This window comes from Pseudomonas sp. PS01301, from assembly GCF_029960215.1.
Taxonomy (GTDB): Bacteria; Pseudomonadota; Gammaproteobacteria; order Pseudomonadales; family Pseudomonadaceae; genus Aquipseudomonas; species Aquipseudomonas coleopterorum.
Window position 1 is genome coordinate 1 of the sequence record NZ_JASCPM010000006.1, and the last position, 57297, is coordinate 57297.

50 protein-coding genes and 3 riboswitches (1 of these 53 only partly in view) are annotated in these 57297 nt (G+C 63.9%); of the genes, 23 read left to right on the forward strand and 27 right to left on the reverse strand.

Annotation, left to right across the window (positions count from 1 at the left end; all coding sequences use genetic code 11):
• Positions 1-116: 116 nt before the first annotated feature.
• From QMX89_RS04525 to QMX89_RS04555, 7 genes are all read right to left on the reverse strand, one after another.
• A complete protein-coding gene (locus tag QMX89_RS04525; RefSeq protein WP_282347181.1) occupies positions 117-2081 on the reverse strand; it encodes a response regulator in 1965 nt (654 codons plus the stop codon).
• On the reverse strand, positions 2071-2946 hold the full coding sequence (locus tag QMX89_RS04530; protein WP_282347182.1) for an ATP-binding protein: 876 nt from the start codon (positions 2944-2946) through the stop codon (positions 2071-2073). The genes QMX89_RS04525 and QMX89_RS04530 overlap by 11 nt, the downstream gene beginning before the upstream one ends.
• Positions 2939-3955, reverse strand: a complete 1017-nt coding sequence (locus tag QMX89_RS04535) for a SpoIIE family protein phosphatase (RefSeq protein ID WP_282347183.1) — start codon at positions 3953-3955, stop codon at positions 2939-2941. Before QMX89_RS04535 ends, QMX89_RS04530 begins: the two co-directional genes overlap by 8 nt.
• Positions 3946-4350: an anti-sigma regulatory factor gene (locus QMX89_RS04540; protein WP_049859585.1), complete on the reverse strand. Its 405-nt coding sequence runs from the start codon at positions 4348-4350 to the stop codon at positions 3946-3948. Before QMX89_RS04540 ends, QMX89_RS04535 begins: the two co-directional genes overlap by 10 nt.
• Positions 4347-4709, reverse strand: a complete 363-nt coding sequence (locus tag QMX89_RS04545; RefSeq protein WP_090358291.1) for an STAS domain-containing protein — start codon at positions 4707-4709, stop codon at positions 4347-4349. The genes QMX89_RS04540 and QMX89_RS04545 overlap by 4 nt, the downstream gene beginning before the upstream one ends.
• Positions 4710-4713: 4 nt before the next feature.
• Positions 4714-5565, reverse strand: a complete 852-nt coding sequence (locus QMX89_RS04550) for an STAS domain-containing protein (RefSeq protein WP_049859587.1) — start codon at positions 5563-5565, stop codon at positions 4714-4716.
• Between the two features lie 133 nt (positions 5566-5698).
• Positions 5699-6061, reverse strand: coding sequence for a YkgJ family cysteine cluster protein (locus QMX89_RS04555; RefSeq protein ID WP_049859588.1), 363 nt, complete (start codon positions 6059-6061; stop codon positions 5699-5701).
• 215 nt (positions 6062-6276) lie between these two features.
• On the opposite strand from QMX89_RS04555, the gene QMX89_RS04560 reads away from it, so the two are divergent.
• From QMX89_RS04560 to QMX89_RS04580, 5 genes are all read left to right on the forward strand, one after another.
• Positions 6277-7017: a FadR/GntR family transcriptional regulator gene (locus tag QMX89_RS04560; RefSeq protein WP_282347184.1), complete on the forward strand. Its 741-nt coding sequence runs from the start codon at positions 6277-6279 to the stop codon at positions 7015-7017.
• A gap of 315 nt (positions 7018-7332) precedes the next feature.
• Entirely contained in the window at positions 7333-8694 is a 1362-nt protein-coding gene (locus tag QMX89_RS04565) for an MFS transporter (protein ID WP_090358282.1), read from the forward strand.
• 87 nt (positions 8695-8781) lie between these two features.
• Positions 8782-10335, forward strand: coding sequence for a galactarate dehydratase (gene garD, locus QMX89_RS04570; RefSeq protein WP_282347185.1), 1554 nt, complete (start codon positions 8782-8784; stop codon positions 10333-10335).
• A gap of 147 nt (positions 10336-10482) precedes the next feature.
• Entirely contained in the window at positions 10483-12123 is a 1641-nt protein-coding gene (gene pgm / locus QMX89_RS04575; RefSeq protein WP_282347186.1) for a phosphoglucomutase (alpha-D-glucose-1,6-bisphosphate-dependent), read from the forward strand.
• 436 nt (positions 12124-12559) lie between these two features.
• Positions 12560-14944 carry a UvrD-helicase domain-containing protein gene (locus tag QMX89_RS04580; protein WP_282347187.1) on the forward strand — a complete coding sequence of 795 codons (2385 nt, stop codon included), beginning with the start codon at positions 12560-12562 and terminating at the stop codon, positions 14942-14944.
• Between the two features lies 1 nt (position 14945).
• Here QMX89_RS04580 and QMX89_RS04585 read toward each other — a convergent pair whose 3' ends face one another.
• The 3 genes from QMX89_RS04585 to QMX89_RS04595 all read right to left on the reverse strand — a co-directional run bounded on the left by QMX89_RS04585 (position 14946) and on the right by QMX89_RS04595 (position 19642).
• Positions 14946-16973, reverse strand: coding sequence for a response regulator (locus QMX89_RS04585; protein ID WP_282347188.1), 2028 nt, complete (start codon positions 16971-16973; stop codon positions 14946-14948).
• Between the two features lie 2 nt (positions 16974-16975).
• A complete protein-coding gene (locus tag QMX89_RS04590) occupies positions 16976-18460 on the reverse strand; it encodes an ATPase domain-containing protein (RefSeq protein ID WP_122742270.1) in 1485 nt (494 codons plus the stop codon).
• 126 nt (positions 18461-18586) lie between these two features.
• The gene (locus QMX89_RS04595; RefSeq protein ID WP_282347189.1) at positions 18587-19642 is read right to left on the reverse strand and encodes a hypothetical protein; all 1056 of its coding nucleotides are present in this window, start codon (positions 19640-19642) and stop codon (positions 18587-18589) included.
• A gap of 307 nt (positions 19643-19949) precedes the next feature.
• On the opposite strand from QMX89_RS04595, the gene QMX89_RS04600 reads away from it, so the two are divergent.
• The 9 genes from QMX89_RS04600 to QMX89_RS04640 all read left to right on the forward strand — a co-directional run bounded on the left by QMX89_RS04600 (position 19950) and on the right by QMX89_RS04640 (position 32624).
• Positions 19950-21611, forward strand: coding sequence for an MFS transporter (locus QMX89_RS04600; RefSeq protein ID WP_282347190.1), 1662 nt, complete (start codon positions 19950-19952; stop codon positions 21609-21611).
• Positions 21608-22780 (forward strand): HlyD family secretion protein, encoded by a 1173-nt coding sequence (locus QMX89_RS04605; RefSeq protein ID WP_122742267.1) that lies wholly within the window; start codon positions 21608-21610, stop codon positions 22778-22780. The genes QMX89_RS04600 and QMX89_RS04605 overlap by 4 nt, the downstream gene beginning before the upstream one ends.
• A 40-nt stretch (positions 22781-22820) precedes the next feature.
• Positions 22821-22969: riboswitch (cobalamin riboswitch) on the forward strand.
• Positions 22970-22998: 29 nt separating this feature from the next.
• Positions 22999-24027 (forward strand): ABC transporter substrate-binding protein, encoded by a 1029-nt coding sequence (locus QMX89_RS04610; RefSeq protein WP_282347192.1) that lies wholly within the window; start codon positions 22999-23001, stop codon positions 24025-24027.
• Positions 24024-25064 (forward strand): iron ABC transporter permease, encoded by a 1041-nt coding sequence (locus QMX89_RS04615; RefSeq protein ID WP_082223574.1) that lies wholly within the window; start codon positions 24024-24026, stop codon positions 25062-25064. The genes QMX89_RS04610 and QMX89_RS04615 overlap by 4 nt, the downstream gene beginning before the upstream one ends.
• On the forward strand, positions 25061-25816 hold the full coding sequence (locus tag QMX89_RS04620; protein ID WP_282347193.1) for an ABC transporter ATP-binding protein: 756 nt from the start codon (positions 25061-25063) through the stop codon (positions 25814-25816). Before QMX89_RS04615 ends, QMX89_RS04620 begins: the two co-directional genes overlap by 4 nt.
• 31 nt (positions 25817-25847) lie before the next feature.
• A riboswitch (cobalamin riboswitch) is annotated at positions 25848-26044 on the forward strand.
• A gap of 88 nt (positions 26045-26132) precedes the next feature.
• Entirely contained in the window at positions 26133-27197 is a 1065-nt protein-coding gene (gene cobW / locus QMX89_RS04625; RefSeq protein WP_192067504.1) for a cobalamin biosynthesis protein CobW, read from the forward strand.
• Positions 27198-27200: 3 nt separating this feature from the next.
• On the forward strand, positions 27201-30953 hold the full coding sequence (cobN, locus tag QMX89_RS04630) for a cobaltochelatase subunit CobN (protein ID WP_282347194.1): 3753 nt from the start codon (positions 27201-27203) through the stop codon (positions 30951-30953).
• 13 nt (positions 30954-30966) lie between these two features.
• The gene (locus QMX89_RS04635) at positions 30967-31968 is read left to right on the forward strand and encodes an AAA family ATPase (protein ID WP_282347195.1); all 1002 of its coding nucleotides are present in this window, start codon (positions 30967-30969) and stop codon (positions 31966-31968) included.
• Positions 31950-32624, forward strand: a complete 675-nt coding sequence (locus QMX89_RS04640) for a VWA domain-containing protein (RefSeq protein ID WP_349012036.1) — start codon at positions 31950-31952, stop codon at positions 32622-32624. The genes QMX89_RS04635 and QMX89_RS04640 overlap by 19 nt, the downstream gene beginning before the upstream one ends.
• Positions 32625-32626: 2 nt before the next feature.
• Here the strand turns inward: QMX89_RS04640 and QMX89_RS04645 are convergent, their stop codons facing one another.
• The gene (locus QMX89_RS04645; RefSeq protein ID WP_282347196.1) at positions 32627-33319 is read right to left on the reverse strand and encodes a DUF421 domain-containing protein; all 693 of its coding nucleotides are present in this window, start codon (positions 33317-33319) and stop codon (positions 32627-32629) included.
• A gap of 211 nt (positions 33320-33530) precedes the next feature.
• Between QMX89_RS04645 and QMX89_RS04650 the strand changes: the two genes are divergently transcribed.
• Positions 33531-34460, forward strand: coding sequence for a sigma 54-interacting transcriptional regulator (locus QMX89_RS04650; protein ID WP_282347197.1), 930 nt, complete (start codon positions 33531-33533; stop codon positions 34458-34460).
• Positions 34461-34467: 7 nt separating this feature from the next.
• Here QMX89_RS04650 and QMX89_RS04655 read toward each other — a convergent pair whose 3' ends face one another.
• Both QMX89_RS04655 and pnuC read right to left on the reverse strand, forming a co-directional pair.
• Entirely contained in the window at positions 34468-34995 is a 528-nt protein-coding gene (locus QMX89_RS04655; RefSeq protein ID WP_056842695.1) for an AAA family ATPase, read from the reverse strand.
• Positions 34992-35555 carry a nicotinamide riboside transporter PnuC gene (pnuC, locus tag QMX89_RS04660; protein ID WP_282347198.1) on the reverse strand — a complete coding sequence of 188 codons (564 nt, stop codon included), beginning with the start codon at positions 35553-35555 and terminating at the stop codon, positions 34992-34994. The genes QMX89_RS04655 and pnuC overlap by 4 nt, the downstream gene beginning before the upstream one ends.
• Before the next feature lie 242 nt (positions 35556-35797).
• Between pnuC and QMX89_RS04665 the strand changes: the two genes are divergently transcribed.
• Complete coding sequence (locus QMX89_RS04665) at positions 35798-36628, forward strand: undecaprenyl-diphosphate phosphatase (protein ID WP_056843411.1); 831 nt, start codon at positions 35798-35800, stop codon at positions 36626-36628.
• Positions 36615-37058 carry a DUF1294 domain-containing protein gene (locus QMX89_RS04670; RefSeq protein WP_282347199.1) on the forward strand — a complete coding sequence of 148 codons (444 nt, stop codon included), beginning with the start codon at positions 36615-36617 and terminating at the stop codon, positions 37056-37058. Before QMX89_RS04665 ends, QMX89_RS04670 begins: the two co-directional genes overlap by 14 nt.
• An 83-nt stretch (positions 37059-37141) precedes the next feature.
• Here the strand turns inward: QMX89_RS04670 and QMX89_RS04675 are convergent, their stop codons facing one another.
• The 3 genes from QMX89_RS04675 to QMX89_RS04685 all read right to left on the reverse strand — a co-directional run bounded on the left by QMX89_RS04675 (position 37142) and on the right by QMX89_RS04685 (position 38794).
• Complete coding sequence (locus tag QMX89_RS04675) at positions 37142-37651, reverse strand: DUF4142 domain-containing protein (protein WP_282347201.1); 510 nt, start codon at positions 37649-37651, stop codon at positions 37142-37144.
• Between the two features lie 128 nt (positions 37652-37779).
• A complete protein-coding gene (locus tag QMX89_RS04680) occupies positions 37780-38001 on the reverse strand; it encodes a PLD nuclease N-terminal domain-containing protein (RefSeq protein ID WP_049859611.1) in 222 nt (73 codons plus the stop codon).
• 91 nt (positions 38002-38092) lie between these two features.
• On the reverse strand, positions 38093-38794 hold the full coding sequence (locus QMX89_RS04685; protein WP_282347297.1) for an OBAP family protein: 702 nt from the start codon (positions 38792-38794) through the stop codon (positions 38093-38095).
• Between the two features lie 285 nt (positions 38795-39079).
• Here QMX89_RS04685 and QMX89_RS04690 point away from each other — a divergent pair, with 285 nt between their 5' ends.
• Complete coding sequence (locus tag QMX89_RS04690) at positions 39080-40117, forward strand: dienelactone hydrolase (protein WP_282347204.1); 1038 nt, start codon at positions 39080-39082, stop codon at positions 40115-40117.
• Here the strand turns inward: QMX89_RS04690 and QMX89_RS04695 are convergent.
• From QMX89_RS04695 to QMX89_RS04715, 5 genes are all read right to left on the reverse strand, one after another.
• On the reverse strand, positions 40111-41298 hold the full coding sequence (locus QMX89_RS04695) for an MFS transporter (protein WP_282347205.1): 1188 nt from the start codon (positions 41296-41298) through the stop codon (positions 40111-40113). The two genes, QMX89_RS04690 and QMX89_RS04695, sit on opposite strands and share 7 nt — an antisense overlap.
• A 185-nt stretch (positions 41299-41483) precedes the next feature.
• On the reverse strand, positions 41484-41915 hold the full coding sequence (locus tag QMX89_RS04700) for a DUF1810 domain-containing protein (RefSeq protein WP_282347206.1): 432 nt from the start codon (positions 41913-41915) through the stop codon (positions 41484-41486).
• A 78-nt stretch (positions 41916-41993) separates the two neighbouring features.
• Positions 41994-42803: a DeoR/GlpR family DNA-binding transcription regulator gene (locus tag QMX89_RS04705; protein WP_282347207.1), complete on the reverse strand. Its 810-nt coding sequence runs from the start codon at positions 42801-42803 to the stop codon at positions 41994-41996.
• Positions 42804-42844: 41 nt separating this feature from the next.
• Positions 42845-44194: a gluconate:H+ symporter gene (locus tag QMX89_RS04710; RefSeq protein WP_090358243.1), complete on the reverse strand. Its 1350-nt coding sequence runs from the start codon at positions 44192-44194 to the stop codon at positions 42845-42847.
• Between the two features lie 74 nt (positions 44195-44268).
• Positions 44269-45642: a hypothetical protein gene (locus QMX89_RS04715; RefSeq protein ID WP_282347209.1), complete on the reverse strand. Its 1374-nt coding sequence runs from the start codon at positions 45640-45642 to the stop codon at positions 44269-44271.
• A gap of 241 nt (positions 45643-45883) precedes the next feature.
• On the opposite strand from QMX89_RS04715, the gene otnK reads away from it, so the two are divergent.
• A complete protein-coding gene (otnK, locus tag QMX89_RS04720; RefSeq protein ID WP_282347210.1) occupies positions 45884-47173 on the forward strand; it encodes a 3-oxo-tetronate kinase in 1290 nt (429 codons plus the stop codon).
• The gene (locus QMX89_RS04725) at positions 47170-47808 is read left to right on the forward strand and encodes an aldolase (protein WP_282347211.1); all 639 of its coding nucleotides are present in this window, start codon (positions 47170-47172) and stop codon (positions 47806-47808) included. Before otnK ends, QMX89_RS04725 begins: the two co-directional genes overlap by 4 nt.
• A gap of 220 nt (positions 47809-48028) precedes the next feature.
• Here QMX89_RS04725 and metH read toward each other — a convergent pair whose 3' ends face one another.
• Complete coding sequence (metH, locus tag QMX89_RS04730; RefSeq protein WP_282347212.1) at positions 48029-51721, reverse strand: methionine synthase; 3693 nt, start codon at positions 51719-51721, stop codon at positions 48029-48031.
• A 273-nt stretch (positions 51722-51994) separates the two neighbouring features.
• On the opposite strand from metH, the gene QMX89_RS04735 reads away from it, so the two are divergent.
• Both QMX89_RS04735 and nfuA read left to right on the forward strand, forming a co-directional pair.
• Positions 51995-53017, forward strand: a complete 1023-nt coding sequence (locus tag QMX89_RS04735; RefSeq protein ID WP_282347213.1) for an acyltransferase — start codon at positions 51995-51997, stop codon at positions 53015-53017.
• Between the two features lie 77 nt (positions 53018-53094).
• Positions 53095-53679 (forward strand): Fe-S biogenesis protein NfuA, encoded by a 585-nt coding sequence (gene nfuA, locus QMX89_RS04740; protein WP_049859622.1) that lies wholly within the window; start codon positions 53095-53097, stop codon positions 53677-53679.
• Between the two features lie 54 nt (positions 53680-53733).
• Here the strand turns inward: nfuA and QMX89_RS04745 are convergent, their stop codons facing one another.
• From QMX89_RS04745 to QMX89_RS04765, 5 genes are read right to left on the reverse strand one after another with little or no spacing between them, the layout of a single operon-like run.
• The gene (locus QMX89_RS04745; protein WP_282347214.1) at positions 53734-54720 is read right to left on the reverse strand and encodes a DJ-1/PfpI family protein; all 987 of its coding nucleotides are present in this window, start codon (positions 54718-54720) and stop codon (positions 53734-53736) included.
• Positions 54721-54745: 25 nt separating this feature from the next.
• Positions 54746-55492 carry a precorrin-4 C(11)-methyltransferase gene (gene cobM / locus QMX89_RS04750; protein ID WP_282347215.1) on the reverse strand — a complete coding sequence of 249 codons (747 nt, stop codon included), beginning with the start codon at positions 55490-55492 and terminating at the stop codon, positions 54746-54748.
• Positions 55493-55526: 34 nt separating this feature from the next.
• Positions 55527-55952, reverse strand: a complete 426-nt coding sequence (locus tag QMX89_RS04755; RefSeq protein ID WP_282347216.1) for a cobalamin biosynthesis protein — start codon at positions 55950-55952, stop codon at positions 55527-55529.
• Between the two features lie 5 nt (positions 55953-55957).
• Positions 55958-56635 (reverse strand): CbtA family protein, encoded by a 678-nt coding sequence (locus tag QMX89_RS04760; protein ID WP_282347217.1) that lies wholly within the window; start codon positions 56633-56635, stop codon positions 55958-55960.
• A gap of 11 nt (positions 56636-56646) precedes the next feature.
• Positions 56647-56838: a CbtB-domain containing protein gene (locus tag QMX89_RS04765; protein ID WP_282347218.1), complete on the reverse strand. Its 192-nt coding sequence runs from the start codon at positions 56836-56838 to the stop codon at positions 56647-56649.
• Positions 56839-56966: 128 nt separating this feature from the next.
• Positions 56967-57191, reverse strand: a riboswitch (cobalamin riboswitch).
• Positions 57192-57280: 89 nt separating this feature from the next.
• Here QMX89_RS04765 and QMX89_RS04770 point away from each other — a divergent pair.
• Positions 57281-57297, forward strand: partial view of a monovalent cation:proton antiporter-2 (CPA2) family protein gene (locus QMX89_RS04770; protein WP_134722355.1) — the 5' end (the start) only. Its footprint extends 1807 nt past the window's final position; only the first 17 of its 1824 coding nucleotides appear in the window; the start codon lies at positions 57281-57283; the stop codon falls past the right edge of the window.

The following is a 57297-nucleotide window of genomic DNA, read 5'->3' on the forward strand; positions in this document are numbered from 1 at the left end:
GACCGCTTACACCGCCGCCGCGGCTGGCGCCGCTGCTACTGGGGATCGCGGTGTGTAGCAGCGGCGCAAGCCGCGTCCGGGGGTGGCGCGGTGGGTTAGGTGAAATGCGTATACTGCTACAGGGAATCGCGTTCGAGGAGGTGGGCGATGCGGCCGACCAGGTCGCCCATGCGGAAGGGTTTGATGACCAGGTCCATGCCCTCGGCGAGGAAGGTCTGCAGGTCCAGGGCGTTTTCGGCGTAGCCGGTCATGAACAGCACGGGCAGCTCGGGGCGCATGTCGCGGGCAGCGTCGGCGAGGACGCGGCCGTTCATTTGCGGCAAGCCCACATCGGTCAGCAGCAGCTGGATCGACGGGTCGGTACGCAGGGCTTCCAAGGCATCCAGCGCGCTGTCCACCTCGGTGCAGCGATAGCCCGCATCGGTCAGCGCCTCGACCACGAACATCCGTACCGACGCCATGTCTTCCACGATCAACAGGTGCTCACCCTTGCCGCGATTCTCCAACTGCACCGGTTCGCTGGGCAGCGGCAGCAGCGCCAGGCCGGCCGGAAGCATCAAGGTGACCTCGGTGCCATGGCCGAGCAGACTGCGAATCCTCACATCACCGCCAGACTGCCGGGCAAAGCCGTAGATCGTCGACAGGCCCAACCCCGTGCCCTTGCCGACCGCCTTGGTGGTGAAAAACGGATCGAAGACCTTGTCGATGATGCTGTGATCGATCCCCGTACCGTCGTCGCGCACCGACAGCACCACGTAGTCGCCGTCGGCCAGGCGCGTGTCGCCTCGCGAATAGGCAGCGAAGGTCGACAGGCGGATATTGCCGCCTTCGGGCAGCGCATCGCGGGCGTTGATCACCAAGTTCAACACGGCGTTTTCGAACTGGATCGGATCGACCATGGCAATCGCCGCGCTGTCGGTCAGGTCCAGGCTCAAGGTGATCCGCTCGCCGATGGTGCGGCGCAGCAGGTCTTCCAATGAATGCACGTGCTGATTGATCGCGATCGGCCGGGTGTCCAGCGGCTGCTGTCGGGCGAAGGCAAGCATGCGGTGGGTGAGGGCGGCGGCGTTGGTGGCCGACTGCAGCGCCGCGTCGGCGTAGCGGGACACGGTCTTGTCGACGCTGGCTGTGGCACCGGCTGGCTCCACACGCTTCTTGATGAGTTCCAGCGCCGTGATGATACCGGTCAGCAGGTTGTTGAAGTCGTGGGCGATGCCACCGGTGAGCTTGCCCAGGGCGTCCATCTTCTGCACCTGCAGCAGCTGGGTTTCGGTGCGTGCCCGCTCCGCCACTTCCTGGGCCAGCAAGGTCTGGGCGTCGGCCAACTGGATCTGTTGTTGACGCTCGCGCTGGCGATGCTCGGTCACGTCCTCGATGAACACCAGGCTGTGCCCAGGGGCGCGGTAGGGCGAAACCTGCCATTCGGTTTCACGCAGCTGTTCGTCGACCTTGAGGGTCAGGTTGCCGCGCCAGCGTTCGCCCTTGCTCAAGCGCACTTGCAGATCGTCCAGCACCGATTCCTGGCCCGCAGCCAATTGCGCCTGCAGGCTGGTCAGGGAGACCGGCGTGGGCAGGAGCTGGGAGAAGGCATGGTTGCACTCGATCACCTGCAACTGCTCGTCGATCACCGCGATGGGGGCAGCGATGTTGGCGAAAATCTCGCGAAAACGTGCCTCGCTTTCGCGCAGCGCGTTTTCCGTATCGCGCACGCGCAACAGCGTGCGCAGCGTCGCCAGCAGCACGTCAGCATCGACCGGATGAATCAGGTAGGCGTCGGCACCGGCTTCCAGCCCGGTGATGATGTCGCCAGTCTGGATCGAGGCCGCCGAGACATGGATGATCGGCAGCAAGGCCGTGGCCGGTTTGGCGCGCAGCAAGCGGACGATGTCGAAACCGCTCATGTCCGGCAGGTTGACGTCCAGGATCAGCGCATCCAGCGGCTCGCTTGCGATGAGCGCCAGGCCATCGCCACCGGTGCCGGCTTCCAGAATGGTGATGTCGTGCTGCTCCAATCGGCGCCGCAAGGCGTAGCGCGTGGCGCTGTTGTCGTCGACGATGAGGACGCGCACTTCAGGTGTCATGGCCAGGCTCCGGCGCGATGGCCAACGGAATGATCACAAAGAATGTCGAACCCACGCCGGGACTGCTCTCAACGCCCACCGTGCCACCCAGCAGCTCGGCAAAGCGCTTGCACAGCGACAGGCCCAGGCCCGTACCGCGCAGGCGCTTCTGCACTGGCGAATCGATCTGGGCGAAGTCCTCGAACAGGGTGCCATGCAGCTCTGCGGGAATGCCGATACCGGTATCGGTCACGGCGAAGCGGACCTGCGACGGTGATTCCAGTTTGGCCGATACCCGCACTTCGCCCGCGAGGGTGAACTTCAGCGAGTTGGAAATGAAGTTGCGCAGGATCTGCGCCAGCTTCTTGTCATCGGTGTACAGCCTTGGCAACCCAGCAGGCTCTTCGAAAATCAGGTCCACAGCGCTGGCGTTGACGATCGGTCGGAACATGCCGCGCAACGCCGAGAACAGATCGAACATGTCGAACCAGGCGGGCGAGATGGTGATCCGCCCGGCCTCGATCTTGGCCAGATCGAGCAGGTCATCGACCATGTCGCTGAGTTCCTGCGCAGCGTTGGTGATGAAACTCACCTGTTTCTGCTGTTCCGGCGCCAAGGGGCCGTCCAGCTCATCGGCAAGCAGACCGGTGATGCTCAGGATCGAACCCAGCGGCGTGCGGAACTCGTGGCTCATGTACGACAGGAAGCGGCTCTTGAGGTCCGAAGCCTGGCGCAGTTCTTCGGCTTGGCCGTCGAGTTCGCCGTACAGCGCCAGCACGCCCTGGTTGGTCTCATCCAGTTCTTCGCGCAGGGCTTGTGCTTCGGCACGCAACTGGGCGATCAGGGCCGCGCTGGCCTGGGCGTCCAGTTCGAGGGGTTCAGACATGGGCGGGCTCCAGAGCGATAACCAATACGGTGATGTCGTCACGACCGCGACAGAAGTCGCGGTACAGCACTGACGCGATTATGGCGGGATGCAGGTGGATCAGGCCGGGGTAGTCCGTCATGTTCCAGCGTGACTGCAGGCCATCGCTGTACAGGATCAGCACCTGCTGGCTGGCGTCATCGAAGGTGAAGGTCTGCGCGCGCCGGAACTGCGCGCCGACGATCCCGGGATGGGAAGCCAGCCCTCGGCTCTTGCCGGGCGCGACCAGCGTAGCGCCGATGTTGCCGATGCCGGCGAAACGCAACTGAGCCGAGTCGTAATCGAACTGGGCCACGGCCGCCGCCCCACCACGGGTGCCGTTCATGGCCTGATGCAACTCATCGAGCACCTGCTCGGGCCGTGCGAACGGCGCCTGTGCGAATGCCTGGCAGCCTGCACGGGCAGCCTTTTCGGCTTCCTCGCCATGCCCCAGGCCATCCACCACCAGTGCGCTGATGCCTTCGCCGGCGAAGGCTACCTGCCAGGCGTCGCCGCAGGCCGGATCATCGTGCAGCGAGCGTTGGGTCACGCCCAGGCGCAGGTCGGCTTGGGTGTCGCGCTTGCGGTACAGCCGTGCCAGCACCACCGAACCGCGCGCGTCGCTGTAGACGTCGAAGACTTCCGATTGCCGCGCCAGAGCACCGAGGCCGATGCCTTGGGTACCGCGCGTGGAGAAGCCGTCGGCCAGGCATTCCTGCAGCTCGAAGCCTGTACCGCGATCCAGCGCCAGCAGTTCCACGCCCGGCGAGGTGGGATGGGGCAGGGCACGCAGGTGCAACTCGCCATGGCCTGCATGCTTGAGGACATTGCTGGCCAGCTCGGTCGCGACCAGCGCCACGCGGCCGCAGTCGGTTTCATCCAGGCCCTGGGCCTGCGCCATCTGCTGCGCGGCGCGGCGGGCTTCGCCGACCTGGCTGGAGTCCTGCAGCGCGATCACCTGAGTGATGGCGCTGCGCAAGGTCAGGTCCATCGGGTAATCGTCACGCGAGTGCCTTGGCCGGGCGCGGTGTCCAGTTCGAATTCTTCCACCAGCCGCCGTGCGCCAGTCAGACCCAGACCCAGGCCATTGCCGGAGGTCCAGCCGTCGGTCAGGGCCAGCTTGAGGTCGGGAATGCCCGGCCCTTCGTCACGGAAGGTCAGGCGCAGGCCTTTGCGTACGCCGTCGTCGAGAATCTGCCAGTCCATGTCGCCACCACCGCCATAGACCACGGTGTTGCGTGCCAGCTCGCTGACCGCGGTCACCAACTTGGTCAGGTCGATCAGACGCATGCCGCAGTCCTGGGCCAGCTTGCGCGCGGTCTGGCGAGCCAGCACCACGTCCTGTTCCAGGCGAACCGGTTGGCTGCCGCTGCTTTCGACGTTCATGAGCCGTTCACTCGGGCCTGCAGCAGGCGCATGCCGCGCTCCACGTTGAGCGCGGTGCTGACGCCGGGCAGGTTCATGCCCAGCTCGACCAGGGTGATGGCCACGGCAGGCTGCATGCCGACCAGGACGGTCTCGGCGTCCATGATCCGCGACAGACCGGAGATGGTGCCGATCATGCGGCCGATGAACGAGTCGACCATGTCCAGCGCCGAGATATCGATCAGCACGCCACGGGCGGACGTCTTGCTGATCTTCTCCGCAAGGTCATCCTGCAAGGTCATTGCCAGCTGATCGTGCATGTCGACCTGGATGGTCACCAGCAGGTACGGCCCCATCTGCAATATAGGGATGCGTTCCATGGCCTCAGACCGCCTTGCTGACGGTCAGATTCAGGCGGCGCAAGGCCAGCGCCAGGGCGTCGGCGAGGTTGGCCTTGGTGACCACACCTTGCAGGTCCAGGCCCAGATGAACGATGGTCTGTGCGATCTGCGGACGCACGCCGCTGATGATGCAATCGGCGCCCATCAGGCGAATGGCAGTAACTGTCTTGAGCAGATGCTGGGCCACCAGGGTGTCCACGGTCGGCACACCGGTGATGTCGATGATGGCGATTTCCGAACCGGTGTCGACGATGCGCTGCAGCAGCGACTCCATCACCACCTGGGTACGTTGCGAATCGAGCGTGCCGATCATCGGCAGCGCCAGTACACCTTCCCACAGCTTCACCACCGGGGTGGAAAGCTCGAGCAGTTCTTCCTGCTGACGCTTGATGACCATCTCGCGCGACTTCTGGAAGGTGCGGATGGTGTGCATGCCCAGGCCGTCCAGCAGGTCGGAGACCAGCAGCACCTGCTCGGCCAGTTCTGTCGGCTGGTTGGCGTACGTCGTTTGCAGCACGGCAAACAGCGGACGCTTGAGAGCAAAGATGAAATGCGCGGTCTGGTGCGAATCGTGGCCCAGCAAGGCCCGGCTGTGGGACAGCTTTTCCAGCACCTGACGCACGTCGGCCCATTGGCTGCCAGCAATGTTGTGGGTCTGGCTGGTTTCCAGGGCAATGATCAACTGGCTCAGCAGTTCGCTGCTCTGTTGTTGAAGGTCGGCTTCCTTGATGTTGCGCGTCGCACCGCTGGCTTCGAGGCCTGCGAGCCATTGCTCGACGATGGCGTTTTGTTGGGATTTGAAAGCGTCAACGGTTTGCGTGTTCAGCGCGGCCATGCAGGAACTCCTGTACAGAGAGGGGGCAAGATAGCGTAATGATGGCGGATTATCTGCTAAACGCCAGACCCCGTCGATGACCATCGCCACGCACCGAAGCGTGTCGCTCTGGCCCGCAACGAACGAGGGGCGCCTAGCTGGCCAGCGAGATGATCACGGGCGCGGGGAGTGGCGGCAGACCATAGGCCGCGCGCGCCGTATCGCAAGCCGGGTTGTGTTCGCCGTGCTCCCATGAAGCCTCGAACTCGCGGCAGGTGCTGGAGCGCTGGGCGTACATCGAACAGCTGACGCCGGGTTTGCCCACTTCACCGACGAGAGCGGTGCAACGCGAAGGCTTGACGTCCGTGCCGAGCATCGCTACTCGGTTGTGGGTGACCTGAATGACGCGCTCGTCGGGCACCGGGCCGCCTGCGGACTGGCATTCGCCCCAATAGAAGGACACACGGAAATGCGCGCAGCAGGCGCCGCACTCAAGGCAGGGATTGACTCTGGACATGTTGGCTCGGGAGGGGAGGCGACAGCGTTATTGGGGACCGCGACCACGCCGCCATTCTAGTGCTGCCGCGGCCTTTGTGAAGGGGGGCCGCGAGGTATATTTCACGGGCGCTGCGCAGCCTGTGAATGCACCAAAGGGACGACGTGTTCGCGCTGTCATCACACAACACCCTGATATATGATCGGTTTTCCATTTGCCGCCACGATTGCCCCTCCATGAGCAACGACACCGTCACCGCCGACATCACTCGCCGCAGGCCAGGCAACCTGGCCCAGAGCCTGGTGGACGATGTCTGCAGGATGATCAGCCAGGGCGTGGTCAAGCCCGGTGACAAGCTGCCCACCGAGCTGGAATTGATGGCGGTGGGTGGGGTCAGTCGGGCCACGGTGCGTGAGGCGCTGTCGCGGCTGCAGGTGTCGGGCATCGTCGAAACCCGCCGCGGGATCGGCACCTTCGTGCTCAACGTGCCGGGCTCGACCGTGTCGCGCCTGGACCCTGCCACCATCGTCACTTTGCAGGACGTCATCGCCATTCTTGATGTGCGCATCAGCTTCGAGATCGAAGCAGCGGGGCTGGCGGCGTTGCGTCGCACCGATGCACAGCTGGCGAGCATCGAAGAAGCAGTCAAGCGTTTCGAGCAGGCCAGCGACACCAGCGGTTCCATCGTCGCCGACTTCCAGTTCCACTTGCAGATCGCGCAAGCGTCCAACAATCGTTACTTCGTCGACATCATCACCCACTTCGGCACCAGCATGTTTCCTCGGGCGCGCCTGGACACGGTGGCCATCGCTCGGCTGGACCGGCAGCAGAAGCACGAGCGACTGGTGCGCGAGCACGCGCATATCTTCGATGCAGTCGCCCGTGGCGACTATGATGCGGCGCGGGCGGCCATGCGCATTCACCTCGCCAACAGCCGGGCGCGGGTGGTCAAGGCTCACGAAGAGGTGTCGATCTGACGGTTTCCGCGCAGTAGTACGATGACTCCCTGCCGACATCGCTACATCTTTGGAAATAATTCATCTTCGAGGTATGGATATCAGTAGCGTTGTACGATAACGTAACTGCAGTACCGGCGCAGACCGGTGTCCCCTAATAATTCCAACGTCCAGGGTGCTGCAACCATGATTATCCGCGCGATGTCCTTCCGCTGTTGTCCGACTTCTTCCGTTTTTCAGACGCCCAGTACAGTCTTTAGCTGACTGCGCAAGATCTGAACCACCCGGCTACCTACCTTCTACCCTCATAAAAATAACTCGTGGGAGTACCTTCGCATGCCAGCGACGAAGAAGACGCACGTGCGCTACATGATCCTGTTTCTGTTGTTCGTGGTGACCACCCTGAACTACGCGGATCGCGCCACCATTTCCATCGCCGGTGCCAGTCTGCAGAAAGACCTGGGCATCGACGCCGTGACCCTCGGCTACATCTTTTCCGCGTTCGGTTGGGCTTACGTCCTGCTGCAGATCCCCGGTGGTTGGCTGCTCGACCGCTTCGGCTCGAAGAAGGTCTATGCCTGGAGCATTTTCACCTGGTCGCTGTTCACCGTGCTGCAGGGTTTCGTCGGCTACCTGCCGATGGCCAACGCGGTGATCGCGCTGTTCATGCTGCGCTTTCTGGTGGGTGCCGCCGAGGCGCCGTCCTTCCCCGGCAACGCGCGCATCGTAGCCGCCTGGTTCCCGACCGCCGAGCGCGGCACGGCATCGGCCATCTTCAACTCGGCGCAGTACTTCGCGACCGTGCTGTTCGCTCCGCTGATGGGCTGGATCGTTCATTCCTGGGGCTGGGAGCATGTCTTCGTGGTCATGGGCGGCCTGGGCATCCTGTTCTCGGCGGTGTGGCTCAAGTACATCCACAACCCCAAGGAACACCCAAGCATCAGCGCCGAAGAGCTGGACTTCATCGAGAAGAACGGCGGGCTGGTCGACATGGACCAGGCCAAGGGCGGCAAGTCCAAACCCAAGTGGAACTACATTCGCCAACTGCTCACCACCCGCATGATGCTGGGCGTGTACCTGGGGCAGTTCTGCATCAACGGCATCACCTACTTCTTCCTGACCTGGTTCCCGGTGTACCTGGTTCAGGAGCGCGGCATGACCATTCTCAAGGCGGGCTTCATCGCCTCGCTGCCGGCCATCTGCGGTTTCATCGGCGGCGTGCTGGGCGGGGTGATCTCCGACAGTCTGCTGCGTCGCGGTCATTCGCTGACCTTCGCGCGCAAGACGCCGATCGTGTGCGGCTTGATGCTGTCGACCACCATGGTCATCTGCAACTATGTGCAGGCCGAATGGATGGTGGTGGCGTTCATGGCCCTGGCGTTCTTCGGCAAGGGCGTGGGCGCGCTGGGCTGGGCCGTGGTGTCCGACACCTCGCCCAAGCAGATCGCCGGGATCAGTGGCGGGCTGTTCAACATGTTCGGCAACGTGGCCTCCATCACCACGCCGATCGTGATCGGCTACATCATCAGCGCCACCGGCTCGTTCAAGTACGCGCTGGTGTATGTCGGCGCCAACGCCCTGGTCGCGGTGTTCAGCTACCTGGTGATCGTCGGCCCGATCAAGCGTGTGGTATTGCGCGAAGAGAACGGCGATCCGATCGTCGACGATGCACCGCAGCTGACCGGCGCGCGCCCCTGAAGCGTCTGCAGCCAACGACAAGACCGCGGCCGGCAGTGCCGGCACGCGGCTCTCGATTCAGCCTGAGTTGATTGGAAGGGCCAAGCCATGCAATTGATCGAACATTCCGATTCTCCCCGCTACGTGCGCCTGCACGCAGACGACAACGTCGTGGTCGTGGTCAACGATCAGGGCGTGGCCGAAGGCAGTCGCTTTCCCGATGGCCTGACCGTCGTCGAAGGTGTGCCGCAAAGCCACAAGGTCGCAACCGTCGACATCGCCGAAGGCGGCACGGTGGTGCGCTACGGGCAGATCATCGGCTACGCGCTGGAACCCATTCGCCAAGGCAGTTGGGTCAAGGAAAGCCAACTGGCGATGCCGTCGGCACCGCCGCTGGACAGCCTGCCGATGTCCAACGCGGTGCCGGCTGCGCTGCCACCGCTCGATGGCTTCACCTTCCAGGGTTATCGCAACGCCGACGGTACCGTCGGTACCCGCAACATTCTCGGGATCACTACCACGGTGCAGTGCGTGACCGGCGTGCTGGACCATGCCGTGAAACGTATCCGTGAAGAGCTGTTGCCCAAGTATCCCCACGTCGATGACGTGGTAGCCCTGACGCACAGCTATGGCTGTGGCGTGGCAATCAATGCACGCGACGCCTACATTCCGATTCGCACCGTACGCAATCTGGCACGCAACCCCAACCTGGGCGGCGAGGCACTGGTGATCGGTCTGGGCTGCGAGAAATTGCAGGCCGGGCAGGTGATGCACGAAGACGATCCCTCGGTGGACCTGAGCGAGCCATGGCTGTACCGCTTGCAGGATTCGGGTCATGGCTTCGGGGAAATGGTCGAGCAGATCATGGCCCTGGCCGAGACCCGCCTGGCCAAGCTCGACCTGCGTCGCCGCGAAACCGTGCCCGCCAGCGAGCTGATTCTGGGCATGCAGTGTGGCGGCAGCGACGCCTTCTCCGGCATCACCGCCAATCCGGCGTTGGGATTCGCCTCGGACCTGTTGATTCGGGCCGGTGCCACGGTGATGTTCTCCGAGGTCACCGAAGTGCGCGATGCCATCTATATGCTGACTTCGCGGGCCGAAACCCACGAAGTGGCGACCGAGCTGGTGCGCGAAATGGACTGGTACGACAACTACCTGGAGCGCGGCGCTGCGGACCGCAGTGCCAATACCACGCCGGGCAACAAGAAAGGCGGGTTGTCGAACATCGTCGAGAAATCTCTGGGCTCGATCGTCAAGTCCGGCAGCAGCGCGATCAACGGCGTGCTCGGCCCGGGCGAGCGGGTCAATCGCAAGGGGCTGATCTATTGCGCAACGCCCGCCAGCGATTTCGTCTGCGGCACCCTGCAACTGGCCGCTGGCATGAACCTGCATGTATTCACCACCGGCCGTGGCACGCCTTACGGCCTGGCGATGACACCCGTGGTCAAGGTCTCCACCCGTACCGAGCTGGCGGAGCGCTGGCCGGACCTGATCGACATCGATGCCGGGCGCATTGCGACCGGGCGGGCCACCATCGAGGAGTTGGGCTGGGAGTTGTTCCATTACTACCTGGCCGTGGCCAGCGGGGAAAAGCAGACCTGGGCCGAGCGCTATCGCCTGCACAACGACATCACCTTATTCAACCCTGCGCCGATCACCTGATCAGGCGCTGCGACGGGCAGCGGGCAATCCGCTGCCAGTCGTCCTGATAAATAAGCGTCAAAAAAGGGAATCAAATCCCTACCTCCAGTGTCGAAGTGCCACTAAACTGTCATTCTCCGTTTCGGTACCTACATTAGAGGTTTTTGCATGAAGCTCAGTCCGTTTGCGGGCAAACCTGCCCCAGCCCAGCTGCTGATCGACATCCCGCGTCTGGTCACGGCTTATTACACCGGCCAACCGGACGCGAGCGAGCCTACCCAGCGTGTGGCGTTCGGCACTTCGGGCCACCGTGGCAGCTCATTCGACTTGAGCTTCAACGAAAATCACGTTCTGGCCATCAGCCAGGCGATCTGCCTCTACCGCAGCAGCAAAGGCATCGACGGCCCGCTGTTCGTCGGCATCGACACCCACGCGCTGTCGACACCTGCCGGCGCCAGCGCGCTGGAAGTGTTCGCCGCCAATGGCGTGCAGGTCATGCTGTCCAAGGACGACGAGCACACGCCGACGCCGGCCGTCTCCCACGCGATCATCTGCTACAACCGCGGGCGCAGCAGCGGCCTGGCGGATGGCGTGGTGATCACGCCGTCGCACAACCCGCCGCAGAGCGGTGGCTTCAAATACAATCCGCCTAATGGCGGGCCTGCCGACGGCGATGTGACCAAGTGGATCGAAGCCAAAGCCAACGAACTGCTTGCTGACGGCCTGCGCGACGTCAAGCGCATGCCCCATGAGCAAGCGCTGAAAGCGGCGACCACCCATCGTCACGACTACATCCATCACTACGTGGCCGATCTGGTCAACGTGATCGACTTCGATGTGATCCGCAAAGCCGGTCTGCGTCTGGGTGTGGATCCGTTGGGCGGGGCAGGCGTGCGCTACTGGTCGGCGATTGCCGAGCACTATCAGCTGGATCTGGAGGTGGTGAACACCGAAGTCGATTCCACGTTCCGTTTCATGTGCGTGGATTGGGATGGGCAGATTCGTATGGATCCGTCATCCAGCCATGCCATGCAGGGGCTGATCGGCCTCAAGGATCGCTTCGATGTGGCGTTCGCCTGCGACCCTGATCACGACCGTCACGGTATCGTGACGCCAACCGGTGGCTTGCTGGCGCCGAACAATTACCTGGCCGTGGCCATCGACTACCTGTTCCAGAACCGTCCGCAATGGCGCAACGACGCGGCCGTGGGCAAGACCGTGGTCAGCAGTGGCCTGATCGACCGTGTCACCGCACGCCTGGGTCGCCGTTTGCATGAAGTCCCGGTGGGCTTCAAGTATTTCGCCGATGGGCTGTTCGATGGTTCGCTGGGTTTCGGTGGAGAGGAGAGCGCCGGCGCGTCGTTCCTGCGCATGGATGGCAGTGTCTGGACCACCGACAAGGACGGTCTGATCCCTGCGTTGCTGGCGGCTGAAATGACCGCTCGTACCGGTCGGGATCCAAGCCAGGCCTATGACGCACTGACGCAAACCCTGGGCGAGCCGTTCTCCACCCGTGTGGAAGCCAAGGCCAATCCGCAGCAGAAGGCGGCCTTGAGCAAATTGTCGCCCGAGCAGGTCAAGTCGACCGAGCTGGCCGGCGAGCCGATCGAACAGATCCTCAGCCATGCGCCTGGTAACGGCCAGGCCATCGGCGGCCTGAAGGTCATCACCGCCAACGGCTGGTTCGCCGCGCGCCCATCGGGCACCGAGGACATCTACAAGATCTACGCCGAAAGCTTCATCGACGAAGCCCACCTGCAGCGTCTGGTGGCCGAAGCGCAGGTGTTGGTGGATTCCGCCATCGGTTGATTTCGTGCGTCCTCCTGGATAAACCGCGTGCGCCGCTGCTACAGAATCACCGCGATCCCTGTAGCAGCGGCGCAAGCCGCGTCCGGCCTCAACGCGGTCCTCCAGATGCACCGCATGCGCCGCCGACGCGGCTCGCGCCGCTGCTACAGAAGCACTGCGTCCGGCCTTGACGTGGTCCTCCAGATAGACCGCATGCGCCGCCGACGCGGCTCGCGCCGCTGCTACAGAAGAACCGCGTCCGGCCTTGACGTGGTCTTCCAGGTGCATCGCGTGCGCCGCCGACACGGGGACCGATGGCAAACACGGCCCCTGTAGCAGCGGCGCAAGCCGCGTCGGCAGGCACCACGGAGCACCAGGCACACCGCCTGACCCGCTCAGCGTCACCGATAAGGATCTTTGGTATATTGCGGCTCTCGCGACATGCCCAGGAGTTTTCGTGTCATCGCAACCCACCGACAAAGACCGTCAGGCTCAGGGCCTGATTGCCCGGGGCTGGCGTTGGCTGCGCTCGCAGCAACGTGATGCCTGGTTCCATACGCCACTGATCGAATCACCTGCGCCCGAACCCTCCCGCGAACCCTCTCCCGCATCAGAGTCGAAGCGGCCCGCCCGTGCGCCAAAGAAGCCCGCCACGCTACCGGCGCCACAGCCTTTGCTGTTCGCCCCCTGGCAACTGGAACTCACCCCAGCCCTGAAGAAGACCATCAAGGCCGACGTCGCTGCGCGGCTTCCCGAACATGCCCAACCCAGCGCTGCGCAGTGGAAGATGATCTTCAGCACCACACCGGCCACTTGCGTGGTCGCTGGCGCCGGCGCGGGCAAGTCCACGTCGCTGGTGCTCAGAGTGCTGGTCCTGCACCACTACCTGGGATTCGAACTCGACAGCCTCAGCGTCGTCACCTTCACCCGGGAATCACGTCGAGACTTTATCAAGAAGTTGTGCGAAGTCTTTGATAAATGGGAGATTTCGTATCTATTCGAGAATCTGCGTGAAGTCGTCAGAACCTACCATTCGCTGGTTCTGCCCATGGTCCATGCGCTTCCTGGCCTGTCCGACGTTCGCGCTTTCGAGAATCTGGGCGCCGCTGGCGCAGGCGCTGAAGAAGCCAACCCCTTCCAGCTGCGTCTCAACGATTCCCAGCGCCAGTTGATGAACGAGTGCTATCGCGATCTGATGACCAGCGATCCTGCATTTGCCAGTCATATCGCCAGCCTGCGCAAAGGCGCAGCCCAGTTGCGCAAGCTCGACCCGCAAGACGCAGATGTACAGAAACGCCTCAAAGCCCTGAGCCTGGCCAGTGCCCGTGATGTGGAGCTGTGCGACTTGATCGAAGATCAATGGCGCAACGCAAACGCCTGGCCTATAAAAGGGATCAAGATCGATCGACAAGCGACTGATATAAAAGGATTTAAATTCCATACCCATGGATACATAGCCAAACTCGACACATGGGTTGTATTGGGTTTCGATGCCAATACCGACCCCCAGTTGACCCGGCCGGGCGCGAAGATACCGGTCTGGGGTGAGTGGGCCGTCAAGCGCACCCTGTTTCAAGCTTTCTGCGATAAACAACTGATTTGGCTGGATAACCCAACCGATGCGAAAAAAGTTCTGAGCGCATTGAACAGCAAGGCGCTGTCTGGTCCCGGTTTCGAGTACCAGCTCCCCGGCGAGCTTTCTCCAGCGCCACTGCTCGATTGTTTCGTGGCCGCCGCAACCTTCATCGAGAATCTCGGGTTGCAGGTAGTCGATGCCATCGACCGAATGACCTGGGACGCCGATGACCCCGAAGCGGCCGTCTTTGCCGCACTGCGTACCTACTGGCCAGCGCTCGAAGCGCACCTGCAGCGGCAGACCCCGCCGATCATGCTGTTCAACCGCATGTTCGCGCTGTTGGGAGAGGGCTCTGGCACCAGGGTCGGCGAGCTACCCGATGAAGCCCTGCGCCCCATGTCCCATCTGCTGGTCGATGAATTCCAGGACATTTCTGCGCAGATCGTCGGCTGGCTTAAGGCAAGCCTTGCCGAAATCCTTCGTCGAGGCTCTTCTCTGGCCGGTGAACGAGCGGCCCAGCACAGCTCGCTGATGTGCGTCGGTGACGACTGGCAATCGATCTACGGCTGGCGAGGCAGCACGCCCAGCTACTTCATGCAGTTCAATCGCACCTTCAGTGCCCACAAGCACACGCGCATCTTGCTGATCGACAACTACCGCAGTCACCAGGTCGTGATCGACGCCGCCGAACATGTCGTCGCATCGGCGCCGGCCATACCGGGCAAGAAAGCCCAGGCGCGCACCACGTTCGCCCGCGAACCGGTGCCCGTCACCGTGCTGACTCGGGACCTTGCAGACCTTGCCCGACGCGCTGCCGAGCATCATGCGGCGGGCGATTCGATTCTGGTGCTGTATCGCCGCAACAGTGATCGCCAGGCACTGGCCGAACATATCCAGGGCCTGTTGCAGCTCGAGCAGGCGCTGCCCGTGGACCAGCGTCGCTTGCGTCAGCTCACTTTCCACAGCGCCAAAGGGCTGCAGGCCGACGCGGTGTTTCTGCTGGGGGACTGCCAGTACGCCAGTCGCTCGCCCTACAAGAACCAGGTGTATGCCTTGGCCGGTCTGGCGCCGCCGGGGCAGGTGGACGGCTACGACAGCGCTCAGCATGAAGAAGCGCTGCGCCTGGCCTACGTCGGGATCACCCGGGCCATCCACAGCTGTTACTGGTACGTGGAAACGGCGACCAGGCCCGGCGCCCGCGCTTCCGACCGCGTCGACGCCAGCCTGCCGTGCTTCAGCGATCTGCGGATCAAGCCCAAGCGCTGAATCAGGCCTGGGACATCTCCCGGACCTTGGCGGTGAGGACGTCGAAGGCGAAAGGCTTGGTGATCATCTGCATGCCGTCATCGAGGAAACCGGCACGCACTTCCGCGTCCTGGGCATAGCCGGTGATGAACAGCACCTTGAGCCCAGGCCGCAGGGTGCGCGCCACTTCGGCCAGTTGCCGGCCATTCATGCCGGGCAGACCGACGTCGCTGATCAGCAGGTCGATGCGCTGCCCGGAAGCCAGAATCGGTTGTGCGGCACTGGCGTCGGCTGCCTCCAGGTAGCCGTACCCCAGCTCGCGCAGCACTTCGCAGACCAAGGTGCGCACCGCATTGTCGTCCTCCACGATCAACACCGTCTCGCCATTGCGCGCCATGGGTGACTCGATCACCGGCACCAGCGCGTGCGGCAGCTGCGAGGCGTAGCAACGCGGCAGATAGAGCTGCACCGTGGTGCCCTGGCCGGGTGTGCTGTCGATGGCCACGTGCCCGCGGGACTGCTTGCTGAAGCCGTAGATCATCGACAGGCCGAGCCCGGTGCCTTGGCCGATGGGTTTGGTGGTGAAAAACGGGTCGAACGCACGGTCGACCACGGCGGGGTCCATGCCCAGCCCGGTATCGCTGACACTGAGCAGGATATAGTCGCCGGGCTCCAGATTCTGCTGGCCAGAGGTGAAGCGTTCGTCGAGATGACGATTGGCCGTTTCCACGATCACCTCGCCAGCCCCCGGCATGGCGTCGCGGGCGTTGATCACCAGGTTGAGCAGGGCGCTTTCCAGCTGATGCGGGTCGGCTTCGGCAATCCACAGTTGAGGGTCTAGGCGCAGGTGCAAGGTGATGCTCTCGTTGAGGCTGCGGTGCAGCAGCTCTTCCATCGAGCGGACCAGCTCGTTGACCTGGACCGGCTTGGAATCCAGAGACTGACGGCGGGAAAACGCCAACAGCCGGTGGGTCAGCGACGCCGCGCGGTTGGCCGAGCTGATCCCCATATCGATGAGTTTGGGCAGGTCGTCGAACTGATCGCGCTTCATGCGTCGACGCATCAGTTCCAGGCTGCCGATGATGCCGGTAAGCATGTTGTTGAAGTCGTGGGCAATGCCCCCGGTCAACTGGCCCACCGCTTCCATCTTCTGCGCCTGGCGCAGGGCTTCTTCGTTGATGCGCACCTGAGCGGTACGTTCTTCGACCTGCTGTTCCAGGTTGCCATTGAGCTCGCGCAACTGCTGTTCGGCAGCCTTCTGCTCGGTGATATCGGTGGTTACCCCGACCAGCGCCTGGATCAGGCCTTTCTCGTCAGGGATCGCCCGGGCGCGCACGTCGACCCAGTGCAGCGAACCGTCGGGCCAGCGATTGCGGAATTGCGCGGCGAAATCGGCACCCAGTTGCAGGCTGTCGATCAGCGCTTCCTGCATCATCGCTTGATCGCTGGGATGAACGCACAACAGCCAATCTGAGTAATCGAAGCGGGCGCCGGCCTCGATGCCGTAGTGGGCGCGGGTCCGGTTCGAGCAATTCAACTGCAGCGGGTGGCAGGTCAGCTCCCAGGCGCCGAGGCGACCGGCGCTCATGGCATGTTGCAAGCGCTGTTCGCTTTCGCTCAGGTCGAGCAGGCGATCCCGGGCTTCGTATTGACGGCGACGGCCACGAATGGCGGTCTTGGCAAGGCTGACCAACGTCATGGGGTGGAACGGGCGCTCCACGAAGGTCACGTTGCCCAGGCGTGCCGCGAGGCGCATGGACTGCGCCTGATCGGCGGCGCGCTGGTGGGTCATCAGCACGATCGGCAGGTCGGACCAGGCCGGTTGCTGACTCAGATACACCAGAAGGGGCTGCATCCGGGCTTCGGACAGCGCTTCGTTGGCGATGAGGCACACGCCCGCGCCCTCGCGTTGCAGGTGTGTGCAAAGCTCGTCGACATCCGGCACCGCAGCTCCCTCGATGCCCGCCTGGCCCAGGATCTGCAAGGCGACCTGGCTATCGCGGCCCAGGGGCGCCAGGACCAGCACCCGCTCCGAGGTGGGTATGGACATCTTCACTGATCGTCTGCTTCGAGCAGGGGGCGGGCTTCACCGATGTAGGTCGGTACGCCGCGCAGCACCCCTTGGAACGCGCTCAGTGGTTCGCCAACGGTCATGCCCTGACTGCTGATCTTGTATTCGCGAATGGTGTTTTCATGGCTGCCGAAGCGTTTCTTGATCACCGACACCGCACGCCGCACGTTGCCCAGCGCCTCGAAGTAGCGCAACAGGATGACTGTATCGGCCAGGTAGGTGATGTCCACCGGCGCCTTCATGTCGCCGACCAACCCCTGCTGAGCCACGGTCATGAAGGTGGAAGCGCCCAGGCGATTGAGGTAGAGCAGCAGTTCGTGGATGTGCAGCACCGGCGTGCTTTCGCCCATCATGGCGGCGTGGTAGCCATTGATGCTGTCGATCACGACCGTCTTGATGGAATGCAGGTTGATGCTGGTACGCACCATGTGAGCAAACTCGCCGGGCGACTGCTCGGCGGCGTCCACCTGCTGAATGATCATCTGGCCGCGATGCTGGTAAGCCTCGAGGTCGATGCCCAGGTTCTTCATGCGCTCGAAGAGCAGGCTGAGTTCTTCGTCGAAGATGAACAGCGCGACTTTTTCGCCGCGCTCCACCGCTGCGGCGGCGAAGACCATGGACAGCAAGGATTTGCCGGTACCGGCAGGGCCGATGATCAAGGTGCTCGAACCGTTCTCGACACCGCCGCCCAGCAGCGCGTCCAGTTCGGCGATGCCCGAGGTCAGTTGGCTGCGTTCGTAGCGGGCACGGAACTCGGCCGCCACCAGACGTGGGTAAACGTGAATACCGTCGGGCTGGATGGTGAAGTCGTGATAGCCACCGCGGTATTTCTGCCCACGGTATTTCATGATGCGCAGACGGCGCCGTTCGGCACCGTAGTCGGGTGCGGTTTCTTCCAGGCGAATGACGCCGTGGGCGATGCTGTGCAACGTCTTGTCCAGCGGCTCGCTGGTCATGTCGTCGAGCAGCAGCACCGTGGCATGGAAGCGGGCGAAATAGTGTTTGATGGCCAGGATCTGCCGGCGATAGCGCAGCGAACCCTGAGCCAGCAGACGCACCTCCGAGAGGCTGTCCAACACCACCCGGGAGGGTTTTACCCGTTCCACCTCATCGAAGATCTGCCGGGTCGCTTCGCCCAGCTCCAGGTCGCTGCTGTACAGCAGGCTTTGCTGCTGTTGCAGGTCCAGCACCAATTCGGGTGGGGTCAGTTCGAACACCGTGACCCGTTCGTCCAGCTCCCAGCCATGGGAAAGGGCGCCTTCGCGCAGCTCCCTGGCGGTTTCGGAGAGGGTGATATAGAGGCAGGTTTCGTTCTGCGCAACGCCTTCGAGGAGAAATTGCAGCGCTACTGTCGTCTTGCCTGCGCCCGGCTGGCCTTCCAGAAGGAAGATATGGCTGCGGGTCAGACCTCCGCCCAAGATATCGTCCAGCCCGGCAATACCGGTGGCTGCTTTGGCCGTCGTCAAAAAGGTATCCTCGGGTAGCGGGAAGGGCTGCGTTGCGCAATGTGCTACAGCATGATACTGGACACCGTGCCGGTAGCGGGGTTCCTGTGTGGCATGACCGAAATTCGCCATTGGAACTGGGCGATTTCACAGGCCCTGTTGCAGGCTTGGATCGTCGGCGTTCTGCTGTTCCAGTTCGGCCAACAGTATCTGCACGTTCTGCAACTGCCCGGTTTCCTTCCAGTACTGGATCAACAGCACCCGGGCGCGGCGGTTGGCCGGATCACGGCGCAGGATCTCTTCGAGCTGTTTCTGTGCGGCCTCGATCTGCTGCAGGTCGTGCAGGTTGGTGGCCAGCACGTAGCGGTAATCGTTGTTGTCCGGTGCCAGTTCCACCGCACGGGCGAGGGCGAGCAGGGCGTATTCGTCCTCGTCATGGGCCATCAGCCAGAGGCCCAGTTGCTGCTGTAACAGCGCCGATTGCGGATGGGCGAGCAACTGCTCAGCCAGCAAGGCGCGGGCCGAGTCGCTTTTGCCTTGGCGTTCGAGCAGCTCCACTTGCACGGCAATGGCTTCAAGGTCGCCGGGCGCCAAGGTGCGGTATCGCGTCAGGGCCTGCTCTGCCTGCGGGTAGGCCGCATCGTGCAGATACAGGCGCGCCAGTTCGAGCTGAGCGGTGGCGTCGTCGGTGTGTCCTTGCAGGTCGGCGATGTAGGCGTTCACCACCTTGTCCAGGTGAGCGAAATACAGCCCCAACTCATCGACCGGCAGGCCGAGCAGGCCACGGGCGGCATGGAAGCGGATGGCCTGGTCCTCGTCTTCCAGCAACGGCCCGAGCAGCACGCTGCGCTGACTTTCGGGGACGAGCCCGATTACCGCATCGATCGCGGCATGTCGTACCTGCGCCTCGTCGCTGTGCAGATCGGCGCTGGCCAGCTTGAGCGCCTGCGGGCTGGGGTAGTTGTGCAGTTGGGCATACAGCGCAGCGCGGCGCTCGGGTGCAAGATCGCTGCGCGCCAGCTGCTGATAGAGCACGCGGGCCGCGCCTGGTTGACCGTTGCGGGCCTGGTTCAGGGCCTTGGTGTAGCCCTGTTGCGGTGCAACCGGCGCCGTGGTGGCGGCGGGGCGCAAGGCATACCACAGGCCTGCCAGCAGCAGCGAAAACACAATCAAGATCAGCGAAAGGCGAACGCGTTTAGACATGCAGGTATCCGAAGAGGCGCAGGCTTGGCCGGGGTATTCAGCTTGGGTCACTGCCGAGGCGCAGTCAAATCGAGAGGGCGGCGACCATTGGCAAGCCACCCATGGGTGAGGTTTACTAGGCTCTGTGTGAAAAGCCTTGATACTCGGTGATGCTGCGTTGAAAACAGCCTCGGAATGCTCATTTACAACCCGTAAACTCCGCTTCCTCGGCTGTTTTCGCCTTGCCTGACCTTCGTCTCAAGACTTTTCACACAGACCCTAGCGCACCCTTTCCAACGTTCCGCTCGCCACCTGCCAAGGCCACCGCATGTCCCGCTACACGAGCCGCGACTGGCTGCCCCACGAAAAGCCGAACCTGCCGGGCTCGCCCTCGACGCCTTTGCATTCGACTCCCAAGCGCCTGGCGTTCGGCATCGTGGGCTTGCTGGTGGCCCTGACCGGTGGCCTGGGCAACTCACTGGTGGTGGCGAACCTGCAATTTCTGCAGGGCGCACTCGGCGCCACGGCGGCGGAGATGGCCTGGCTGCCGGCCGGCTACGTGATGACCAACGTGTCGATGAACCTGCTGCTGGTCAAGTTTCGCCAGCAATTCGGGCTGCGCACCTTCACCGAACTGTTTCTGGTGCTCTATGCCCTGGTGACCTTCGGCCACCTGTTCGTCAACGATCTCGCGTCGGCCATCGCCGTGCGGGCCGCACACGGCATGGTCGGCGCGGCCTTGAGTTCGCTGGGCCTGTACTACATGATCCAGGCCTTTCCCGCCAAGTGGCGACTCAAGGCCCTGGTGCTGGGCCTGGGCACCTCGCAACTGGCGCTGCCCTTGGCTCGGGTATTCTCCGAAGACTTGCTGCAGATCGCCGAATGGCGCGGCCTGTATCTGTTCGAGCTGGGCATGGCGCTGCTGACCCTCGGCTGCGTGTTCCTGCTCAAGCTGCCGCCGGGCGACCGCTTCAAGACCTTCGAACCGCTGGATTTCCTGATTTTCGCCATCCTGGCGACGGGCATCGCCTTGCTCTGCGCCGTGCTGTCGCTGGGGCGGATCGACTGGTGGCTGGAGGCGGACTGGATCGGCTGGGCGTCGGCAGGGGCGATCGTACTGATCCTCGGTGGGCTGGCCGTGGAGCACAATCGCAGCAACCCGATGCTGATGACCCGCTGGCTGGGCAGCGGCGTCGCCATCCGCCTGGCCCTGGCGGTGATTCTCACGCGCATGGTGCTGTCGGAGCAGTCCACCGGGGCGGTGGGGCTGTTGCAGGTGCTGAACATGGGCCAGGAGCAGATGCGCACCCTTTATGTGGTGATGCTCTGTGGCGCGGTGGCCGGGCTGGCCGTGAGCGCCTGGACGATCAACCCGGAGCATCTGTTCATGCCGCTGATCATCGCCCTGGCCCTGATGGCCGTGGGCTCGGCGATGGACAGCTTCTCCAGCAACCTCACGCGCCCGGCCAACATGTACCTGAGCCAGTTCCTGCTGGGATTTGGCGGCACGTTTTTTCTGGGGCCGACCATGGTGCTGGGCATGCGCCACGTGCTGACCAATCCGCGCAACCTGGTGAGTTTTTCGGTCCTGTTCGGTATCTGCAACAACCTCGGCGGATTGATCGGCGCGGCGTTGCTGGGTACGTTCCAGATCGTGCGCGAGAAATACCATTCGAGCATGATCGTGGAGCACCTGACGTTGCTGGATCCGCTGGTCCAGGCGCGCATCAGCGGCTCCGCCGCGAGCTACCTGGCGAGCATCGCCGACCCCGCGTTGCGAACGACTCTGGGCACCCGCGCCCTGGCCACCGCCGCCACCCGCGAGGCGAACGTCATGGCCTATAACGATGTCTTCATGCTGATCTGCATCATTGCCGTACTGACCATGCTGTGGATCTTCGTACGCAGCCTGTGGCTGATGAGCACTACCCGGGCGGTCGTCACCGCCGCGACACCTACTGTATCCACCAGCGGCGCCAGCACTTCATGACCGAACCGACGTCCACGACCACCAACGCCATCGCCGCCACGCCCGAAGGCCAGACTCCGCCCCCCAATCCGGCCGCCACCGAACCGCGCTCGCGACGGGTGCGGGTACTGTCCAGCCTGATCTTCGCCAGCGTGGCACTGGTTGGCGTGGCGATCGTGCTGTATGCCTGGCAACTGCCACCGTTCAGCAGCCACATCGAAAGCACCGAGAACGCGCTGGTGCGGGGCCAGGTGACGATCATCGGGCCGCAGCTGGCGGGCTATGTGTACGAAGTGCCGGTACAGGACTTCCAGTTCGTCAAGGCCGGCGACCTGTTGGTGCGTCTGGACGACCGCATCTATAGGCAACGCCTGAACCAGGCGCTGGCCCAGGTGCAGGTGCAGAAAACCGCACTGGCCAACAACCTACAACAGCGCCGCAGTGCCGAAGCCACCATCGCCCAGCGCCAGGCGGCGGTCGTCGACAGTGAAGCCCAGGCACGCAAGGGCGCCGCGGACCTGCGCCGTAACCAGGACCTGATCAGCGATGGTTCGGTGTCGCGCCGCGAGCTGGATGTGACCCGAGCCGCCAATGCCCAGGCGCTGGCGTCAGTGGCGCAGGCCAAGGCCGCGCTGGCGATTGCGCGCGAAGACCTGCAGACGGTGATCGTCAACCGCGACTCGCTGGAAGCCAACGTGACCAACGCCGAGGCCGCCGTGGAACTGGCCCGCATCGATCTGGACAACACCCGCATCGTCGCGCCGCGCGACGGCCAGTTGGGACAGATCGGCGTGCGCCTGGGCGCCTACGTCAACTCCGGGGCGCAATTGATGGCGCTGGTCCCCGACACGCTGTGGGTAGTGGCCAACATGAAGGAAACCCAGATGGCCAACGTGCGCATCGGCCAGCCGGTGACCTTCACCGTGGACGCGCTCAATCACCTGCGACTGCGCGGGCACGTGCAGCGCATATCGCCGGCGACGGGTTCGGAATTCAGCCTGTTGCAGGCCGACAACGCCACCGGCAACTTCGTCAAGATCGCCCAGCGCATTCCGGTGCGCATCACCGTGGACCCGGACCAGGCCGCAGCGCAACGTCTGCGGCCCGGCATGTCGGTCGTGGTCAGCATCGACACCGGTTATGTGGTCGAGCAGGACCGCACGGATCCGCCGAGCGACGGCGCGCCCTAGGGCGGCCAATGCGGTTGCACCCCCTGGTCGGGGCTAAACCATTTGATCTTTGCCGACGGGTCGCCTACCGTCAGCGCCGTTTGTCTTCGCCCAGTGCAGGAAGCCGGTTCGAATCCGGCGCGGTCGCGCCACTGTGATCGGCATGTTACATGTCGTCAGCCAGACCTTGCCCCTGGGATTTTCCTGAACCTGTTGGACGCGCCATCCAAGGAGTTGCCATGCGTTTTTCTGCCGTCTTTGCCCACGCCAGCGTCGCTGTCGTCGGTCTGTTCGCCGCCGGTGCCGGCCTCGCCGCCACCCACTACCCCTTGACCCTGCCCAACTGTGGAGCGCCGGTGACTGTCCAGGCGGCGCCACAGCGCGCGGTCAGCCTGGGTCAGGCGAGCACGGAGATTCTGTTGTCACTGGGCTTGGCACCGCGCATGGTCGGCACCGGGGTCTGGTTCGGGCCGCTGCCCGAGCACCTGCGCGCTGACAATGCCAAGGTGCCGCGCCTGGCCGACAATGCGCCCAGCTTCGAAGCCGTGGCCAATACCGCGCCCGACATCGTGGTCGCGCAGTACACCTACCATGTCGGCCCCAACGGTGAAGTCGCCAAGCCCGAGCAGCTGGCCAGTCTCGGCATCCCGTCCTACGTATCGCCCAGCGACTGCGACGGCAAGCAGGTCACCGCCACTTCCAATGCCGACGGCAGTCGCAGTCAGATGTTCTCGATGGACCTGGTGAACAAGGAAATTCGCGAGCTGGCAACCATTTTTGACGTCGAGCCTGCCGGGGAGCATTTGACCGCCCAGCTGCAGGCGCGCATCCAGGCCGCCACCGAACGCGCCGCCCGCACCGGGCAGAAACCCTTGTCAGTGGTGTACTGGTTCTCCAGCACGCGCCTGGAAGGGGACCCGTGGGTGGCCGGCAAGAACGGCGCGCCGGGCTATATCAATCGCCTGCTGGGTTTGCGCAACATCGTCGACAGCGACGAGGAGTGGCCTGGCGTGAGCTGGGAAAGCATCGCCGCCAGCAATCCCGACGTGATCGTCGTTGCCCGCATGCAGCGTCGACTGTATCCGGCCGACGATGTCGAGAAGAAGCTGGCCTTCCTGCGCAGCGACCCGGTGACCCGTGAGCTGGATGCGGTACGCAACGACCGCATCATCGTCGTCGATGCCCAGTCGCTGAATCCGTCCATGGATGTGGTGCGCGCGGTGGAAGACATCGCGGCGGGCCTCGAGCGTACACGGGCCACCCCTTGATCCAGCGCCTTGCCCGTGAAGATGGCTGGATCTGGCGCTGCCTGCTGGCTGTGCTGGCCCTGGCCACGCTGAGCGTATCGATCGCCCTGGCGGTGTCGGTAGGGGAGATGGGTATCGACCTGGGCACGGTCGGCAAGGCACTGCTCAACGGCCTCGGCCTGGGCGACTACGCGGTGCCCCGTATCGTCCAGGGAATCATCTGGGAGTACCGCCTGAGCCGCGCGCTGGTGGCCGCCTGTTGTGGCGCGGGTCTGGCGATTTGTGGTGCGGTGCTGCAGGCGCTGTTGCGCAACGTGCTGGCCGAACCCTATGTGCTGGGCATCTCTGCCGGCGCATCGACCGGCGCAGTGATGATCATGCTGCTGGGCCTGGGCGGCGGCGTGATCGGTATTTCCCTGGGCGCTTTTCTCGGCGCCGCACTGGCGTTCGGCCTGGTGCTGCTGCTGGCTGCGGGTGCCCGCAGCGGTCCGGCCCAGGTTATTCTCGCCGGAGTGGCCGGATCGCAGCTGTTCAATGCGCTGACCGCCTACATCGTTTCGACCTCGGCCAATGCCGAACAGGCCCGCAGCGTGATGTTCTGGCTGCTCGGCAGCCTGGGCGGGGTGCGCTGGCCCGACGTGGGCCTGGCTGCAGTCGTGGTCGGCGCAGGCCTGTTGCTGTGCCTGTACTTCGCTCGCGCCCTGGATGCCTTCGTTTTCGGTGAGGACGCTGCCGCAACTCTGGGCGTACCGGTGGTGGCGGTGCGCCTGGTGTTGTTTGCGACGACCGCGCTGATCACCGCTACCCTGGTCAGCATCGTCGGTGCGGTGGGCTTCGTCGGTCTGGTAGTACCGCACATTGCCCGCTTTCTGGTGGGTCCGAGCCATGTTCGGCTGTTGCTCGCCTCGGTGCTGATCGGCGCCAATTTCATGGTGCTGGCCGACATCGTCGCGCGCATCATCGTGCCAGGCCAGGTATTGCCCATCGGCGTGGTCACGGCCTTGGTCGGCGCCCCGGCGTTTGCCTTGATCCTGTACCGAGCGAGGCGTCGAGCATGAGCCTGCAACTGCACCACGTCAGTTGGAAGGCCGGTGGGCTGCTGATTCTCGACGATGTCAGCCTGGCCATCACGCCTGGCAGTCTGGTCGGACTGATCGGCCCGAACGGCTCGGGCAAGTCGTCGCTGCTGCGCCTGCTGGCCGGGCTGGACCGTCCCAGCCAGGGCCAGGTCAGCCTCGACGATCAGCCCCTGGCCGACCTGGCGCGGCGCACCATCGCCCGGCAAGTGGCGATGGTGGAGCAGCACGCCAGCACCGAGGTGGACATTCGCGTGGAGGAGGTCGTGCGCCTGGGTCGTACGCCCCATCGCTCGCCGTTCGCACCGTGGCTGCGCGAAGACGATCGGGCCATTGCCCAGGCACTGACTCAGGTCAACCTGGGCGGCCACGCGCAGCGGCGCTGGCACACTCTGTCCGGTGGCGAGCGGCAGCGGGTGCAGATCGCCCGCGCCCTGGCCCAGCAGCCCAGCGAATTGCTGCTCGACGAGCCGACCAATCACCTCGATATCCAGCATCAACTGGAACTGTTGCAGCTGATCCAGGACCTGCCCCTGACCTGCGTCATGGCGATCCACGACCTGAACCTGGCAGCCATGTTCTGTGACGTGCTGGTGGTCCTCAAGGACGGGCGCCTGGTGGCCAGCGGCGCGCCGGCCCAGGTCCTGACCGAGTGCCTGATCGCCGAGGTCTACGGCGTGCACGCCGAAGTCAGTCTGGCCGACGGTCGACCGCACGTGCGCTATCGGGTCTGAGCCGCGTCACTGACACATCCCGTGCCCTGTGTTAGCCTTGCGCGTTCGAGGTTCTCTGCCCGGCAGAGCTAAGACGGGAACGCGGTCCAAGCCGCGGCTGCCCCCGCAACTGTAAGTGATGAAGGCTGCGCCGAGGCCACTGCGATCGTTCGCGGGAAGGCGCTGCAGCCTCGGCCCGCAGGGCCGGCATCACGAGCCAGGAGACCTGCCTCGCCGTTCTTTCCTATTCAACCGGGCGGGGTGATCCGGTGACGAATGCCGGCGCCTGCCGTAGCGGCGCTCGTCTCGTGCCCTGCCGCGCAATCAGGGCGACCCGATGAAAACGCTGTCCAAACTACCCGTCACCATCGTCACCGGCTTCCTCGGCTCGGGCAAGACCACCTTGCTGCGGCACATGCTCGACAACGCCCAAGGCCGGCGCATTGCCGTGATCGTCAACGAATTCGGCGAGCTGGGAATCGACGGCGAGATCCTCAAGCAGTGCACCATCGGCTGCAGCGAAGAAGAGGCCAACGGCCGCGTCTACGAGCTGGCCAACGGCTGCCTGTGCTGCACGGTTCAGGAAGAATTCTTTCCGGTCATGCGCGAGCTGGTCGCCCGCCGCGCCGACCTCGACCACATTCTCATCGAAACCAGCGGGCTGGCCTTGCCCAAGCCGCTGGTCCAGGCCTTCCAGTGGCCGGAAATCCGCAGTGCCTGCACGGTCGATGCGGTCATCACCGTGGTTGACAGCCCGGCAGTGGCGGCCGGGACCTTTGCCGCATTCCCCGACCAGGTCGACGCCCAGCGCAAGCTCGATCCCAACCTGGACCACGAGTCGCCGCTGCACGAGCTGTTCGCCGACCAATTGGCCAGCGCCGACCTGGTGATCCTCAACAAGGCCGACCTGATCGATGCCCAGGCCCTGGCCGCCGTGCGCGCCGAGGTGGCCGAAGAACTGCCGGCCGCGGTCAAGGTGGTCGAAGCCAGCAGCGGTCGCTTGCCCCTGGCGGTGCTGCTGGGCCTGGGCGCCGAGTCGGAGCAGCACATCGACGCCCGCAAGACCCATCATGACCATCACGAGGGTGACGATCACGACGATCACGACCACGATGCGTTTGACTCGATCTCCATCGAGCTGCCCCAGGCCGAGGAGGCCAAGCTGCTGCAGGCGCTCAACGCCGCCGTGGTTCAACACGGCATTCTGCGGGTCAAGGGCTTTGCGGCGGTTCCGGGTAAACCGATGCGCCTCCTGATCCAGGGCGTGGGCACGCGTTTCGACAAGCACTTCGATCGCGCCTGGTCCGCTGACGAAGCACGCAGCACGCGCCTGGTGCTGATCGGCCAGGACCTCGACGCGCAGTCGCTGCAAGCCCAACTGCGCGCGGCCCTGGAAGCCTGACCCATGCACCTGCTGAGAACCCAGCCGGGCGGCTTCGTGCCGGACGACAGCATCGCCGACCTCGGCCAGACGCCCGCCGAACTGGTGATTCTCTGCAGCGGTGATTCGCACCTGGCGCTGCTCGCCGAGGCCAGCGGGCATCTGCCGAAGGACTACCCCAGCCTGCGCCTGGCCAACCCCATGCAGGTGCAGAACCATGCCTCGGTCGACCTCTACGTCGACCAGGTGCTGCGCCACGCCAAGGTCATCCTGATTTCCCTGCACGGCGGCATCGGCTACTGGCGCTACGGCGTCGAGCAGTTGATGCAACTGGCCGAGCAGGGCGTGCAGGTCATCCTGGTACCGGGCTGCGATCGCCCCGATCCCGAACTGGCCGAGCGCTGTACGGTGCCTGCCGAGCAGGCCGACCGCTTGTGGCAGTACCTGCGCCAGGGCGGCATGGGAAACGCCCGCAACCTGTTCGGCTACCTCGGCAATACCTGGTTCGGTCGCGCCGAACCCTGCGAAGCACCTCAGCCACTGACACGCACGGTCATCTACCATCCGGCGCAACCGACCGCCGATCTGGCCCACTGGCAGGCGCAGTGGCAAGCGCACTGGCCTGTGGTGCCGTTGCTGTTCTATCGCTCGCACCTGCAGGCGGCCAACACCGGTTTCGTCGATACCTTCTGTGCCAGGCTGCAGGCGGCCGGGCTCAACCCGTTGCCGATTGCCGTGGCCAGCCTCAAGGAAGAGGGGTGCCTTGAGCAGGTCCAGGCGTGGATGGACGAAGTGGATGCCGCGATCATCCTCAACACCACCGGCTTCGCCCAGTCCAGCCCCGAAACCCCGCACCTGCGCCCGTTTCGCCGCGACATTCCGGTGATCCAGGCCATCTGCGCTCAGGACAACCAGGCGCTGTGGCAGGCCAACGCGCAGGGCCTGGGTGCGCGCGACCTGGCCATGCACATTGCCTTGCCGGAGCTGGACGGACGCATCATCAGTCGCGCCATCAGCTTCAAGGACCTGGCCTGGCACAACGAGCGCAGCCAGAGCGACGTGGTGTGCTACCGGGCTCATGTCGAGCGCATGGATTTCGTCGCCGAACTGGCGCGCAAGTGGGCCGCCCTGGCGCGCCTGCCCAATGCCGACAAGCGCGTCGCCCTGGTGCTGGCGAACTACCCGACCCGCGATGGGCGCATCGGTAACGGCGTCGGCCTGGATACCCCGGCGGCGGCGCTGAACATCCTGCGCGCAATGCAGCAGCAGGATTACCCGGTCGCCGATCTGCCCGACAGCGGCACGGCCTTGATCCACGCCTTGCTCGGTGGCGTGACGAACGACCTGGAACAGCTGGACCTGCGCCCCTGTGCCCAGAGCATGGCGCTGGACGATTACCTAGCCGCGTTCGCCTTGCTGCCCGAAGCCAATCAGGCCGCCGTCCGCGAACGCTGGGGCGAGCCGGCAGCCGATCCGATGTTCCGCAATGGCCGGATGATGATCGCCGGTCTGCGCATGGGCCTGACCTTCGTCGGCATCCAACCGGCCCGTGGCTATCAGGTGGACGTCAGCGCGGTCTATCACGACCCCGACCTGGTGCCGCCCCATGGCTACCTGGCGTTCTATTTCTGGCTGCGCCACATCTATGGCGCCGATGCGCTGATCCATGTCGGCAAGCACGGCAACCTGGAGTGGTTGCCGGGCAAGGGTGTGGGCCTCTCCGAACAGTGCTGGCCCGACGCGATACTGGGGCCGATGCCCAACATCTATCCATTCATCGTCAACGATCCGGGCGAGGGCGCCCAGGCCAAGCGCCGCACCCAGGCAGTGATCATCGACCACCTGATGCCACCGCTGACCCGCGCCGAAACCTACGGGCCGCTGCGCGACCTGGAACTGCTGGCCGACGAGTACTACGACGCACAGATGCTCGATCCGCGCCGCGCCCAGGCCCTGGAGAAGGACATTCTGGCGTTGGTGCGCGAGACCCGCATCGACCACGAACTGCAGATGGCCGAAGGGGCCGAGCCGGCGGATTGGCTGCCGCGCCTGGACACCTTCCTGTGCGATCTGAAGGAGTCGCAGATTCGCGACGGTCTGCACGTGTTCGGCGAGTCGCCCCAGGGCCGTCTGCGCGCCGATACCCTGCTGGCATTGCTGCGCATCCCACGGGGCAACGGCCAGGGCGCTCAGGCCAGCCTGCTGCGCGCCTTGGCCAAGGCCTTCGCGCTGGGCTTCGACCCGCTCGACTGCGATCTCGGCGCCCCTTGGAGCGGGCCGCGGCCCGCAGCTTTGGCCGAGCTGACCGCCGAACCGTGGCGCAGCGCCGGTGACAGCCGCGAACGACTCGAGCTGTACGCCGCACAGTTGATCGAACGCGCACTGGACGGCCCGATCGAGCTGGGTGATGGCTTCGATGACGTGCAGCTCATTCTCGGTCACCTGCGCGACACCGTGGCGCCGCGCCTGGATGCCTGCGGGCCGGCCGAGATGAACGGGCTGCTCGCCGCCCTGGCCGGCCGCTTCGTGCCAGCCGGGCCGAGCGGGGCGCCCAGCCGTGGCCGTCTCGACGTGTTGCCCACGGGGCGCAACTTCTTTTCCGTGGACGTGCGCAACCTGCCGACCACCACCGCTTGGCGGATCGGCTTCGCCTCGGCCAACCTGATCCTGGAGCGTCACCTGCAGGACCATGGCGACCACCTGCGTCAGCTGGGCCTGTCGGTATGGGGCACGGCGACCATGCGCACCGGTGGCGACGACATTGCGCAGGCCATGGCCCTGATGGGCGTGCGCCCGGTGTGGGCCACCGGCAGCCAGCGCGTGGACGATTTCGAGATTCTGCCGCTCAGCCTGCTCGACCGCCCGCGGGTGGACGTGACCCTGCGGGTGTCCGGCTTCTTCCGCGATGCCTTCGCCAATCTGCTGCGCCTGTTCGATGCAGCGGTGCAAGCGGTCGCTGCGCTGGACGAGCCCGACGACCTCAACCCCCTGGCGGCCAAGGTTCGCAGCGAACAGGCGCAGTTGCTGGCCGAGGGTGTCTCGGGCGAGCAGGCCGCCCGCGAGGCGGGCTGGCGCATCTTCGGCGCCAAGCCGGGCGCCTACGGCGCTGGTGTGCAGGGTGCCATCGACGGCCGCCTGTGGCAGACCCGCGAGGACCTCGCCGAGGCTTACCTGAACTGGGGTGCCTATGCCTATGGCGCGGATGACGAAGGCACCGCCGCACGCGCGCCGTTCGCGCGGCGCCTGGGCCAGGTCCAGGCGGTGCTGCAGAACCAGGACAACCGCGAGCATGACCTGCTCGATTCCAACGACTACTACCAGTTCCAGGGCGGCATGCTCGCCGCCGTGGAAACCCTGAGCGGACAGACGACGGCCAGCTACCACGGCGACCACAGCCAACCCGACGTGCCACGCGTGCGCACCCTGAAGGAAGAGCTGAACCGGGTGGTGCGCGCCCGTGCGGCCAATCCCAAGTGGATCGAAGGGGTCAAGCGACATGGCTACAAAGGCGCCTTCGAACTCGCCGCGACGGTCGACAACCTGTTTGCCTTCGATGCCACCACCCACCTGATCGACGACCATCAGTACGCCTTGCTCACCGACGCCTACCTGCTCGACCCGGACACCCGCGGCTTCCTGCAGGAGCACAACCCTGCGGCCCTGCGCGACATGGCCGAACGCCTGCTCGAGGCTCAGCAACGTGGCCTGTGGGCCGAGCCCGGCGACTACCGTCAGGCCGTGGAAGACCTGCTGCTGGATACCGAAGAAGATGCCTGAAGAGAGCCCTGCAATGACCGACACCGTGCACTTTCCGCTGGCCGCCGTGGTGGCCGCCGATTCGCTGAAGCTGGCGCTGTGCCTGGCCGCCATCGACCCGCGCATCGGCGGGGTGCTGATCGAAGGGCCGCGGGGCATGGCCAAGAGCACGCTGGCGCGCGGCCTGGCCGACCTGCTTGCCGATGGTCAGTTGGTGACATTGCCCCTGGGTGCCAGTGAAGACCGCCTGGTGGGTACGCTGGATCTGGAAGCCGCTTTGGGTGAAGGCCGTGCACGCTTTTCGCCCGGTGTGCTGGCAAAGGCCGACGGCGGCGTGCTGTACGTCGATGAGGTCAACCTGCTTGCCGACCATCTGGTCGACCTGCTGCTGGACGTTGCCGCCAGTGGCGTCAACCGCATCGAGCGTGACGGTATTTCCCATGCTCATCCCGCGCGATTCGTGCTCATCGGCACCATGAACCCGGAGGAAGGGGAGTTGCGCCCGCAGCTGCTCGATCGATTCGGTTTGAACATCGCCCTGGACGGCCAGCCGGCACCCGCCGAACGTGGCCAGATCATCCGCCGTCGCCTGGCCTTCGACAGCGATCCCCAAAGCTTCTGTGAACAGTGGGCTCCAGCGCAGTCAGCGCTGCGGCTGCGCTGCCAGCAGGCGCGGGAACGCCTCGAATCGATCCCGCTGTGCGATCAGACGCTGGAAGCCATCACCACCCGTTGTTTCGCCGAGGGCGTGGATGGCCTGCGTGCCGACCTGGTCTGGCTGCGCGCGGCACGGGCCCACGCCGCCTGGCGGGGGGCTGAGCAGATTCTCGAGGAGGACGTCGAAGCCGTGGCCGAGTTCGCCCTGCGCCATCGCCGCCAGGCACCGCGCCAGCCCGAGTCGAAGCCAGCGTCGCCGCCCGCTGCGAGCGCCGCGCAACCGTCCGATCCGGGCCAGGGCCAGTGGGGCGACATGCCCGCCCAGGCCGTTCCGGTAGGTGAACGCCGCAGCGTACCGAGCTGGCCAAAAAAGCCCTGAGCATCCGTCCGCGCCCAGCGGATGCTCGGCCCGGCAAGGGCCACCTCGAACAAGGGCGACAGGGTCCGGCGCGCGCGGCGGCGGCCGGTACGGTGGACTGGCCGGCCACGCTGCTGCAAGGACGACCTCGCCAGCGCGATGACCTGCGCTGGCAGCAACGGCGCAGCGCGGCGCAGCAACTATGGCTGGTGGTGGTCGACGCCTCTGCCTCGACCCGCCGGCACGGCGCCCTGGCCGAGGCAAAGGGCGTTCTGGCGCAGGTCTTCGACGATGCGTACCGGCAGCGCGCACGGCTGGCGTTGTTGACCGCCAGTGGCAGTGGGCCGATCTGGCAATGCCACGGCCTGAAAGCCTCGGCAGCCCTGCAACCCTGGCTCGCCGAGCTGGGCGCCGGTGGCGGCACGCCGCTGCTGGCGGCGCTGGATCAGGCCCGTGACTGGCTGGAGCAACGCGGGCGGCGCTATCCCGAGGAAGCCCAGCGCTGCCTGGTGTTCACCGACGGGCGCCTCAAGTCGCTGGACGGCGTGGCGCCACTGGCTTGCCCGGCGTTGCTGGTGGACATGGAGCGGGGGCCGATCCGGTTGGGTCGGGCCCGCACCCTGGCATCGGCGTTGAACGCCGACTACCGGCATCTGGAAGATCTGCCACGGGCCTAGCCTCAGCTGGCCCGGGGGTTGCTCAGGGCCTTGCTCCATACAGGATTGTCACAGCGAGGGCAGGGCAGTGCCTGCTGATTACGCAGGGTTTCCAGGTGGCCACAGTATTCGCAGGCATACAGGTCTTCACGGTCAACCTTGGTCAGTGACACACGATGCTCGGGCGGCAGGATCGACAGCCCCGGCTTGACGTCTTCACGCTCGTGGAAGTACAGGCTGACATCGCCATTGACCTCCAGAATGCCCAGGCGCACCTGCCCCAGATGCTCGACGCCGCGCAGGCGCAGTTCCATCAGGAACTCGGCGTGGGTGATGTTGCCGCTCTGCAGCGCCTTGAGCTCGAAAACGCCGTCGCGAATGATCAAAAACGGTTTGCCTTCCAGCCATTCGCCGAAGCGACCGCTGCGTTCGGTCAGAAAGGTGGTCAGGCGATAGAAGATGATCATCGCCACGAACACCACCAGCACCGGCAGGATGGGTACGTCCTCGTAGAAGGTCACGTCGCCAGCCGCCGAGCCCAGCGTCAGGATCACCACCAGCTCGAACAGCGAAAGCTGGCGCACCCCGCGTCGCCCGGCGATCTTCAGGAACAGGAAGACCACCACATAGGCCATCAGCGTGCGGGCGACCACCTCGCCGAGAAAGCCCATGTTGACTTCACCCAGCAGCACACGATGCCAATCGAACGCCTGCATTTCCAATCCCTTGCCTGACCAAAAGCGCCGATTGTACACCGGCGGTGCTGGCTGTCTGCGAGACGTACCGCTGACGCCCTATGTGGCGTCAAGGGTCCGTGCTGAAGCCTTGGCGGGGGTTAAACGTCAATTTTCCGTTACCATTTTGACGTAAGTTGCAACCCGCTGTTTTTGATGTATTTTCCTGAGCACGTCCATGCAAGGAAAGGCCATGCCTGTGAATTCGAATGCCTACCCCTGCGAGCCTTGCGGACTGTTGGGCGATAGTCAGCCCATGCGCGACCTGTACAAGCTCATCAGCAAATTCGCCGCCACCGACTCACCGGTTCTGATCCACGGCGAGGCGGGCACTGGCAAGCAGTTGATCGCGCGTGCGCTGCACCAGCAGTCCCAACGCAGGCAGCAGCCATTCATCGTGTTCGACTGCCAGGCTCGCACCCATCGTCCGGGCCAGACGCCGTTGTTCGCACCCGGCTGCGGGCAGAGCAACGTGCATCCGCTGTCCGGCAGCGTGCTGCAGGCTGCCGACCGGGGAACCTTGCTGCTGCAACAGGTGCAAGACTTGCCGCTGGACGTTCAGGAGCAACTGCTGCGCTTTCTCCAGCGCAAGGCTTCAGGGGAAGTGGACGTTCGGGTGCTGGCCACCAGCGACACCGACCTCACCGTGGCCATGAGCCGGGGACAGTTGCGCGAAGACCTCTACTATCGACTCAACGTGCTGGAGATCGTCGCGGTGCCCTTGCGCGAACGCTATGGCGACCTGGCCATGCTGGCCAACCATTTCGCGCAACGCTACAGCCGCGAGAACGGCCGACGTCATCGTCCCTTCAGTCAAGAGGCGCTTATTGCCATGGGTGAGCACGACTGGCCGGGCAACGTCCGCGAGCTGGCGAACCGGATTCGCCAGGCGCAGGCGCTGGCCCCCGGCAATCAGATCGAAGCCATCGACTTGGGGCTGGGTATCGAAACCCTGGTCACCGCGCCGATGGGCACGCTGAACGACTACAAGCACCGGGCCGAGCGTCAGGCGCTGGGCGATGTGCTGCTGCGCCACGGCGGCAATCTGAGCACGGCGGCCAGGGTGCTCGGCGTTTCACGCCCGACGCTCTACCGCCTGCTGCACAAACATCACATGCGCTGATCGCACGCTAGGGTTGATCCAGAACATGTCGAATGCTCGCCAGCACCTGCGCTTCGCGCGCCAGCCAGTCACCGCTGATGACGGTGCAGGGCAGCGCGTGGGCCTGCAGCCACGCCTGGCTTTGCCGAAAAAAGGTTTGCCGTTGAGCCAGGTCAGGCTGGCAGCGCTGGCCGTCCGCGGACCATTCGACGCCTTCGGGCGAGAGCAACAGGTGGGCATCGTAGTGGCGCTCCAGCAGCGCTGGCTCAAGCCACGCCGGGCAGTCGTCGAACAGGGTGCGGCTCCACAGCAGGTTGCTCAGCAGGTGCGTGTCGAGCAGCAACAGTGCGGGCTGGCTGCGGCGAGCGGCATCCTCCCAGGCCAGCTGACCACGGGCGATGGTGTCGATGTCGGCATAGCAGGTGTCGCGCTGCTCTCGGTCGATGAAATGGCGCACGTATTCGCCCACGACCACGGCGCCCAAACGCACGCGCATGCGTTCGGCCAGCCAGCTCTTGCCCGACGACTCCGGCCCGCACAGCACAACCACTTTCATCGCGACACCGCTTCGCTGTTGCGCCACTGGTGCCAGCCGTGAACGGCCAGCATCAGGAACAGGCCATACAGCGCAGCCGTCAGGTACAGGCCCTGATGGACGAACAGACCGACGAAAATGGCATCCAGCACGATCCACAGCGGCCAGCATTGCACGCGCTTGTTGGCCATCCACCACTGCGCCACCAGGCTGAAGCCGGTGAGCAACGCGTCCAGCCACGGCTGGCTGGCATCGCTCCAGGTAGCCATCGCCGCGCCCAGTGCCAAGCCCGCTACCAGGCCGATTGTCAGCCCACCCAGAAGAGGTTTGAGCGCCAAGCGGGTCACCGCTGGGCCCACGGCTGTCCCATCGCCACGGGTCCACTGCCAACAGCCGTACACCTGGACGCCGGCGTACACCACCTGCAACAGCATGTTGGAGTACAGCTTGTAGTCGTAGAACACGTACGAATAGATCAGCACCATGACCAGGCCGATCGGCCAGCACAGCCAGTTCTGCTTCACGGTCAACCACACCGCGATCACGCCCAGCGTGGCGGCGAACAATTCCAAAGGCGACATGGGCAATCTCAGGCAGGTGCATGCAATGCATGCAAAGCCGGGATTGTAACCTGCGCCGCCGATACTGCGCGCGTCTTGCGCGGTACACCCGCTGCAAAGATGAAACTTCAACTCAACCAACACTCACCGACGCTCGCGTGCGGATTTGCACAAGCTGCTCTGTTAGCATCGCGGGGCCCGACGGCAATGAGTTCTACTAAACAGACAGGACCACGCCAGGCGCGGGTCCAATTGGGGGAATGATGGATTTTTGGACCGCCATGCAGGCGCTGATTCTAGGCATCGTGGAAGGCTTGACCGAGTTCCTGCCCATTTCCAGCACCGGTCACCAGATCATCGTGGCCGACCTGATCGGTTTCGGCGGCGAACGGGCCATGGCCTTCAATATCATCATCCAGCTGGGTGCGATATTGGCGGTTGTGTGGGAATTCCGTCGCAAGATCCTCGAAGTGATCACTGGCTTGCCGACCCAACGCAACGCCCAGCGCTTTACCCTGAACCTGTTCATCGGCTTCCTGCCGGCGGTCGTGCTGGGGGTGATTTTCGCCGACAAGATCCACGAATACCTGTTCAACCCCATCACCGTGGCGGTCGCTCTGGTACTGGGTGGTTTCATCATGCTCTGGGCCGAGAAGCGCGAACATGCCGTGCGTGTGCACCACGTCGACGACATGCGCTGGAGCGATGCCCTCAAGGTCGGTTTCGCACAGTGTCTGGCGATGATTCCAGGGACCTCGCGCTCGGGCTCGACCATCATCGGCGGTCTGCTGTTCGGTCTGTCGCGCAAGACCGCCACCGAGTTCTCGTTCTTCCTGGCCATGCCGACCATGGTCGGTGCCGCGGTGTACTCGGGTTACAAGTTTCATCACCTGTTTCAGCCGGCCGACTTCCCGGTGTTCGCGCTGGGCTTCGTGGTGTCGTTCATCTTCGCCATGATCGCGGTGCGCGGCCTGCTCAAGTTCATCGCCACCCACAGCTACGCCGTGTTCGCCTGGTACCGCATTGCCTTCGGCCTGATCATCCTGGCGACCTGGCAGTTCGGCTGGATCGATTGGTCTAGTGCGCAAGGCTGATGCGGCGCCCGATCGGGCGTCTGCGCGACCGCGCAGTGGGCAGCAACGCCCGGTACAGTTCCTGGCGTTGAAAGTCACGGTGTTCTTCGTACTGTGCTTGCTGCCTTTTCTCGGCGTGTTGCGTTTGGCGATGGCCGGGCACCCGTCGGGGCTGGCGGTCTATGCACTGATGAGCCTGCTGACGGTGGGCTTGTACTGGCACGACAAGCGCCAGGCCCATGGGCAGGGCCAGCGCACCCCGGAAAAACTGTTGCACGGCGCCGAACTGCTGGGCGGCTGGCCAGGCGCACTCATCGCCCAGCAACTGTTCCGGCACAAGACGCGCAAGGTTTCCTATCAACTGGTGTTCTGGCTGATCGTTGCGCTGCACCAGGCGTTCTGGTTCGATCAGGTCATCTTTGCCGGGCAGCACCTGGGACTTAGGTTCTGACCCTGGCCTCGAGCCTTTCCCCATGAAAAATACCCCCGCACAGTGTGTGGGGGCATCGGGTATTGCGCGCGGTTAGCTAATGCTTAGTGCGCAGCTGCACCACCGTGGGCAGCGGCCAGCTTCTTGGCCTCTACCAGGTGGGCTTTCAGCTTGGGCAGGGTCTCGGTGGCGAATGCTTTGAGCTCTGCGTCTTTACCGTTCTTGATTTCGTCTTCGAAAATCTCGATGGTCGCTTCATGCGCCTTGACCTGGTTGTTGGCATAGGCCTGGTCGAACGACTTGGCCGAGCGCAGTTCCAGGATCATTGCCTTGGCCTTGTCCAGCAGTTCGGCATCGTCCGAGACGTCGATGTTCTTCTTGTCAGCCAGTGCCTTGAGCTTCTGGTTGGCGGCAGTGTGGTCCTTGACCATCATGTCGGCGAAAGTCTTGACGTCCGCGGCGGTGCCTTTTTCCAGCGCCAGCTTGCCTGCTTCGACTTCGGCCACGCCTTTGGCGGAGGCGTCCTCGACGAAATCATCGGAGGCTGCGAAGGCGCCATGGCTGGCGAGCGAGACGGAAAGGGCGAGGGCAGCGGCGTAGAATTTGGATTTCATGGTCAATTCCTTGTGTAGGGTATGAAGCGGACTGAGCGTTGCAGGCCGTGAAAGTGTGACTGCCGCCGGAACGCAGCAGTTTCATCGGATGTGCATCCATCGCTGGATTGCACGTGGCGCGTGGCCATTCAGCCCTTGCTGTGCTCGTCGGACGTCGGGGCAATGGCGACGCCCCGTGGTCCGGCGAAGCCCCAGATGGCGAGCCCGACCAGCGGAAAGATGAAAATCAGTACGGTCCAGCCAATCTTCGTGCCGGAACTCTTGGTGCTTTTCCAGACGCTGGCCAGCGCCCACAGATCGAGCAGTAACACGATGACCGCTGCGGCGGTCCAGAAAATCGACGTTTCCATGTGTAGGCTCATTGATCAAGGTAGGTCCTACAGGGGAGGGTCACCGTGCTCGGCAAGTTCAACCGGATCGGTCGGTGGTGCCGTTTTCGCCTCAATGGGCGTGTCGGCTGCCGGTCGGGTCCTGGATCTGGATGATCTGGCCTTTGCTCCATGCGTCTGCACCGGGGTCGATCTGGGGTGTGGGAATGTCGGCGCGCTGTTGTTTCTTCTCCGCGCTGTCGATGCCGAAACGCTTGTCCCGCTCGCGTACCAACGCCGGGTCGACCTGTCCATCGCCTGTGAAGCCCATCATCAGTTGCGGCACGCCCAACGGCAGCTGCTTGTCCAGATCGGTGTGCCAGGTGTGCCAGGTCTTGCCGTAGGTGTTCACCAGCTTGTCCATCAGGGCATGCTCGGCAGGCGCGGGGATGCCGGCCGCGATCAGCTGGCCAGACTTCACTTCGTGAACGTGGCTGTGCCATAACGCTTTTTCGGCCTTGGGCAGTTGAGCGAAAAGCCGGGCACTGATGATGTATTCAACGCCCATCAGCTTGGCGTCCTTGACGTTGCCGTCATAAATGACGCACTGGATGACTTCCTCGTTGAGGATCGCGCAGTAGTGATGGGCTTCCATCTGCGCGCCGGGGTGTCCGTTGTAGAAATGAAAGCCGTCCAGATAGGCGTTCAACTCGTTGATTGGCGGACGTGACTGCAGCGCATTGACGCCCGCGTCGAGGGTTTTGGTCAGGGCCGTGGTCGGGGCGCCAGGCGCGTCCACCTTGGATGCGCTGTTGTTGCCGGCGCATCCGGCCATGGCCAGGGCGGCCAGGCACAGCACTGGAGTGCGCGCGGTACGGCGTGGCGAGAAGAGCGAGCGGGTGCTCATGCTGGAGTCCTTTTCAGTGAGGAGAGTGCGGTGCTGGATCGAACGATCAGGCCGCACAGGGCACTTCATAGAGTGACCGGCACCGTCAGGGTTCAGCTCGGCGAGGGCCGCTCGCCCGTCTGTACAATATTTCACGGAACCGGGGTGTGACTTGGCCCATCCTATGCTGTGTCAGAACCTACCCCCGAGGTTTTGCCAAGGAAGAGCGCCGCGATGGTCCGTCGTTGTGCAGTAATCGTTTCTCTGCTGCTGTTGAGCCTGCTTTCGGTGCAGGCTCAAGCGAATCCTCACGCCCGCTGGAACGTGGGCTATCACCTGCTGACCTTCAACGACCCGCTCGACGATCAGCCGATGCACGCCTATGCCTTCTATCCAACCCAGGACCGCACACATCCAGCGCGTCTGGGCGGCTACAGCATCGACGCGCAGCAAGACGCGGCAGTCGCCATCGGTCGCTTCCCGGTGTTGATGCTGTCACACGGCAATACCGGCACGCCGCTGGCGCTGCACGACTTGATCACCGCGCTGACCCGCAAGGGCTTCGTCGTGGTAGCGGTCGTACACCCGGGCGACAATGCCCAGGATCACAGCCGGTTGGGCAAACTCAGCAATCTCTACGGACGGCCGCTGCAGATATCCCAAGCCATTACTGCAGCGCTGGGCGATTCGATGCTGTCGCCTTTCGTGAACACCCATGCGGTCGGTGTGATCGGTTATTCGGCAGGCGGCGAAACCGCCTTGATTCTGTCCGGTGCACGGCCTGATCTGCAGCGCCTGCGCAAATACTGCGAAGAGCGACCCTACGACGCCGATGCCTGCCAGACCCGCGGGGAACTGGAAGCCGATCGGGATGACCTGACCCCCGAGGCCGACCCACGGGTGCGTGCACTGCTGCTGATGGCGCCGTTGAGCCTGATGTTTGGCCGCCAGACCTTGGCCGAAGTCCATCTGCCTACGCTGATCTACAGCGGCGACAATGACCAGCTTGTGGCCATAGACAAGAATGCCGAAGCGCTGGCGCGCAAGCTGCCGGGCAACACCGACTACCGCCTGCTGCCCGGCGCCGGTCACTTCGTGTTCATGGCCCCGTGCACGGACGAACAGCGCAGCGCCTCGCCGGCGCTGTGCACCGATGCCGACGGCGTGGACCGCGAAGGTATCCACCGCGACCTTATTCACGAGGCGGGCAAGTTCTTCACTCACACCCTGGGTCGGCCTTCACGCGCCGGCCTGCAGACCGCCGATCACTGATCCTGTCGCGACAGCCACGCGGTCAGCCCCAGGGCGATCAGGGAGAGGCCGGCCGCCAAAGCGAAGATCGAGCCATAGCCAAACCCGGCAGCCACCGCGCCCATCACCGGCCCGGCGATCGCCAAGGCCAAATCGAAGAATACAGCGAACGCACTCAGGCCTGCGCCCCGGCTGGTGCCGGGCACCTTGTGGATGGCCAGCACGCCCAAGGCTGGATAGACCAGCGACAACCCCAACCCGGCCAGTGCCGCGCCCGCCAGGGTAAACACCGTCGAGGGCGCTAGCCACAGCATGGCCAGCCCGACCACTTCGGTGGCGATACAGGCCATTGCCACGGTGGAGCCACCCAAATGGTTGATGCTATTGATGAACACCAGGCGAGCCGCGATGAAACTGATGCCAAAGGCGGTCAGGCACCAGGCCGCGCCTTCCCAGCCGCGCTCCACGTAATACAGGGTAATGAACGTGGTGAGGGTGCCATAGCCGATCGAAGCCAGCATCAGGCTCATGCCATGGGGCGCAACCCGGCCGAAGGCGGACCAGAACGGCATGCGCTCACCCCGCACCACGGGTGACGCCGGTGTGTCGCGGATCATCCACAAGCCCAGAGCGCTCAGCGCCATGAGCGCAACGCCCAGGCTCCAGAACCCGGCGAAGGCCACCATCAATACACCCAGCGGGGCGCCGATGGCGATGGCGCCGTAGGAGGCGATGCCGTTCCATGAGATCACCTTGGCCATGTGTTCGGCGCCGACGCGGCTGATTCCCCAACTGCTGGTACCCACCCCGATGGCGCCCTGCGCCAGGCCGAGGACTACACGCCCGGCGATCAGCACGCCCAGGCTCCACTGCGGTACGCTGTGCAGAAACACCGAGGCGAACGTCAGCGCTCCGCTGATGCCGATACCGATCAGCCCATAGACGATGGTGCGCTTGGTGCCCAGCGCGTCAGCCATGCGTCCGGCGCTGGGGCGGCTGAGCAGAGTCGCCAGGTACTGCGCGCCGATCACCACGCCGGCGGCCACCGCGCTGAACCCCAACTGGTCGTGCACGTAGCCGGGTAGCACCGCGATGGGCAGGCCGATGGAGATGAAGGCAATGAACGTGTAGAACACGATGGAGATGATTTGCAGGGTGATCGAGGACGAAGAGGACGTCGCAGGTTGGGCAGACTCGGTCATGGGCTCGTTCGCAGGCGTGCGGTTGAGGTCCCCTTGCACAGGGAACGTTGGTTAAAGCAAAGCAGGCTATCGATTATTTGCAACCTCAACACAACGCGCCCTTGTAGCAGCGGCTCAAGCCGCGTCCAGCCTCACCACGTTACATCAAGCACACCGCATGCCCCGTGACGCGGCTCGCGCCGCTGCTACAGGGGCTGTTCCAGCAACGCGATGGTTCTCGCATCGCTCTCGCCGTCGAAAAACCGCTCCAACACTTGCTGGAAGCACACCTGCTCTAGCGCCACGCTGGCAAACAAGGTCATGCACGAGCGCAACTTCATGTCATCGGGGGTGCCGAACATCGCCCTGGCGCTCTGACCGGAATGCTCCAGCACCGTGCGCGTGCATTCGAGCAAGCGCGCACCCAATAATGGATTGTTCAGATAAGCCGTTGCCTCGGCCGCGCCGCTGATCGCATAGAAGCGCGCCGTCTCGCTATGACCGAGGCCAGCCAATTGGGGAAAGATGAACCACATCCAATGGCTGCGTTTGCGACCACTGCGCAGTTCTTCGAGGACATCGGGGTACACGGCGCGCTGGGCGTCGATGAAGCGGTTCAGATCGAAGGTATCGTTCATGGCCAGTAGATCCCCCAGGGATTGTGTGCAGTTCTGGCCACGGTCGCGCAAGGGAGTTCCATCAACCAGACCAGACCGTCAGCCTTCGGCCAATAGCACTTCCACGCCCAGCTTGCGAATGGCCTCGGCGGCCACCTCGGTCAGCTCACTGTCGCTGATGACCACATCGAACTGCTCTAGGCCGGCGATCTGGTACATCCCGAACGTGCCGTACTTGGAGCTGCTGGTGATCAGCACCCGCTGCGACGCCGCCTGCATCGCCACCTGCTTGACCTCGACCTTGAGCGCCGAAGGGGTGGTGATGCCCCGTTGCAGGTCCCAGGAACTGGTGGACATGAAGGCAATGTCGGTGGCCAGCTGGCGTAACGTCGCCACCGCCAAGCCCCCGACGCAGGAACGATTGGGGTGATCCAGCAGGCCGCCGGTGTGGATGACATCCACATGCACCGCTTCAGCCAGCGCATGCACGATGCCGAAGTCGTTGGTCACCACGGTCATGCCCGACAGGGCAGCGATGTGCGGGACGATCTCCAGCGTGCTGGTGCCGGCATCCAGATACACCGTCATGTCGTCGCGCAGCAAACCTGCCGCCAGAACCGCCATGGCCTGTTTCTGTGGCTGTTCGGCGACCGCCTTGGACTGGTGGCTGGGCTCGCTGTGCAACTGGCTGGCGATGCGCACACCGCCAGGCACCGAATACGCCCGGCCTTCCTGCTCCAGCACACTGATATCGCGGCGCACGGTCATGTGCGAGCAGTCGAACATTTCCGTCAGCTGGTGCACGCTGAGCACCTGATGCTTGCGCAACTGGCGCAGGATCTGTTCCCGGCGCTGGTCCGGAATCATCGGTGCGGCGCCAGTGATGGCGAGATCCTCGTCGGTGGGCATTCAGGCTCCGTGGCGTGCAGGCAGATAGTCAGGCGGACATCTTAGCGAATCACCGCTTCGATCAATAGAACACCGAGCAAACCGATCACCGATTGCAGACACAGCATCAGGGTCCATGTGCGGAAGGTCTGCGCCACACTGAGCTGAAAGTATTCCTTGAACAGCCAGAAGCCCGAATCGTTGACGTGGGACAGCATCACGGCACCCGAGGCGGTCGCCAGTACCAGCAACTCCGGTGACAGGCCCGGATAGGCCAGTGCCAGAGGCGCGACGATCCCGGTGGCAGCGACGGTGGCAACGGTCGCCGAACCGACGCAGATGCGCAGCAGCGCCGCGATGCCCCAGCTTAGAATCAGTGGATTCACCGCCCAGCCCGAAGCATGGTGAGTGATCAGTGCATCCAGGTGAATGGTGGTAAGCATTTCCTTGAAGCCGCCGCCGGCACCCAGGATCATCACGATCGCGCCCAGCGGTGCCAGACCCTGGCTGGCCATCTTCTGCACCTGGCCCAGGTTGAACCCGGCGCGCAGGCCCAAGGCGAAGAAGGCAAAGATGACCGCGATCAACAACGACAGGATCGGATTGTTCAAGGCGTTGAATACCGCATAGGCCATCGAGCCCTTGACGCTGAAGGCCAGGCCCAGGGTACCGACCAGCATCAGGCCGGGCGGTAGCAGCACGGCGATGATCGACGACAGCAGTGACACCTGGTTTTGATCGGGGCTGACTTCACGCGCACCCACCGGGCCGGCGGTGAGGTCAGGCGCCGGGCCGAACCAGGGGCTGATCAGGCGGGTGAAGATCGGCCCGCAGATGATCGCGGTGGGCACGGCGATCAACAAGCCGTAGAAAATGGTCAGGCCGGTGTTGGCGTGGAACGCGGCGACCGCCAGCGTCGGCGCGGGATGTGGCGGCAGCAGGCCGTGGGACACGTACAGGCCCGCGGCGAGCGGCAGACCGATGTAGAGCAGATGGCTATGGGTGCGCTTGGCCACCGTATACACCAGTGGCGCCAGCATGATGAAACTGACGTCGAACAGGTGCGGCATGCCGATCAGCAATGCGGCGGCGCAGATAGCCCAGGGTGCGTACTGCACCGGACGCTGGCCGATGAACGCGTTGGCGATGCGGTCGGCGCCGCCCGAACCCAACAGGATGCCGCCCAGCAGCGTACCCAGACCAATTACTGGCCCGGTCTTGGCCAGCGCTGAGCCGAAGCCCTTGGCGAAGCTGTCGATGGTCTCGCCGGCGCCCGCACCACTGAGCAGGCCAAGGCCGATCGCGGTGAGGGTCAGGGCCAGGAACGGGTTGAGCTTGAGCTTGGTGATGAGCAGGATCAACACCACGATGGCGCCGGCGGCCATCGCGAAAATCAGCAGTTCGCTATTCATGTTTTTATGGAACCTGTGAAGTGGACGTCGGTGCCCGTGTCGGGCACCGGTATCGGCTCAAGGCCGCTGCGCGTTCAGGCCGGTTGCAGGCCGGTCTGCCAGGCGCGGTGCAATTCATCGTTGTACTGTTCGATGTCACCCATCAGCAGCAGCTCGCCAGCCTCGATGTTCCGCGCGGCGGTGGCGTGGGCTGCCAGGTACAACGGAGCGATATCGTCGGGGGCATCCGAACGCCCCAGCAGTACGGCCTGCACACCAGTCAGGTCGTGGTGGTGGCCACCCATTTCCAGCACGGTGCCTGCAGCGATATCGACCGTGGCGCGTCCGGCCAGAATGGTCGACTGGCTCGGCTTGTCGGTGCCCGAAGCTCGTTTGTGCAGCACGGCGTTGAGCAGGGTGATCGGCGTTTCCACGCCCATGAAGTGGTAGGGCAGGTACAGGCAGGCGTAACGTCCGTTGCGGCTCACCACGTGGCCTTTCTGCGCGAGCAATTCCCAGGTCGGTTTGTCGTGGGTGCGGATGATCACGAACACCCCCCCGGCAAAGCTGGCCTCGTCTGGTAGGCGCAGCACGTTGAACACCTCGATCACGCCGCTACGACCCAGCACACCACCGTCTTCACGCAAGGCGTAGATGTCGGCCAGTTCACTGGTACGGGCAATCGGGTAGTGCAGCAGCTCCACATCCGGCACCAGACCGGTATTGGTAGCGACCACCGACATTTCGCAATAGTCGGCTGTAGCGGACGTCTTCAGGCCGTTCAGGGCAGCGCGACGCGCCTCCAGGGTAGCGGGAATGTCGTCGCCCAGGCGTAGCAATTCGCCCATGGCCGGCGCGGAAATGGTGGTGTCAAGCTGGGTGATGCTGCCGTCCTCGGGGTTGAACACCAGATCGTATTCACTGGACTTGCCCGCCGCGACAATGTCCAGCTTGAGCACACGCGCCCAGCTGACCCAGCCGATCAGGTTGGCCGGCTGGTCACCGTCGGCGGTGGTGTAGACCACATCGTGTTGTGCAGCCAGGCGGGACAGGGCGATACCCGCAACCGAGTCCACTTCCTTGCTGACCATGGCGACGTGACGACCGTCCTCGATGGCGCGCCGGGCGACCTGGTAGCCAATCGCAGGGTTGCCGGTGGCTTCCACCAGAATGTCGTAGCGGGCTGCCTGCAGGAGGGCGACGTCCGCGACCAGCACAATGGCATCGGCCGGTGCACTGGCAACCGCAGCGGCGTCGTTGCAGATGTGTAGCTGTTCTGCGGCAAAGCCCAGTTCGACGCACAGCCCATGCAGGCCGGGCACGTCCAGGTCGCACAGAACGGCGGGGACCAGATTGGGCATCAGCCGGGTCTGGGCCAGCAAGGTGCGCGAGAACCCCCCCTTGGCGCCGGTGAGTGCGTAACGTACGGCCTGATCGGCTTGTGCAGCGAACAGCAATTCGAAATTCATGGTTCGTCCTCGGTGAAGGGAAAATCGGCAGCGACCACCGGATGAACAATATTTGTTATGGATTCGTAGCTCCCGAGTGACAGCACGATAGTGCGGACTTCACATTCAGGTCAATTTATTTAACATGGATTAACACTTCGGTCGCTTTCGCTTGTAGTATTGGGTCATTGAATCGCTCAGATGAACCAATAATTAACATGCACCGTGCCCGCCACGGTGACCTGTGCAGGAGATGCCACTCATGACCGCTGTCCATCGCCCGCTGCTCGGCTGCATTGCCGACGACTTCACCGGCGCTACCGATCTCGCCAACATCCTGGTGCGCGGCGGCATGCGCACGGTGCAATCGATTGGCGTTCCAGACAGTGATCTGGCGGAATTCGCGGAGGCGGATGCCATCGTCATCGCCCTCAAATCCCGTACCACGCCGGCGGCCAGCGCCGTTGCCGAATCGTTGCAGGCGCTGGCGTGGTTGCGCGAACGTGGCTGCCAGCAGTTCTTCTTCAAATACTGCTCGACGTTCGATTCGACCGCAGAGGGCAACATTGGCCCGGTGACCGAGGCACTCCTGGAAGCCCTTGGCAGCGATTTCACCATCGCCTGTCCGGCGTTCCCGGAGACCGGCCGCACCTTGTTCCGTGGTCATCTGTTCGTTCAGGACAGCCTGCTCAGTGAATGCGGCATGCAGCATCACCCGCTCACACCGATGAAAGATGCCAACCTGGTCCGCGTGCTGGACGAGCAAACCACCGGTGCGGTGGGTCTGTTGCGCTACGACGTGGTCGGGCAGGGCGCCTCTGCGGTCGTCAAGCGTATGGACGAACTGCGCGCCGAAGGCGTGAGTTTGGCCATTGCCGACGCCGTGAGTGACGAGGATCTGCAGACCCTGGGACGTGCCTGCGCGAACCTCGCCTTGATCACCGGTGGCTCGGGGGTGGCCCAGGGCCTCCCGGAGAACTTCCGCCGCCAGGGCCTGCTGCGCACGGGCGATGCCGCTGCCATGCCTATTATCGAAGGCCGCGCCGTGGTATTGGCAGGCAGTACCTCCAAGGCCACCAATGGCCAGGTCGCCGCCTGGCTGGAAGCAGGTCGCCCGGCCTTTCGCATCGACCCGCTGGCAATCGCCCGTGGCGAGCCGGTCGTGGCCCAGGCCGTGGCCTTCGCCGATCGCGACGAAGCGGTGCTGATCTACGCCACCAGCAGTCCCGAGCAGGTGGCCGCCGTGCAGCGAGAGCTAGGTGCGGAGCAGGCTGGCGCCATGATCGAGAAGGCGCTTGGCGAGGTCGCGGCACAGCTGCAGGACAGAGGCTGGCGCCGCTTCGTCATCGCAGGTGGCGAAACGTCGGGCGCGGTGGTGCAGGCGCTGCAGGTCAAAGGCTTGCGTATCGGCCGTCAGATCGATCCTGGCGTGCCGGCCACCGTGGCCTTCGGCGGCACAACTGCGCTTGCGCTGACGCTCAAGTCGGGCAACTTTGGCAGCGTGGACTTTTTTGCCAAGGCCTTGGCCTGCCTGGCGGGAGATTTTTCGTGAGAAACGAACACGCCTTGCGCGAAGAAATCTGCGAAGTGGGTCTGAGCCTGTTCCAGCGTGGTTATACCGTCGGCAGCGCCGGCAACATCAGTGCGCGCCTCGACGACGGTTGGCTGATCACACCAACCGATGCTTGTCTGGGAAGGTTGCAACCACACACCATCGCCAAAGTCACCACGGCGGGTGAATGGGTGAGCGGCGACAAGCCATCCAAGACCCTGGCCCTGCATCGCCAGGTGTACGACCGTAACCCAGAAGTGAATGGCGTGGTCCACACCCACTCCACGCATCTGGTGGCCCTGACTTTGGCTGGGGTGTGGAGCGCCCAAGACATTCTGCCGCCGCTCACGCCTTATCAGGTGATGAAGGTGGGGCACATCCCGTTGATCCAGTACCAGCGTCCGGGCTCGCCCGACGTCGCCACACAAGTCGCGGAACTGGCCGATCAGGTGAGGGGGGTCATGCTCGAACGGTTGGGCCCGGTGATGTGGGAAAGCTCTGTGTCCAAGGCCAGCCATGCACTGGAAGAACTGGAGGAAACCGCCCGGCTGTGGCTGATGACTCAGCCCCGACCTGCACCCTTGAGCGACGCGGCCATCGAAGAACTCAAGACGGTGTTCGGTTGCGTTTGGTGAGTCATTGACCTTACTTGTGGAAAGGCCTTTGTTGGGCTTTACTGGTACCAGCGTCCAACAAAATCACAAGAGACGATGCCGATGAGCAACTCCCTGAAAACCCGCAAAAACGACAGCCATGTCGACGCCTGGGCCATAGGCTTCATGATTGTGGTGGTCATGGCGACAGCGGTGTACTGGTTCAGCCGAGGCTGACCCAGTACGGCAAGCTGAGTCTGCCTCAGTTGTCATAACCCAGATTGGGCGCCAACCAGCGCTCGCTGACGGCCAGATCCTGCTGCTTGCGCGCCGTGTAGCTCTGCACCTGGTCGCGATCAATCTTGCCCACGGCAAAGTATTGCGCCTGGGGGTGAGCGAAATACCAGCCGCTGACCGCCGCCGCCGGGAACATCGCGTAGTGCTCGGTGAGCGTAACACCGCTCTGCCCGTTGTGATCGAGCAGGTCGAACAGCGTGCCTTTCTCGGTGTGGTCCGGGCAGGCCGGGTAGCCTGGGGCAGGGCGGATACCCTTGTATTGCTCCTTGATCAGCGCCTCGTTGTCCAAGGTCTCCTCGGGGTCATAACCCCAGTGTTCCTTGCGCACCTGCTGGTGCAGCCACTCGGCGCAAGCCTCGGCCAGGCGGTCGGCCAAGGCCTTGACCATGATCGAGTTGTAGTCATCGCCGTTATCCTGATAGGCCTTGGCCACTTCTTCAGCACCGATGCCCGCCGTGGTGATGAAGCCGCCCACGTAGTCCGTCACGCCGCTGTCCCTGGGCGCCACGAAGTCGGCCAGGGAGAAGTTCGGCTTGCCATCGGTCTTGATGATCTGCTGACGCAGGTGATGCAGACGCGCCAGCGGCTGGCCGTCGTCGCCGTAGACTTCTATGTCGTCATCCTCGACCTGGTTGGCCGGCCAGAAGCCGAACACCGCACGGGCACGGATCAGCTTCTCGTCGATCAGCTTGCGCAGCATCGCCTGGGCATCTTCGAACAACGCAGTGGCCGCTTCGCCTACGACTTCGTCGGTGAGAATGCGCGGGTACTTGCCGGCCAGGTCCCAGGAGATGAAGAACGGCGTCCAGTCGATGTACTCGGCCAAGACGTTGAGGTCGATATCGTCCAGCACCTTGGCGCCGGTGAAGGTCGGTTGTACCGGGTTGTAGCTGCTCCAGTCGAAGCTGGCCTTCGCCGCCACGGCCTGGGCGTAGCTCAGACGTTCGGTGCGTGCGCTGCGGTTGGCGGTACGTTCGCGAACGTCGATGTACTCCAGGCGGGTCTTCTCGACGAATGCAGGCTTGAGCTCCTTGGACAGCAACTGGGTGGCAACCCCGACCGCACGTGAGGCGTCGGTGACGTAGATCACCGCATCGTTGCTGTACTTGGGTTCGATCTTGACGGCAGTGTGCGCCTTGGACGTGGTCGCGCCGCCGATCATCAAGGGCAGGTGGAAATCCTGGCGCTGCATTTCCCGGGCGACGTGGACCATCTCGTCCAGCGAAGGGGTGATCAGGCCGGACAGGCCGATGATGTCGCACTTCTGCTCACGGGCGACCTGAAGAATCTTGTCGGCCGGCACCATCACACCCAGGTCGACGATGTCGTAGCCGTTGCAGCCCAGCACCACGCCGACGATGTTCTTGCCGATGTCGTGCACGTCGCCTTTCACGGTCGCCATCAGGATCTTGCCCTTGGCCTCGGGCTTGTCGCCTTTTTCCAGCTCGATGAACGGAATCAGGTGGGCCACGGCCTGCTTCATCACCCGCGCCGACTTGACCACCTGGGGCAGGAACATCTTGCCCGAGCCGAACAGGTCGCCAACGATGTTCATGCCAGACATCAGTGGGCCTTCGATGACCTCGATCGGCCGCTTGAACGACTGCCGCGACTCCTCGGTGTCCTCGACGATGTGCGTGGTGATGCCCTTGACCAGCGCATGCTCCAGGCGCTGATTGACCGGCCAGCCACGCCATTCCTCGGTTTCGGCTTCCTTGACGCTGCCGTCGCCCTTGAACTTGTCGGCGATGGCGAGCAGGGCATCGGTGCCTTCGGGCGTACGGTTGAGGACCACATCCTCGACACGCTCGCGCAGCTCGGTGGGGATCTGGTCATAGATCTCCAACTGGCCGGCGTTGACGATACCCATGGTCAGACCGTTGCGGATGGCATGCAGCAGGAACACGGAGTGAATCGCCTCACGCACCGGGTTGTTGCCACGGAACGAGAACGACACGTTGGACACGCCGCCGCTGGTCAACGCATAAGGCAGTTCATCGCGGATGTAGGCGCAGGCATTGATGAAATCGACGGCGTAGTTGTTGTGCTCCTCGATGCCGGTGGCCACGGCGAAGATGTTCGGGTCGAAGATGATGTCTTCCGGCGGGAAGCCGACCTGATCCACCAGGATGTCGTAGGAACGCTTGCAGATCTCTTTCTTGCGCGCTTCGGTATCGGCCTGGCCGGCCTCGTCGAAGGCCATCACCACCACCGCAGCGCCGTAGCGCTTGCACAGCTTGGCGTGGTGAATGAACGCGTCGACACCTTCCTTCATGCTGATCGAGTTGACGATGCCCTTGCCCTGGATGCACTTGAGCCCGGCTTCGATCACTTCCCATTTGGAGGAGTCGATCATGATCGGCACCCGGGAGATGTCCGGCTCGCCCGCGATCAGGTTGAGGAAGGTGACCATGGCCTTCTGCGAGTCGAGCATGCCCTCGTCCATGTTGATGTCGATCACCTGAGCGCCGGCTTCCACCTGCTGCAGGGCGACTTCCAGGGCCTCGGTGTAGTTCTCCTCGCGGATCAAGCGGGCGAAGCGCGCCGAACCGGTGATGTTGGTGCGCTCGCCGACGTTGACGAACAACGACTGACGATCGATGGTGAACGGCTCCAGGCCCGACAGGCGGCAGGCCTTGGGGATCTCCGGAATGGCGCGCGGCGGGTAGCCGGCCACGGCGTTGGCGATGGCTTCGATATGCCCGGGCGTGGTGCCGCAGCAGCCGCCGACGATATTGAGGAAGCCGCTCTGGGCGAATTCTTCGATGATCTTCGCGGTTTCCGACGGCAGTTCGTCGTACTCTCCGAAGGCATTGGGCAAGCCGGCGTTGGGGTGGGCGGACACATGCGTGCCGGCCTTGTTCGACAACTCTTCCAGGTAGGGACGCAGCTCGCTGGCGCCCAGCGCGCAGTTCAGGCCCACCGAAATGGGCTTGGCATGGCTCACCGAGTTCCAGAAGGCTTCGGTGGTCTGCCCGGACAAGGTCCGGCCCGAGGCGTCGGTGATGGTCCCGGAGATCATGATCGGCAGCTCGAAGCCCAGCTCTTCGTAGACGCCTTGCACGGCGAAGATCGCTGCCTTGGCGTTGAGGGTGTCGAAGATGGTCTCAATCAGGATCAGGTCGGCGCCGCCCTCGATCAGGCCCTTGGTGGCTTCGGTGTAGTTTTCCACCAGTTCGTCAAAGGTGACGTTGCGGTAGCCGGGGTTGTTGACGTCCGGGGACAGCGAGCAGGTGCGGCTGGTCGGGCCCAGCACGCCGGCCACGAAGCGTGGCTTGTCCGGCGTTTCCAGGGTCTTGGCATCGGCGACCTGGCGCGCCACCCGCGCACCTTCGACGTTCAGCTCGTACACCAGCGATTCCATGCCGTAGTCGGCCTGGGACACCTGGGTGGCGTTGAAGGTGTTGGTTTCCAGAATGTCCGCACCGGCGTCCAGATAGGCCTTCTCGATGGCAGCGATCACGTCCGGGCGGCTGAGCAGCAGCAGATCGTTGTTGCCCTTGACGTCACTGGGCCAATCGGCAAAGCGCTCACCGCGGTAATCCTCTTCCTCGAGCTTGTAGCTCTGGATCATCGTACCCATGCCGCCGTCGAGAATCAGGATGCGCTCTTTGAGGGCTTGCTGGAGAGCTTGAAGGCGAGCACTGCGGTCGGACATGGGAACCACTCTTTCAGAAAATTCGGACACTGTGACAGGGTGCGGATAATAGCAAACCTGTGCGCTATTTGATCACGAAGGGCATGTCCATGAATTTCGCTCATGTTGATAAGCTGCTGTTTATTCGAATCACGGGCTACCTGCCGACCGTGAAACAGCAGTGCATCACCCCAGCCATCGACGAAATGCGCGACCTTTTCGGGATTTTTGCAGTCCCACCCCCCGGAATGCCCCGAAAAGGGGCGCGAATTCTCGTTTCAAAAGGCGGTACGCATGCTGATTTCGCTTCAAGCTCTACGGGCCCTGGCCGCCTGGATCGTGGTCTGTCATCACTTCATGCAGATCTTTTTCGACTTCCACGCCTCAGGCCCCATCGGTCAGTTCTTCACTGACCGGGGTGCGGTGGGCGTCGACATCTTCTTCGTCATCAGTGGGCTGGTGATCTACCTCTCGACCCAGGACAAGCAGATGCCCGCAGGGCGCTTCCTGCTCAACCGCATCATTCGCATCGTCCCGGCCTACTGGCTGTACACCGCGCTGATGGGGTTGATGCTGGTCAGTTTGGGGCAATGGCTGCCGCACGCCGCCATCGACCTGCCGCACTTCATCCTGTCGCTGCTGTTCATCCCCTCGGAAAACCCTGGCGGCTACGGCCTCTACCCGACGCTGAACGTGGGCTGGACGCTCAACTACGAGATGTTCTTCTACCTGTTGTTCTCCCTGGTGTTCACCGTGCCGCAGCGCTACCGGCCGTTGATTGTCGCAGCGGCTCTCGTGGCGGTCAGCGAAGTGCTCGGGCGTTATGGGGTGGTCAGCCGTTTCTATCAGAACAACATCATCTACGAGTTCCTGCTCGGCATCGGTATCGGCATGCTCTATCGCCGCGGCTGGATCGCCCAGGGCCTGTGGTTGCCGCTGGCGGTGATCATCGTGTCGGCGTTGCTGATCTATCACCTGGATTCCAGCGACCGTCTGCTGCACTGGGGCCTGCCCAGCGCCTTGATCGTGCTGGCCTGCGTGGCCATGGAGCCGCACTTCCGTGGCAGCCGCATCCTCAAGGCGTTGGGCGACTGCTCCTACTCGGTGTATCTGGTGCACGTGCTGGTGCTCTACGGCGGCTGGCTGGCCAGCGTGCGCTGGCACCTGAACCCGTATTGGGTGTTTGCGTTCTGCGTGCCGACCATCGCCCTGGTGTCTTGGGCCAGCTACGTGTGGATCGAAAAGCGCCTGTATCGCCGGGTCAAGCATTGGACCGACGCACGTCTGGATTCGAATGCGATGGCGCGTACCAACTGATTCCCGACCAAAACAGTCAGGCTTTGTCAGCGTCGCCGGATTCGCGTAAACTCCTGGCAAGTCTGTGAGGAACCACTATGAGCGCTATAACGATTACCGACGCTGCGCACGATTACCTGGCCGATCTGCTGAGCAAGCAGAACACCCCCGGTATCGGCATACGCGTGTTCATCACCCAGCCAGGCACCCAGTACGCAGAGACGTGCATTGCCTACTGCAAGCCGGGTGAAGAGAAGCCGGAAGACACCGCCCTGGGCCTGAAGAGCTTCACCGCCTGGATCGACGCGGTCAGCGAAGCCTTTCTCGACGACGCCGTTGTCGACTACGCCACCGACCGCATGGGCGGGCAGCTGACCATCAAGGCACCCAACGCCAAGGTGCCGATGGTCAACGCCGACAGCCCCGTCAACGAGCGCATCAACTACTACCTGCAGACCGAGATCAATCCCGGTCTGGCCAGCCATGGCGGCCAGGTCAGCCTGATCGACGTGGTCGAGGACGGCATCGCCGTGCTGCAGTTCGGCGGCGGTTGCCAGGGTTGCGGGCAGGCTGACGTGACTCTGAAGGACGGTATCGAGCGCACTTTGCTCGAACGCATTCCCGAGCTCAAGGGCGTACGCGATGTGACCGACCACACTCAGAAAGAAAACGCCTACTACTGATCGGCGTGGCGCCAGCACCGACTCGCTGCCTCTGTGTAGCGTCGGTGCCCGGTCTTACTGGCCGAAGCGCTGCGCATACCCCTGGGGACTGACCCCGAGCACTTTCTGAAAGCTGCGGCGCAGATTCTCTGCATGCCCGTAGCCGCACAACCGCGCCACACTCTGCACCGACAACTGTCCACCCTGAATCATGGCCCTGGCCGCTTCCAGTCGGACCCGCTCGATGTGTCGCGCCGGGGTGATGTTCAATTCGGCGAAGAACACGCGATACAGCGTGCGTGGCGTCATGTTGGCCTGCTGCGCCAGCGCTTCCAGGGACAGGTCGGCGCTGAGGTTGTGCGCGATCCATTCCAGCAGTTCGGCCAGCCTCGACGTCGGCCCGTTGATGCGTGCCAGGTGCGGGCTGAACTGCGTCTGTCCGCCCGAGCGCTTGAGGAACAGCACCAGGCGGCGCGCCACAGCCAGCGCCAGTGGTCGGCCCAGATCGGCTTCGATCAAGGCCAGTGCCAGGTCGATGCCGGCCGTGACGCCGGCCGAGGTGAAGATGTGGCTGTGGCCATCCTTGTCCGACGGATCATAGGTGTGCAGACGATCGCCCTGAACCTGTACGTTGGCGAAAGTCTGCAAGGCCTCGACATCATCCCAGTGCGTGGTGGCGATCAAGCCGTCCAACAGCCCGGCGCTGGCAAGCATCAATGCGCCCGAACACACCGAGCCCAATCGCCGTACCTGAGGCGCCGCCGCGCGCAGCCAAGCGAGCAGGGCGGTGTTGGCGCATTGTTCAGCATCGCTGCTGCCGCCGGGCAGCAATACCGTATCCAAAGTGGAGCAGTCCACTGACTGCCAGCTGGCATCGGCATGCAGTTTGAGCCCGGCCGAGGTCGCGACGGGCCCCGGGGTTTCGCCCAGCAGTTGCAGGTCATAGAAGGGCGCCAGCCCTTGGCGCGTCAGCTCGACGTTGGCCGAGGCGAACACCTGCATCGGGCCGGTTACATCCAGGCTCATCACGCCGGGGTAGACCAGGCAAGCGATCACTTTCATGGAAACGACCTCGCAGCGTGGTGATTCACGAACGGTACAGGTGAGCATGGCCGGCGCGGTACAGCGCGGAGTCCGCGAAGCTGTCCGTTTGCAGCACATGGCCCACGAGTATGAGCGCGCTGCGACGAAAGTCCTTGGTCGCGACCTTGTCCTGGATATCGGCCAGGGTGCCCAGCACGAAATCCTGATCCGGCCAGCTGGCCTTGTGGATCACCGCGACCGGGCACCCAGCGCCATAGCTGGGCAACAGCTCTGCGACGATCCTGCCCAGATTCTTTACCCCTAGATGAATGGCCAGTGTAGCGCCATGGTGGGCCAGGCTGGCCAGGCTTTCTCCCGACGGCATGGGCGACTTGTCGCCGTAGCGAGTCAGGATCACCGTTTGCGAAACGTCGGGCAGTGTCAGTTCCACCCCCAGCAACGCCGCACAGGCCGCGGTCGCGGTAACGCCCGGAATGATCTGATAGTCGATGCCATGCTCGCGCAGGCAACGGATCTGCTCGCCGATGGCGCCGTACAGCCCGGGATCGCCACTGTGCACTCGCGCCACATCCTCGCCACGGGCGTGGGCCTGGCGCATGATCTCGACGATCTGTTGCAGGTGCAGCTCGGCGCTGTTGTGCACCTGATGCGCAGTGTGCCCTTCGAGCACGGCTTCTGGCACCAGCGAACCGGCGAAGATGATCACCGGGCATTGGCGGATCAGACGCTGCCCCTTGACGGTGATCAGCTCCGGATCACCCGGTCCGGCGCCGATGAAGTAAACGGTCATGGGTATTCCTGACGGGCGGAGGGGTGAATGATATTCAAGTTGAGCGCTGCGTGCAGCCGCAGTGACGTTCCGTGCAGGCGATGGCGAGGGTTGCCACTGCCGAATGCCGTCGGCTGACGCGCAGCATCGAGGTGCACTGTGTGCAGCGTTCGGCCATGGCCAGCGCGGCACTTTCCGCCACGCCCAGGCAGCCGGTGGCGGCGAACGAGCGCGCGGAATGATGGCTGAGGCGATCTTGATAAGGCGCCAGGGTCTCGGCGCCATAGGTGGCGAACGGCAAGCCGAGCCGTTCGGCCAGCGCCACCAGCCCCGGTTCGTGCGCCTTCATATCAATGCTGGCGATGCCACGCACTTCAGCCCAGGGCAGGTCGTGTTCGAGCAGGGTTTGCTCCAGCAGGTCGTGCAACGCTTGCGCGGTGCACCCCGCACGACAGCCGAACCCAACCCACAGCGCTGTCATCGGCTTCAGCGACTGGCTCGGCGGAACAACCAGGCGCTGATCAGCCCCAAGGCCAGCCAGAACACGGCGTTGGTCACCAGCGAAGCGATGATGAACTGCTGCTCCAGAGCCTGCGGTGCCAGGCTCGAATGATGCTCGGGCTGGGGCGCGCCGATCAGGTGCGGTACCAACATGATGGCCAGTCCCAGAGCCTTGAGCAACGTGCCACGGCCGAACACCAGCAATGCCAGACCTGCCGCAGTGGAGGCCGCGGTACCGATCCACCAGGTCTGGCGCAGCACCAGGTCCGCTGCCTGGGTGCCGGGCAGCTCCGGCGGCAGCCCCAGGTTCGGCGCCAGACAGAACACCGCGAATCCGCCCAGTCCCCACAACAGGCCCTGAGCAGTGCGCCCAGGAGCGCGCAGCGTATACAACGCCACCAGCATCAGAGCGAACCCCACGGCCACCACCAGATTGCCTCCGGCGGTCGACAGCACGCGCTGCCAGCCGTCTTCCGGCTCCCAGGCCTCGGCGTGTTCGTGCCCGGCAGCGGAAACCTCGTCATGCGAGTGCTGGGCCGAGGCGGTTTCATAGGTTTCGCCCTGGAGAATCAGCGGCGAGACCCACAGGCTCTGCAGCAAGGTCAGCAGCAGGGCGGCCAACAATCCGCTGAAACCAGCGGTACGGGCGATGTGCTTGATCATCTCGGCGCTCCTCAATGGCACGGAAAGGCGGCGCTGTGCCGAGTATCGTGAGCGGCGTTGTGCACCGCTTCGATGTGCGAGAAGCCGGCGAAGCCCACCAGGCAGCAGCCCAGCAGGAAGGTGCCGACCGCCAAGGCGATGCGCTGCGCCAGGGTGCCGGCGGACGTCAGGGCGTGTTCGGGGGTGGAGGCGGTGGTAGACATGGCGTTCCCTCATGTGGTGCCTGCGGCGGTGGTCCACGGTATGTGGCACCATCGATCGGGCACGCGCACGAAGAAAGCCTGGCGCGGGCGCGCCATGCTCGCAACAGCGCCCGCCCACCGCAGGGTTGTCGATCAACGATTGTCTGGGCCGGTCTCCGGGCTTGCGAGGGGCGGCATGAAGTCCGCCTTGAAAGCATCGCCTTCCCATGCCCGCAGGGGCACAGTGGATCTGACACTTCTCTCGCTTACCGTTGCGGGGGCAGCACCGGACTTGTGCCAATCCCTCCTGGAGGCAGGCACGCACCGGTTTCCCGTTTCACCCTGTGAAGGGCACCCAAACGATGGCGCCTAGCAAATCATGTCGCCGCAGCATCGTCAATGCGCCGCGCGCTGTAGAATGCGCCCGCGGTCCGCGCTTTCTCCCTACGAAATGGAGTTCCCCATGCCCGAAGAAGGCAA

What these genes read in the sequence shown, in the direction of transcription:
- garD (WP_282347185.1), top strand. Translation starts at nt 8,782, where the DNA reads ATGCAATTGATCGAACATTCCGATTCTCCCCGCTACGTGCGCCTGCAC.
- QMX89_RS04715 (WP_282347209.1), bottom strand. Translation starts at nt 45,642, where the DNA reads ATGAATTTCGAATTGCTGTTCGCTGCACAAGCCGATCAGGCCGTACGT.
- QMX89_RS04680 (WP_049859611.1), bottom strand. Translation starts at nt 38,001, where the DNA reads ATGGAAACGTCGATTTTCTGGACCGCCGCAGCGGTCATCGTGTTACTG.
- QMX89_RS04605 (WP_122742267.1), top strand. Translation starts at nt 21,608, where the DNA reads ATGACCGAACCGACGTCCACGACCACCAACGCCATCGCCGCCACGCCC.
- QMX89_RS04685 (WP_282347297.1), bottom strand. Translation starts at nt 38,794, where the DNA reads ATGGCCGGATGCGCCGGCAACAACAGCGCATCCAAGGTGGACGCGCCT.
- QMX89_RS04690 (WP_282347204.1), top strand. Translation starts at nt 39,080, where the DNA reads ATGGTCCGTCGTTGTGCAGTAATCGTTTCTCTGCTGCTGTTGAGCCTG.
- QMX89_RS04600 (WP_282347190.1), top strand. Translation starts at nt 19,950, where the DNA reads ATGTCCCGCTACACGAGCCGCGACTGGCTGCCCCACGAAAAGCCGAAC.
- QMX89_RS04665 (WP_056843411.1), top strand. Translation starts at nt 35,798, where the DNA reads ATGGATTTTTGGACCGCCATGCAGGCGCTGATTCTAGGCATCGTGGAA.
- QMX89_RS04535 (WP_282347183.1), bottom strand. Translation starts at nt 3,955, where the DNA reads ATGGACCTGACCTTGCGCAGCGCCATCACTCAGGTGATCGCGCTGCAG.
- otnK (WP_282347210.1), top strand. Translation starts at nt 45,884, where the DNA reads ATGACCGCTGTCCATCGCCCGCTGCTCGGCTGCATTGCCGACGACTTC.
- nfuA (WP_049859622.1), top strand. Translation starts at nt 53,095, where the DNA reads ATGAGCGCTATAACGATTACCGACGCTGCGCACGATTACCTGGCCGAT.
- pgm (WP_282347186.1), top strand. Translation starts at nt 10,483, where the DNA reads ATGAAGCTCAGTCCGTTTGCGGGCAAACCTGCCCCAGCCCAGCTGCTG.
- QMX89_RS04560 (WP_282347184.1), top strand. Translation starts at nt 6,277, where the DNA reads ATGAGCAACGACACCGTCACCGCCGACATCACTCGCCGCAGGCCAGGC.
- QMX89_RS04705 (WP_282347207.1), bottom strand. Translation starts at nt 42,803, where the DNA reads ATGCCCACCGACGAGGATCTCGCCATCACTGGCGCCGCACCGATGATT.
- QMX89_RS04760 (WP_282347217.1), bottom strand. Translation starts at nt 56,635, where the DNA reads ATGATCAAGCACATCGCCCGTACCGCTGGTTTCAGCGGATTGTTGGCC.
- QMX89_RS04735 (WP_282347213.1), top strand. Translation starts at nt 51,995, where the DNA reads ATGCTGATTTCGCTTCAAGCTCTACGGGCCCTGGCCGCCTGGATCGTG.
- QMX89_RS04555 (WP_049859588.1), bottom strand. Translation starts at nt 6,061, where the DNA reads ATGTCCAGAGTCAATCCCTGCCTTGAGTGCGGCGCCTGCTGCGCGCAT.
- QMX89_RS04745 (WP_282347214.1), bottom strand. Translation starts at nt 54,720, where the DNA reads ATGAAAGTGATCGCTTGCCTGGTCTACCCCGGCGTGATGAGCCTGGAT.
- QMX89_RS04620 (WP_282347193.1), top strand. Translation starts at nt 25,061, where the DNA reads ATGAGCCTGCAACTGCACCACGTCAGTTGGAAGGCCGGTGGGCTGCTG.
- QMX89_RS04635 (WP_282347195.1), top strand. Translation starts at nt 30,967, where the DNA reads ATGACCGACACCGTGCACTTTCCGCTGGCCGCCGTGGTGGCCGCCGAT.
- QMX89_RS04765 (WP_282347218.1), bottom strand. Translation starts at nt 56,838, where the DNA reads ATGTCTACCACCGCCTCCACCCCCGAACACGCCCTGACGTCCGCCGGC.
- QMX89_RS04655 (WP_056842695.1), bottom strand. Translation starts at nt 34,995, where the DNA reads ATGAAAGTGGTTGTGCTGTGCGGGCCGGAGTCGTCGGGCAAGAGCTGG.
- QMX89_RS04645 (WP_282347196.1), bottom strand. Translation starts at nt 33,319, where the DNA reads ATGCAGGCGTTCGATTGGCATCGTGTGCTGCTGGGTGAAGTCAACATG.
- QMX89_RS04755 (WP_282347216.1), bottom strand. Translation starts at nt 55,952, where the DNA reads ATGACAGCGCTGTGGGTTGGGTTCGGCTGTCGTGCGGGGTGCACCGCG.
- metH (WP_282347212.1), bottom strand. Translation starts at nt 51,721, where the DNA reads ATGTCCGACCGCAGTGCTCGCCTTCAAGCTCTCCAGCAAGCCCTCAAA.
- cobM (WP_282347215.1), bottom strand. Translation starts at nt 55,492, where the DNA reads ATGACCGTTTACTTCATCGGCGCCGGACCGGGTGATCCGGAGCTGATC.
- QMX89_RS04610 (WP_282347192.1), top strand. Translation starts at nt 22,999, where the DNA reads ATGCGTTTTTCTGCCGTCTTTGCCCACGCCAGCGTCGCTGTCGTCGGT.
- QMX89_RS04545 (WP_090358291.1), bottom strand. Translation starts at nt 4,709, where the DNA reads ATGGAACGCATCCCTATATTGCAGATGGGGCCGTACCTGCTGGTGACC.
- QMX89_RS04585 (WP_282347188.1), bottom strand. Translation starts at nt 16,973, where the DNA reads ATGTCCATACCCACCTCGGAGCGGGTGCTGGTCCTGGCGCCCCTGGGC.
- pnuC (WP_282347198.1), bottom strand. Translation starts at nt 35,555, where the DNA reads ATGTCGCCTTTGGAATTGTTCGCCGCCACGCTGGGCGTGATCGCGGTG.
- QMX89_RS04710 (WP_090358243.1), bottom strand. Translation starts at nt 44,194, where the DNA reads ATGAATAGCGAACTGCTGATTTTCGCGATGGCCGCCGGCGCCATCGTG.
- cobW (WP_192067504.1), top strand. Translation starts at nt 26,133, where the DNA reads ATGAAAACGCTGTCCAAACTACCCGTCACCATCGTCACCGGCTTCCTC.
- QMX89_RS04700 (WP_282347206.1), bottom strand. Translation starts at nt 41,915, where the DNA reads ATGAACGATACCTTCGATCTGAACCGCTTCATCGACGCCCAGCGCGCC.
- QMX89_RS04675 (WP_282347201.1), bottom strand. Translation starts at nt 37,651, where the DNA reads ATGAAATCCAAATTCTACGCCGCTGCCCTCGCCCTTTCCGTCTCGCTC.
- QMX89_RS04595 (WP_282347189.1), bottom strand. Translation starts at nt 19,642, where the DNA reads ATGTCTAAACGCGTTCGCCTTTCGCTGATCTTGATTGTGTTTTCGCTG.
- QMX89_RS04565 (WP_090358282.1), top strand. Translation starts at nt 7,333, where the DNA reads ATGCCAGCGACGAAGAAGACGCACGTGCGCTACATGATCCTGTTTCTG.
- QMX89_RS04695 (WP_282347205.1), bottom strand. Translation starts at nt 41,298, where the DNA reads ATGACCGAGTCTGCCCAACCTGCGACGTCCTCTTCGTCCTCGATCACC.
- cobN (WP_282347194.1), top strand. Translation starts at nt 27,201, where the DNA reads ATGCACCTGCTGAGAACCCAGCCGGGCGGCTTCGTGCCGGACGACAGC.
- QMX89_RS04525 (WP_282347181.1), bottom strand. Translation starts at nt 2,081, where the DNA reads ATGACACCTGAAGTGCGCGTCCTCATCGTCGACGACAACAGCGCCACG.
- QMX89_RS04540 (WP_049859585.1), bottom strand. Translation starts at nt 4,350, where the DNA reads ATGAACGTCGAAAGCAGCGGCAGCCAACCGGTTCGCCTGGAACAGGAC.
- QMX89_RS04530 (WP_282347182.1), bottom strand. Translation starts at nt 2,946, where the DNA reads ATGTCTGAACCCCTCGAACTGGACGCCCAGGCCAGCGCGGCCCTGATC.
- QMX89_RS04650 (WP_282347197.1), top strand. Translation starts at nt 33,531, where the DNA reads ATGCCTGTGAATTCGAATGCCTACCCCTGCGAGCCTTGCGGACTGTTG.
- QMX89_RS04550 (WP_049859587.1), bottom strand. Translation starts at nt 5,565, where the DNA reads ATGGCCGCGCTGAACACGCAAACCGTTGACGCTTTCAAATCCCAACAA.